The organism is Corallococcus sp. AB038B, from assembly GCF_003668955.1.
GTDB classification, from domain to species: domain Bacteria; phylum Myxococcota; class Myxococcia; order Myxococcales; family Myxococcaceae; genus Corallococcus; species Corallococcus exiguus.
This window is the reverse complement of the sequence record NZ_RAWO01000005.1, coordinates 1-55,339: the sequence shown is the minus strand read 5'-3', so window position 1 is coordinate 55,339 and position 55,339 is coordinate 1. Positions and strand designations below refer to the sequence as shown.

52 protein-coding genes (1 of these 52 cut by a window edge) are annotated in these 55,339 nt (G+C 68.9%); 23 read left to right on the top strand and 29 right to left on the bottom strand.

What is annotated here, in order from left to right; all coding sequences use genetic code 11:
- Positions 1 to 447, top strand: the end of a protein-coding gene (locus D7Y04_RS21720) for an arylsulfatase (RefSeq protein ID WP_121760573.1). Its footprint begins 1,053 nt before the window's first position; 447 of the gene's 1,500 nt are visible here — the last part of the coding sequence; the start codon falls outside the window, past its left edge; the stop codon is at positions 445 to 447.
- Between the two features lie 25 nt (positions 448 to 472).
- Here D7Y04_RS21720 and D7Y04_RS21715 read toward each other — a convergent pair whose 3' ends face one another.
- On the bottom strand, positions 473 to 1,048 hold the full coding sequence (locus tag D7Y04_RS21715) for a hypothetical protein (RefSeq protein WP_121760572.1): 576 nt from the start codon (positions 1,046 to 1,048) through the stop codon (positions 473 to 475).
- 93 nt (positions 1,049 to 1,141) lie between these two features.
- Between D7Y04_RS21715 and D7Y04_RS21710 the strand changes: the two genes are divergently transcribed.
- On the top strand, positions 1,142 to 2,950 hold the full coding sequence (locus D7Y04_RS21710; protein WP_121760571.1) for a hypothetical protein: 1,809 nt from the start codon (positions 1,142 to 1,144) through the stop codon (positions 2,948 to 2,950).
- A 6-nt stretch (positions 2,951 to 2,956) separates the two neighbouring features.
- On the opposite strand, the gene D7Y04_RS21705 is transcribed toward D7Y04_RS21710, so the two are convergent.
- A complete protein-coding gene (locus tag D7Y04_RS21705) occupies positions 2,957 to 3,355 on the bottom strand; it encodes a PleD family two-component system response regulator (protein WP_121760570.1) in 399 nt (132 codons plus the stop codon).
- 153 nt (positions 3,356 to 3,508) lie between these two features.
- On the opposite strand from D7Y04_RS21705, the gene D7Y04_RS21700 reads away from it, so the two are divergent.
- Together D7Y04_RS21700 and pyrF are read left to right on the top strand one after the other, a co-directional pair.
- Positions 3,509 to 4,270, top strand: a complete 762-nt coding sequence (locus tag D7Y04_RS21700) for an SDR family NAD(P)-dependent oxidoreductase (RefSeq protein WP_120599151.1) — start codon at positions 3,509 to 3,511, stop codon at positions 4,268 to 4,270.
- 14 nt (positions 4,271 to 4,284) lie between these two features.
- A complete protein-coding gene (pyrF, locus tag D7Y04_RS21695; RefSeq protein ID WP_121760569.1) occupies positions 4,285 to 5,136 on the top strand; it encodes an orotidine-5'-phosphate decarboxylase in 852 nt (283 codons plus the stop codon).
- 31 nt (positions 5,137 to 5,167) lie between these two features.
- Here pyrF and D7Y04_RS21690 read toward each other — a convergent pair whose 3' ends face one another.
- Together D7Y04_RS21690 and D7Y04_RS21685 are read right to left on the bottom strand one after the other, a co-directional pair.
- Positions 5,168 to 7,741 (bottom strand): penicillin-binding protein 1A, encoded by a 2,574-nt coding sequence (locus D7Y04_RS21690; protein WP_121760568.1) that lies wholly within the window; start codon positions 7,739 to 7,741, stop codon positions 5,168 to 5,170.
- Positions 7,742 to 7,771: 30 nt separating this feature from the next.
- Positions 7,772 to 8,734 (bottom strand): RluA family pseudouridine synthase, encoded by a 963-nt coding sequence (locus D7Y04_RS21685; protein ID WP_120599148.1) that lies wholly within the window; start codon positions 8,732 to 8,734, stop codon positions 7,772 to 7,774.
- Between the two features lie 44 nt (positions 8,735 to 8,778).
- Between D7Y04_RS21685 and D7Y04_RS21680 the strand changes: the two genes are divergently transcribed.
- From D7Y04_RS21680 to D7Y04_RS21670, 3 genes are all read left to right on the top strand, one after another.
- On the top strand, positions 8,779 to 10,254 hold the full coding sequence (locus D7Y04_RS21680; protein ID WP_167548061.1) for a pentapeptide repeat-containing protein: 1,476 nt from the start codon (positions 8,779 to 8,781) through the stop codon (positions 10,252 to 10,254).
- 280 nt (positions 10,255 to 10,534) lie between these two features.
- A complete protein-coding gene (locus D7Y04_RS21675) occupies positions 10,535 to 11,962 on the top strand; it encodes a DUF3943 domain-containing protein (RefSeq protein WP_233601531.1) in 1,428 nt (475 codons plus the stop codon).
- 70 nt (positions 11,963 to 12,032) lie between these two features.
- Positions 12,033 to 13,610, top strand: coding sequence for a DUF3943 domain-containing protein (locus tag D7Y04_RS21670; RefSeq protein ID WP_121760567.1), 1,578 nt, complete (start codon positions 12,033 to 12,035; stop codon positions 13,608 to 13,610).
- 15 nt (positions 13,611 to 13,625) lie between these two features.
- On the opposite strand, the gene D7Y04_RS21665 is transcribed toward D7Y04_RS21670, so the two are convergent.
- The 4 genes from D7Y04_RS21665 to D7Y04_RS21650 form a co-directional block, all read right to left on the bottom strand.
- Positions 13,626 to 14,240: an MOSC domain-containing protein gene (locus tag D7Y04_RS21665; protein WP_121760566.1), complete on the bottom strand. Its 615-nt coding sequence runs from the start codon at positions 14,238 to 14,240 to the stop codon at positions 13,626 to 13,628.
- Between the two features lie 36 nt (positions 14,241 to 14,276).
- Entirely contained in the window at positions 14,277 to 15,251 is a 975-nt protein-coding gene (locus tag D7Y04_RS21660; RefSeq protein WP_121760565.1) for an MBL fold metallo-hydrolase, read from the bottom strand.
- A gap of 75 nt (positions 15,252 to 15,326) precedes the next feature.
- Complete coding sequence (locus D7Y04_RS21655) at positions 15,327 to 16,247, bottom strand: DMT family transporter (protein ID WP_233601530.1); 921 nt, start codon at positions 16,245 to 16,247, stop codon at positions 15,327 to 15,329.
- A gap of 87 nt (positions 16,248 to 16,334) precedes the next feature.
- On the bottom strand, positions 16,335 to 17,312 hold the full coding sequence (locus D7Y04_RS21650; protein ID WP_171809795.1) for a GNAT family N-acetyltransferase: 978 nt from the start codon (positions 17,310 to 17,312) through the stop codon (positions 16,335 to 16,337).
- Positions 17,313 to 17,425: 113 nt separating this feature from the next.
- On the opposite strand from D7Y04_RS21650, the gene D7Y04_RS21645 reads away from it, so the two are divergent.
- The gene (locus tag D7Y04_RS21645) at positions 17,426 to 17,983 is read left to right on the top strand and encodes a cytochrome c oxidase assembly factor Coa1 family protein (RefSeq protein WP_120598803.1); all 558 of its coding nucleotides are present in this window, start codon (positions 17,426 to 17,428) and stop codon (positions 17,981 to 17,983) included.
- A 91-nt stretch (positions 17,984 to 18,074) separates the two neighbouring features.
- Here the strand turns inward: D7Y04_RS21645 and D7Y04_RS21640 are convergent, their stop codons facing one another.
- The 4 genes from D7Y04_RS21640 to fsa all read right to left on the bottom strand — a co-directional run bounded on the left by D7Y04_RS21640 (position 18,075) and on the right by fsa (position 21,962).
- Positions 18,075 to 19,040 (bottom strand): electron transfer flavoprotein subunit alpha/FixB family protein, encoded by a 966-nt coding sequence (locus D7Y04_RS21640; protein WP_121760564.1) that lies wholly within the window; start codon positions 19,038 to 19,040, stop codon positions 18,075 to 18,077.
- Between the two features lie 41 nt (positions 19,041 to 19,081).
- Entirely contained in the window at positions 19,082 to 19,879 is a 798-nt protein-coding gene (locus D7Y04_RS21635) for an electron transfer flavoprotein subunit beta/FixA family protein (RefSeq protein ID WP_121760563.1), read from the bottom strand.
- Between the two features lie 132 nt (positions 19,880 to 20,011).
- Positions 20,012 to 21,148, bottom strand: coding sequence for an acyl-CoA dehydrogenase family protein (locus D7Y04_RS21630; RefSeq protein ID WP_120598800.1), 1,137 nt, complete (start codon positions 21,146 to 21,148; stop codon positions 20,012 to 20,014).
- A 148-nt stretch (positions 21,149 to 21,296) separates the two neighbouring features.
- Complete coding sequence (fsa, locus tag D7Y04_RS21625) at positions 21,297 to 21,962, bottom strand: fructose-6-phosphate aldolase (RefSeq protein WP_014399257.1); 666 nt, start codon at positions 21,960 to 21,962, stop codon at positions 21,297 to 21,299.
- Between the two features lie 136 nt (positions 21,963 to 22,098).
- Between fsa and D7Y04_RS21620 the strand changes: the two genes are divergently transcribed.
- Complete coding sequence (locus tag D7Y04_RS21620; RefSeq protein ID WP_120598799.1) at positions 22,099 to 23,172, top strand: SIS domain-containing protein; 1,074 nt, start codon at positions 22,099 to 22,101, stop codon at positions 23,170 to 23,172.
- On the opposite strand, the gene D7Y04_RS21615 is transcribed toward D7Y04_RS21620, so the two are convergent.
- From D7Y04_RS21615 to mutM, 9 genes are all read right to left on the bottom strand, one after another.
- The gene (locus D7Y04_RS21615; protein ID WP_121760562.1) at positions 23,173 to 24,561 is read right to left on the bottom strand and encodes a hypothetical protein; all 1,389 of its coding nucleotides are present in this window, start codon (positions 24,559 to 24,561) and stop codon (positions 23,173 to 23,175) included. It abuts the gene before it with no gap.
- Positions 24,558 to 25,097: a 2-amino-4-hydroxy-6-hydroxymethyldihydropteridine diphosphokinase gene (gene folK, locus D7Y04_RS21610; RefSeq protein WP_121760561.1), complete on the bottom strand. Its 540-nt coding sequence runs from the start codon at positions 25,095 to 25,097 to the stop codon at positions 24,558 to 24,560. The genes D7Y04_RS21615 and folK overlap by 4 nt, the downstream gene beginning before the upstream one ends.
- A complete protein-coding gene (locus tag D7Y04_RS21605; RefSeq protein ID WP_120599242.1) occupies positions 25,094 to 25,861 on the bottom strand; it encodes a fumarylacetoacetate hydrolase family protein in 768 nt (255 codons plus the stop codon). The genes folK and D7Y04_RS21605 overlap by 4 nt, the downstream gene beginning before the upstream one ends.
- Positions 25,858 to 26,676, bottom strand: coding sequence for a 4-hydroxy-tetrahydrodipicolinate reductase (gene dapB, locus D7Y04_RS21600; protein WP_121760560.1), 819 nt, complete (start codon positions 26,674 to 26,676; stop codon positions 25,858 to 25,860). Before dapB ends, D7Y04_RS21605 begins: the two co-directional genes overlap by 4 nt.
- 14 nt (positions 26,677 to 26,690) lie before the next feature.
- Positions 26,691 to 27,578 carry a 4-hydroxy-tetrahydrodipicolinate synthase gene (gene dapA, locus D7Y04_RS21595; RefSeq protein ID WP_121752571.1) on the bottom strand — a complete coding sequence of 296 codons (888 nt, stop codon included), beginning with the start codon at positions 27,576 to 27,578 and terminating at the stop codon, positions 26,691 to 26,693.
- A gap of 16 nt (positions 27,579 to 27,594) precedes the next feature.
- Positions 27,595 to 28,836, bottom strand: a complete 1,242-nt coding sequence (gene lysA, locus D7Y04_RS21590; RefSeq protein ID WP_120599240.1) for a diaminopimelate decarboxylase — start codon at positions 28,834 to 28,836, stop codon at positions 27,595 to 27,597.
- On the bottom strand, positions 28,833 to 29,048 hold the full coding sequence (locus D7Y04_RS21585) for a hypothetical protein (protein ID WP_120599239.1): 216 nt from the start codon (positions 29,046 to 29,048) through the stop codon (positions 28,833 to 28,835). The genes lysA and D7Y04_RS21585 overlap by 4 nt, the downstream gene beginning before the upstream one ends.
- A gap of 3 nt (positions 29,049 to 29,051) precedes the next feature.
- Positions 29,052 to 30,920 carry a TIGR04551 family protein gene (locus tag D7Y04_RS21580; protein ID WP_233597059.1) on the bottom strand — a complete coding sequence of 623 codons (1,869 nt, stop codon included), beginning with the start codon at positions 30,918 to 30,920 and terminating at the stop codon, positions 29,052 to 29,054.
- Positions 30,921 to 30,999: 79 nt separating this feature from the next.
- Positions 31,000 to 31,902 carry a bifunctional DNA-formamidopyrimidine glycosylase/DNA-(apurinic or apyrimidinic site) lyase gene (gene mutM / locus D7Y04_RS21575; protein WP_121760559.1) on the bottom strand — a complete coding sequence of 301 codons (903 nt, stop codon included), beginning with the start codon at positions 31,900 to 31,902 and terminating at the stop codon, positions 31,000 to 31,002.
- Between the two features lie 150 nt (positions 31,903 to 32,052).
- Between mutM and D7Y04_RS21570 the strand changes: the two genes are divergently transcribed.
- Positions 32,053 to 32,877 (top strand): M48 family metallopeptidase, encoded by an 825-nt coding sequence (locus D7Y04_RS21570; RefSeq protein ID WP_121760558.1) that lies wholly within the window; start codon positions 32,053 to 32,055, stop codon positions 32,875 to 32,877.
- Positions 32,878 to 32,904: 27 nt separating this feature from the next.
- Here the strand turns inward: D7Y04_RS21570 and D7Y04_RS21565 are convergent, their stop codons facing one another.
- Positions 32,905 to 33,954, bottom strand: a complete 1,050-nt coding sequence (locus D7Y04_RS21565; RefSeq protein WP_120599236.1) for a YihY/virulence factor BrkB family protein — start codon at positions 33,952 to 33,954, stop codon at positions 32,905 to 32,907.
- A gap of 107 nt (positions 33,955 to 34,061) precedes the next feature.
- Positions 34,062 to 34,964, bottom strand: a complete 903-nt coding sequence (locus tag D7Y04_RS21560) for an MTAP family purine nucleoside phosphorylase (RefSeq protein ID WP_120599235.1) — start codon at positions 34,962 to 34,964, stop codon at positions 34,062 to 34,064.
- 191 nt (positions 34,965 to 35,155) lie between these two features.
- Here D7Y04_RS21560 and D7Y04_RS21555 point away from each other — a divergent pair, with 191 nt between their 5' ends.
- Positions 35,156 to 35,872: a hypothetical protein gene (locus D7Y04_RS21555; protein ID WP_121760557.1), complete on the top strand. Its 717-nt coding sequence runs from the start codon at positions 35,156 to 35,158 to the stop codon at positions 35,870 to 35,872.
- Positions 35,873 to 35,942: 70 nt separating this feature from the next.
- Here the strand turns inward: D7Y04_RS21555 and D7Y04_RS21550 are convergent, their stop codons facing one another.
- From D7Y04_RS21550 to D7Y04_RS21540, 3 genes are read right to left on the bottom strand one after another with little or no spacing between them, the layout of a single operon-like run.
- Positions 35,943 to 36,893 carry a DMT family transporter gene (locus D7Y04_RS21550; RefSeq protein ID WP_121760556.1) on the bottom strand — a complete coding sequence of 317 codons (951 nt, stop codon included), beginning with the start codon at positions 36,891 to 36,893 and terminating at the stop codon, positions 35,943 to 35,945.
- The gene (gene queG / locus D7Y04_RS21545; RefSeq protein WP_121760555.1) at positions 36,866 to 37,891 is read right to left on the bottom strand and encodes a tRNA epoxyqueuosine(34) reductase QueG; all 1,026 of its coding nucleotides are present in this window, start codon (positions 37,889 to 37,891) and stop codon (positions 36,866 to 36,868) included. Before queG ends, D7Y04_RS21550 begins: the two co-directional genes overlap by 28 nt.
- Positions 37,892 to 37,894: 3 nt before the next feature.
- Entirely contained in the window at positions 37,895 to 38,455 is a 561-nt protein-coding gene (locus D7Y04_RS21540) for a cob(I)yrinic acid a,c-diamide adenosyltransferase (RefSeq protein ID WP_121760554.1), read from the bottom strand.
- A 103-nt stretch (positions 38,456 to 38,558) separates the two neighbouring features.
- Between D7Y04_RS21540 and D7Y04_RS21535 the strand changes: the two genes are divergently transcribed.
- From D7Y04_RS21535 to D7Y04_RS21515, 5 genes are all read left to right on the top strand, one after another.
- Positions 38,559 to 39,353, top strand: a complete 795-nt coding sequence (locus D7Y04_RS21535) for a thymidylate synthase (protein ID WP_121760553.1) — start codon at positions 38,559 to 38,561, stop codon at positions 39,351 to 39,353.
- Positions 39,350 to 39,838 (top strand): dihydrofolate reductase, encoded by a 489-nt coding sequence (locus D7Y04_RS21530; RefSeq protein ID WP_120598374.1) that lies wholly within the window; start codon positions 39,350 to 39,352, stop codon positions 39,836 to 39,838. The genes D7Y04_RS21535 and D7Y04_RS21530 overlap by 4 nt, the downstream gene beginning before the upstream one ends.
- Positions 39,839 to 39,901: 63 nt before the next feature.
- Positions 39,902 to 40,129, top strand: a complete 228-nt coding sequence (locus D7Y04_RS21525) for a hypothetical protein (protein WP_120598373.1) — start codon at positions 39,902 to 39,904, stop codon at positions 40,127 to 40,129.
- Positions 40,130 to 40,258: 129 nt separating this feature from the next.
- A complete protein-coding gene (locus D7Y04_RS21520) occupies positions 40,259 to 42,139 on the top strand; it encodes an FTR1 family protein (protein ID WP_121760552.1) in 1,881 nt (626 codons plus the stop codon).
- Positions 42,140 to 42,151: 12 nt separating this feature from the next.
- Positions 42,152 to 42,895: a GlsB/YeaQ/YmgE family stress response membrane protein gene (locus D7Y04_RS21515; RefSeq protein WP_121760551.1), complete on the top strand. Its 744-nt coding sequence runs from the start codon at positions 42,152 to 42,154 to the stop codon at positions 42,893 to 42,895.
- On the opposite strand, the gene D7Y04_RS21510 is transcribed toward D7Y04_RS21515, so the two are convergent.
- Positions 42,896 to 44,422, bottom strand: coding sequence for an MBL fold metallo-hydrolase (locus tag D7Y04_RS21510; RefSeq protein ID WP_121760550.1), 1,527 nt, complete (start codon positions 44,420 to 44,422; stop codon positions 42,896 to 42,898).
- A 17-nt stretch (positions 44,423 to 44,439) separates the two neighbouring features.
- The gene (locus D7Y04_RS21505; protein WP_121760549.1) at positions 44,440 to 45,738 is read right to left on the bottom strand and encodes an HD domain-containing protein; all 1,299 of its coding nucleotides are present in this window, start codon (positions 45,736 to 45,738) and stop codon (positions 44,440 to 44,442) included.
- Between the two features lie 168 nt (positions 45,739 to 45,906).
- Here D7Y04_RS21505 and D7Y04_RS21500 point away from each other — a divergent pair, with 168 nt between their 5' ends.
- From D7Y04_RS21500 to D7Y04_RS21490, 3 genes are read left to right on the top strand one after another with little or no spacing between them, the layout of a single operon-like run.
- A complete protein-coding gene (locus D7Y04_RS21500) occupies positions 45,907 to 47,007 on the top strand; it encodes an ATP-grasp domain-containing protein (RefSeq protein WP_120577251.1) in 1,101 nt (366 codons plus the stop codon).
- Positions 46,946 to 47,374: a GNAT family N-acetyltransferase gene (locus D7Y04_RS21495; RefSeq protein ID WP_233597048.1), complete on the top strand. Its 429-nt coding sequence runs from the start codon at positions 46,946 to 46,948 to the stop codon at positions 47,372 to 47,374. The genes D7Y04_RS21500 and D7Y04_RS21495 overlap by 62 nt, the downstream gene beginning before the upstream one ends.
- A 42-nt stretch (positions 47,375 to 47,416) precedes the next feature.
- Positions 47,417 to 48,946: a transglutaminase family protein gene (locus D7Y04_RS21490; RefSeq protein ID WP_233601529.1), complete on the top strand. Its 1,530-nt coding sequence runs from the start codon at positions 47,417 to 47,419 to the stop codon at positions 48,944 to 48,946.
- A 26-nt stretch (positions 48,947 to 48,972) separates the two neighbouring features.
- Here D7Y04_RS21490 and D7Y04_RS21485 read toward each other — a convergent pair whose 3' ends face one another.
- The gene (locus tag D7Y04_RS21485) at positions 48,973 to 51,063 is read right to left on the bottom strand and encodes a thioredoxin domain-containing protein (protein WP_121760547.1); all 2,091 of its coding nucleotides are present in this window, start codon (positions 51,061 to 51,063) and stop codon (positions 48,973 to 48,975) included.
- Between the two features lie 161 nt (positions 51,064 to 51,224).
- On the opposite strand from D7Y04_RS21485, the gene D7Y04_RS21480 reads away from it, so the two are divergent.
- The 4 genes from D7Y04_RS21480 (at position 51,225) to D7Y04_RS44080 (ending at position 54,909) form a co-directional block, all read left to right on the top strand.
- Positions 51,225 to 52,559 (top strand): glycosyltransferase family 39 protein, encoded by a 1,335-nt coding sequence (locus D7Y04_RS21480; protein ID WP_121760546.1) that lies wholly within the window; start codon positions 51,225 to 51,227, stop codon positions 52,557 to 52,559.
- A gap of 257 nt (positions 52,560 to 52,816) precedes the next feature.
- Complete coding sequence (locus D7Y04_RS21475; protein WP_121760545.1) at positions 52,817 to 53,698, top strand: ParA family protein; 882 nt, start codon at positions 52,817 to 52,819, stop codon at positions 53,696 to 53,698.
- Positions 53,699 to 53,730: 32 nt separating this feature from the next.
- Complete coding sequence (locus tag D7Y04_RS44085; protein WP_233601528.1) at positions 53,731 to 54,180, top strand: hypothetical protein; 450 nt, start codon at positions 53,731 to 53,733, stop codon at positions 54,178 to 54,180.
- Positions 54,181 to 54,201: 21 nt separating this feature from the next.
- Positions 54,202 to 54,909 (top strand): hypothetical protein, encoded by a 708-nt coding sequence (locus D7Y04_RS44080; RefSeq protein ID WP_147477172.1) that lies wholly within the window; start codon positions 54,202 to 54,204, stop codon positions 54,907 to 54,909.
- The last annotated feature ends 430 nt before the right edge of the window (positions 54,910 to 55,339 follow it).

Here is a 55,339-nt window from a genome sequence, read left to right as displayed (position 1 = left end):
CATGACGCGGGCGACAAGCACTTCAAGGTCCACATGGACGGCTACGACCAGACAGCGCTGCTGTCCGGCCAGTCCCAGGAGTCCAAGCGAGAGGAATTCTTCTACTTCGGCGACGACGGCGAGTTGGTCGCCATGCGCTACAAGCGCTTCAAGCTCGTCTTCGAGGAGCAGAACGCCAAGGGCATCGAGGTGTGGTCGCAACCCTTCACCAGCCGCCGCGTCCCGCTCATCTTCGACCTGCGCGCGGATCCGCTGGAGCGCTCCGAGGACTCCGTCGGCTACTTCTCCTGGATGATCGACCGCGCCTTCGTCTTCGTCCCCGCGCAGGCGGTCGTGGGCCGGTTCCTGGCCACCTTCCGGGAGTTCCCGTCACGCCAGCACCCGTCCAGCTTCTCCATCGACCAGGTGATGGCGACGATGGAGAACGGCGCCACCCCCGTCCACTGAGGGCGGCCCGGCGCGAAGGCGGGAGCTACGCCTTCGCGCCGCGCTTCGGCATCAGGTCCTTCCAGAGACCCGAGTACTTCTTCTGGTACTTCGGGTCCTCCTCCAGCTCGATGAGCGAGATGGCCAGCGGAGGCAGCGCCGGGTCCGGCGTGGCGTCATGCGTCTTCCGCAGGACCTCCAGGATGTCGTAGCGGATGAGCGTCCCGTTCTTCTCCGTGGCGCACTCCTTGAAGCGCTTCTTCAGCCGGTCCGCCACCGCCTTTCGCAAGGCATCGCTCGCGATGGCCACGCGCCAGAGGCACTGGAGCGAGTGCCGCGCGGTGACGAACTTCTCGTCCTTCGTCGCCGCGATGAGCCGGTCCAGGTCCTTGAGCATCCGCCCTTCGGTGTCGCTCCTGGCCAGGTTCGCCAGCACCTGCGCGGCGATGGCGCGCTGGTGGTTGTCGCCTTCCTTCAGCAGCACCAGCAGTCCGTCCCAGACCTCGGCGGCCCAGTCCACCTTCGCCTGCGTCACCTCCATGACATGCCGGAAGGAGGCATAGCGGGAGTCGGCGTCCTGGCTGCGCAGGTTGGCGAAGTGGTCTCGGGTGGCCTGGTCCATGGACGGTGTTTCTAATCCATCGCCTCGGGAACACGCGCCTTGTGTGCTCTGGTGGCTTGAGGCATCCAGGGTCCCTTCCCGGAACCTCGCGACATGACCGACACACCCGCCCCTGACGCCACTCCTCGCAGCAGACGCTGGCGCCGCGTGGCGCTGTGGGCCGTGGTGGCGGTGGCGGTGCTGGAGGTCGCCATCAACGTCGCGCTCAACACGGGCGTCACCCAGGCCATCATGGGCCGCGCGACGGACCGCACGCAGCTGACGTGGCAGCGCGCGTGGTGGCTGTGGCCCGTGGGCCGGCTCCACCTGAAGGGCTTCACCCTCACCCAGCAGGACTCCAACGTCTGGTGGAAGGTGGAGGTGGACGCGCTGGAAGCGGGAATGTCCCTCACGGGCCTGCTGCGCAAGCGCGTGGACGTGGACGGCATCGACGGGCACGGCGCCAGCTTCCACCTGGAGCCGTCCGGCGTGCCCGAACAGCCGTCCACCCCGAACAGCAAGCCCTGGGTCATCCACCTGAAGGACGTCACGCTGCATGAAGTGCGCGAGCTGGACTTCAGCCGCGTGCGCTTCGTGGGCGCGCTGGACGTCACCGGCATGCTGAACCTCCAGTCCCGCGAACGGCTCCAGGTGGACCTGCCCTCGGTGCGCGTGGCCGAGGGCTTCATCGAAGTGGACGGCAAACGCGTGGCGCGGCTGGAGTCGTTCGACTCGCGCGCCCGGCTCGACGCGCCCTTCCAGGCCGACAAGGGCTACGACCTCTCCAAGGCCCTTGGCGGCCAGGTGAAGACGCACATCGACGTGATGCCCCTCGACTGGATCAACGACCAGTTGGGCGCGAGCGCCCCCGTGTCGCTGCGCGGCGGCGCGGGACGGGTGGACCTGGACGTGCGCATGGAGCGCAACACGTTGGAGCCGGGCAGCCAGCTCAAGGCCTCCGGTGAAGCGCTGGACCTGCGAGCAGGCCCCGTCCGGGCCCGGGCTCCGTGGAGCCTCCAGGCGTCCATGGATGAGGCGCCGAAGGGACAGCCGTCAGGCGCGCTGCGACTGGCCTTCTCTCCCGTGCACGTGTCGGGCCCCAAGGGGTACGACCTGGACGTGCCAGAAGTCGCCCTCACCGTGAAGGCCCGGCGGCGTGAAGGTCAGCCCGGCCTGGACCTGGAGCCCGAGCTGCGCGTGGCGAAGAGCAAGCCCCTGGACCTGCGCGTGCTCAATCCCTGGCTGGGCCAGACGCTGGAGATCGACGCCGGCCACGTGACGGTGCGCAGCGAGGAGCCCTCCAAGGGCGCGAAGGCGCGCAACGCGCTGGAGCTGCGCATGGACACGGACCTCGTCTCCGGACGCATGGGGCCCAACAAGGTCCTGCTGCGCGCGGAGGTGGAGGTGGACGCGCGGCACCTGTCCTGGGACATGACGGAGCTGGGCCTGAGCGGGACGACGCTGCGGCTGAGAGACGTGTCCTCCAACGGCAACGTGCCCATCCGCGCCTGGAGCGGGAACTTCACCCTGCCGCGCGCCAGCCTCTCCCTGTCCCCCACGGTGCTGAAGGCGCGCTTCGCGAGCCAGCTCACCGACACGCAGCCCATCGTCGCGCTGATCACTTCGTCCAAGAAGCTGCCCGGCTTCCTCACGTCCCTGCTCAACATCCCCAAGGTGGAGGTGACGGGTCAGGTGCAGATCGACGAGCGCGGACTCCAACTGCGCGAGCTGAAGGCGAAGGGCGAGGGCTTCTCGATGGAAGGACACCTGGACCTCGTGCAGGGCAACATCACCGGCGCCCTGCTGACGTCGCTGGGCGTGGTGACGGGCGGCATCGAGCTGCGGCCCGGCGGCAAGCACGACTTGCACCTCTTGAAGGCGACAGAGTGGTTCAAGAGCCAGCCGGTTCCGCCGTTCCGCTGAAGCCCGTCACTGGGGAGGATGGGCCGAGGAGCCGGCCGGCCTCACATAGGCCGCCACCGCGCCCAGCAGCACGCCCAGGTCCACCGGCTTCTCCAGGAAGCCGTCCACGCCCAGCGCGTTCATCGCCCGGGCGCCCGCGTCCTGTGCGTACAGGACGATGACCGGGATGGAGGCGAGCGCCGGGTCCTCCAGCTGCCTCAAGCGGAAGGACCAGGCGTTCATCCCCGGCATCATCAAATCCAACAAGATGAGCGCCGGACGCAGGCCCTGTTTCAGCAGGCGCAGCGCCTCGAAGCCGTTGCGCGCGAGCGCCACCTCGTGCCCGTCCAGCTCCAGCGCTTCCTTGTAGGCCCGGAGCAGGTCCAGGTCGTTGTCCACCACCAGGATGCAGTTCCACCAGGGCATGCGTCGCACACTCCCGAAGCGTCTCTTCCCTCCAGGGTGTCAACGCGTTGGCGACAGCACCTCGTCCTCCGGTGTGGGGAAGGTGTTTTGCGTGCCCTCGGACGCGCAACCGTGCGACAAGGCGGGCCGCTGCGACACCCTTCGGAGGACGGCATGGCGGAGATGACCTACCGGACGGCGCTGGTAACTGGCGCCTCGAGCGGCCTGGGACGTGGACTGGCCCTGTGGCTGGCGAAGCACGGCGTGCGCGTCTTCGCGACGGGCCGGCGGCTGACGCACTTGCAGGCCCTCTCCGCGGAGGCCCAGTCCGCGGGCGGCGCGGTGGAACCCATCGTCATGGACGTCAGCGCCTCGGAGGCCTCCCAGGAGCGCATCCGCGCCATCGACGCGGAGTGCGGCGGGCTGGACCTGGTGGTGGCCAACGCCGGCATCGGCGGGCCCACGCACGGCAAGCGCATGGACTGGGAGCGCACGCGCTCCATCATCGACACCAACGTCACCGGTGCCGCCGCCACGCTGTGCGCGGTGCTGCCGCAGATGGTGGAGCGCCGCCGGGGCCACATCGTCGGCGTGTCCAGCCTCGCGGGGATGCGGGGGCTCGCGGGCCACGCCGCCTACTCCGCGTCCAAGGCCTTCCTCGCCACCTTCCTGGAGAGCCTGCGCGTGGACCTGAAGGGCACCGGCGTCCAGGTGACGTGCGTCTACCCGGGCTTCGTGAAGAGCGAGCTCACCGCGAAGAACACCTTCCCCATGCCCTTCCTCATGGAGACCGAGGACGCGGTGGAGCGAATGGGCCGCGCCATCTTCACGGGCGCCGCGGAGGTGAGCTTCCCCTGGCAGCTGGCCACGCCCATGCGCCTCCTGAAGGTCATGCCCAACCCGCTGTTCGACGCCACCGCGCGCCGGTTGAAGTGAGCGGAGGCCCTCCCATGACGACCCCGTCCTTCGCACAGCGCTTCGCGAAGCTCGCCGATGAGCGCTCCCCCTTCTGCCTGGGCCTGGACCCGTCCCGCGACGTGCTCGCCCGCTGGAACCTGCCGGACACGGTGCAGGGACTGGCTGACTTCTGCGACCGGCTGGCCGACGCATCCGGAGAGACGCTCGCGGTGGTGAAGCCCCAGAGCGCCTTCTTCGAGCGCCACGGCCCCGAGGGGCTCGTCGTGCTCCAGCGCGTGCTCAAGCGCTTCCGCGCCGCGGGCACCCTCACGCTGCTGGACGTGAAGCGCGGCGACATCGGGTCCACCATGGACGCGTATGCCGAATCGCTGTTCGGCAAGGGCAGCGCTTACGACGTGGACGCCGCCACCTTCACCGCGTACCTGGGCCTGGGCGCGCTCGCGAAGACGGTGGAGCGCGCGCGGGCCCACGGGGCCTGCGCCTTCGTGGTGGTGCGCTCGTCCAACCCGGAGGGCGTGCCCGTGCAGAACGCCGTGGGCGGCGACGGCCGCACCGTGGCCCAGGCGGTGGCGGACGGCCTGCGCGAGCTGAACGAGAAGGCAGGCCCCGGCGTGCTGCCCGCGGGCGCGGTGATGGGCGCCACGCTGCCTCCGGCCGACCGCGACGTGGTGGAGCGGCTGGGCGGCGCGCTGCTGCTCACGCCGGGCATCGGCTCGCAGGGCGCGGGCTTCTCTGACTTGCCCAAGCTCTTCTCAGGCCGCGAGCGCCAGGTGCTGCCCACCGCCGCGCGCTCCGTGCTGGAGGCCGGCCCGGACGTGGCCGCGCTGAGGAAGGCCCTGGAAGCACATCAGGCGCCCTCGCGTACGTTCCGCGAAGGCGCCTGAAGGGCACTGCTCTTGAGATGCGGCGCGCGGGCTACTGCGCGCCCATCATGAACTGGTCCACGCCGACCTGGTTCTTGTCGGGCACGGCCTCCTTCGGCTCGGTGCCCTTCTTGAAGAACATCAGCTCCGCGCCCTTGGCTCCGGGGCTGGACACCTTGCCCGTCTTCTTGTCGATGTAGAGCCGCGCCAGCTGCATGGACTGCCAGGGGTAGAACTCCGACTGGGGCCGGCCCTCCAGCGCGCGCTTCATGTAGTTGAGCCAGATGGGCAGCGCCGCACGGCCACCCGTCTCGTAGCGGCCCAGCGGGTGCGGGTTCAGGTCGTAGCCCACCCACGCCACCGTCACCAGGTCCTTGGTGTAGGCCGCGAACCACGCGTCGAAGGAGTCGTTCGTCGTGCCCGTCTTGCCCGCCGCCGGCTTGCCCAGCTTCTGCGCGGGGCCGCCGGTGCCCTGGAGCACCACGCCGCGCAACAGGTGCGTGAGGATGAAGCCCGTCTCCGCGCTCATCACCTGCTCGCCCGGCTCGAAGAGGCGCGCGTAGCCCGCGGCCACGCGGTCCTGCAGCGGCGCCCACGCGTCGTCGAACGCGGTGTGGTCCTCCAGCGTGCGGCCGAAGCGGTCCTCCACCTTGCGGATGAAGTACGTGGGCTTCTTGCGGCCGTAGCGGTTGAAGGTCGCGTACGCGCTGGCCAGGTCGAACGGGTACACGCAGGACGAACCCAGCGCCGCGGAGAAGTCCATGTTCATGGGCGTCGTCAGGCCCAGCTTCTTGGACCAATCCGACATGTTGTGCACGCCCACCGCGCCGAACGTCTTCACCGCGGGGATGTTCATGGAGTTCACCAGCGCCGTGCGCAGCAGCACGTCACCCACGAACTCCTCGCTGTAGTTGGCCGGCTTCCACGACACCTTGTTGTCCGGGTCGTGCTCCACGATGGGCGAGTCCACGATGACGGTGGCCTCCGTCCAGTTCAGCTGCTCCAGCGCCGCCGAGTACACGAACGGCTTGAAGGACGAACCCGGCTGACGGCACGCCTGGAACGCGCGGTTGAACTCGTTGTCGTCGAAGTCGTAACCGCCCACCATCGCGGTGAGGTACTGGCGATGCGGGTCGATGGAGACCAGCGCGCTCTGCGCCTCCGGCGTCTGCTCCAGCCGGAAGAGCTTCACGCCCTCCTCGGGGATGTCCTCCGCCAGCTTCTTGTCCCACTGCTCCTTGTCGTCCGTGAGCTCCTTCTTCACGACGTTGCGGAGCACCACCACGTCACCCACCGCCACGGCCTTCTTGACGGAGGTGATCATGCTCGCCGGGTAGTAGCTCTCCGGGTTCACCTTGCGCGCCCAGCGCATGCCGAGCAGCGGCAGCCGGCCCTGGTGCGGCCCCACCTGCACGTCCGCGCCCTTGCCGTCGTCGTCGATGCGGGTGACGACGCCCATGTAGAGGCGGTTCTCGACGAGCTCTTCCTTGCCCATCGCCTTCTTCGCCTTGGCGATGAAGGCGCTGCGCTCAGGCTCGGTGGCCAGCTGCATCACCGGACCGCGCCAGCCCTGGCGCTTGTCCACGGACATCAGGCCGTCCAGCACGGAGTCCTGCGCCGCGCGCTGCCGCTCGCTGTCCATGGTGGTGAAGACCTTGAGGCCCTCCTTGAGGAGCACGGGGTTGCCGTAGCGGTCCACCACGTCCTTGCGCACCTGCTCCACGAAGTACGGGGCGAACTCGTGGAAGACGTCCTCCACCGGGTACACCTTCACGGGCTCCGCGTTGGCCTGGTCATGCTCGGCCTTGGAGATCATGCCTTCGACCAGCATGCGGCCCAGCACGTACGAGCGGCGCTTCTTCGCGGCCTCAGGACGCAGGAAGGGCGAGTAGCGGCTGGGCGCCTGGGGCAGGCCCGCGATGAGCGTCATCTCCCCCAGCGTCAGGTCGCGCACGTCCTTGCGGTAGTAGTTCTCCGCCGCGCTCTGCACGCCGTAGCTGTGGTGCCCGAGGAAGACGTTGTTCAGGTAGAGGTAGAGAATCTCTTCCTTCGTCAGCGCCTGCTCCAGCCGGAAGGCGAGGATGGCCTCGCGAATCTTGCGCTTGGGCGTCTTCGCGGTGGCCTCCTTGTAGCCCTCCGCGGAGATGAGGACCGCCTTCGCGGTCTGCTGCGTGAGCGTGGAGCCGCCCTGCACGCCGCCGGCGCGCAGGCCCAGCTTCGTCATCACCGTCTTGGAGACGGCGCGCGTGGTGCCCAGCACGTCCACGCCGAAGTGGTCGAAGAAGCTGGAGTCCTCGCTGGCGATGAACGCCTGCACCAGGCGCTTGGGGATGCGCTCGTAGGGCACCACCTTGCGCCGCTCGTTGTAGAACTCGCCCGCGAGCACGGCGTCGTCGGTGTAGACCTCCGTGACGATGGGCGGCCAGTACTCGTCCACCTTCGGGATGGCGGGCAGCCCGTCGGAGAAGATGTAGTAGGCGCCCACGACGGCGAGCACGCCCGCGGTGGCGCCCATGAGGCCCAGCACGGCGACGAGCTTCATCAAGCGCAAGAGGATGTTGCGCTTGGGAGGAACGCCGTCGAGCACCAGCTTGGAGCGGCTGCGGTCAATCTTCGGGTCGGCCATGCGTGTCGTGTCGAGTCCTGGGCTCAAGGCTTAGAGGAGCGCCGCCCGCTTCAGCACGTCCGTCAATTCGGATGGCATGGGGGTCTCCACGACGACCCTCCTGTCATCCTCGGGGTGCGGAAATTCGATGCGCTCGGCGTGCAGGAACAGACGTTTGAGCCCCCAGCGCGCCCGCACGTCGCGGTTGAAGGCGAAGTCTCCGTACTTCTTGTCACCCGCCACCGGGTGGCCCACGGCGACCAGGTGTCTTCTTATCTGATGAGTGCGCCCGGTCTCGATGGTGCAGGAGAGGAGGGCTGCCTCGCTCGACTGGCGCACGACCTTCCACCGGGTGACGGCCTCCTGCATGTTCACTCCCCGACGGGCCTTGGATTCGGCCGTCTGCTGGTGCTCGGCGAGCGGCAGGTCGATGACACCCGAATCCTTGGGCATCTTCCCCTTCACCAGGGTCAGGTAGCGCTTCTTCGGGTGGCCGTGGGTGAAGATTTCCGTGAAATGCACCATCGCCGGGCGCCGCTTGGCCACCAGGATGACGCCGGAGGTCTCCCGGTCCAGGCGGTGGGCGGGTGAGGCGGTGAAGTCGTTGCGGGTGGCCTTGGGTCCCAGGTAGGCGCGTACGTAGTCCACCAGGGTGCCCCCGGTGATGCCGCTACCGGTATGGACGGCCATTCCGCTGGGCTTGTCCACGGCCATGAGCCAGTCGTCTTCCAACAGGATGACCAGCCGGGAGGGGTCCACCGGTGGTGGCGGGGGAGGCGGACGGTCCGATTTCGGACGCTCCGCGAGGGTGAGTTGCTCTTCGGTGCCGCGGATGGTGAGCACGTCTCCTTCGACAAGCAACTGCTCTGGCTGCGCGCGCTTGCCGTTCACTCGCACCTTCTTGGTGCGGATCATCTTGAAGAGGTGGCTGACGGGGACGTTGGGCATCCGCTTGCGCAGGTGCTTGTCCAGCCGCATCCCGACTGTGTCGGCTTCGATTCGGTACTCGATCATTTGTGCTGGCGCCTGGACCAGACCACACGAATAATTCGCGGTCCATGCCGAAAGCCCCAACTATCGAGAAGCTGCTGCAGAACGGTTCCGCTGAATGGAACAAGCTGCGCAAGTCCGGCCAGGCGCCCACCGGCCAGACGGGCGCCACGTTCACGCAGCTGTTCTCCGCCAACGCCGACCTCTCCGGACTGGAGCTGGTGGGCTCCGAGTGGGAGCGCTGTGACCTGTCGAAGATGAATTTCCGGGACACGGACCTCACCAACGCCTACTTCCACGGGGGCCGCCTCCAGGACTGCGACTTCCGCGGCGCCAACCTGGAAGGCTGTGTCTTCGAGAAGCTCAAGCTCCTGCGCTGTGACTTCACGGGCGCCAAGGGTCTGGAAGACCTGGAGATGGACGACGTGGACATGGACCGCGTGACGGGCCTGGACGGCGAGGAAGCCCCGCCGCCGCCGCCCCCGCCGGTCCAGGGCATCACGGCGTTCACCCGTGAGCAGCGCGAGAAGATGCTCGGCCAGTCGCACCTGGGCGGCGCGATGGACGGCGCGGCTTCCCCGCACCCGGACGAGCTGCCCCCGTTCCGGCCGCAGGATCCGCCGGGCTCGCTCTTCTTCCGCGCCCTCAAGCGCGTGGGCGCGCCCCCGCTCTGGGTGCTGGACGTGCCGGGCCTGCGTCCGCTCCTGCCGCAGCGGCTGCCGCCGGGCAGCTCCCTGGAGACCCTGTACCGCGAGGCGGTGAAGACGCGGCTGGAGAACAAGAAGCCCGCGGCGGACCCTGGCGCGGTGGAGCGCGCGCAGAAGGCGCTGCGCATGGGCGGCAAGGAGGCCAACGTCGCGGCGGTGTACCTGCGCGAGGTGGGCGTGCTGCCCCTGTTCCGCTTCGCCGCGGCGAAGCAGCTCAAGGCCGAGCTGCGCACCGAGGTGGAGGTGGACGATCTCACGGGCTCCGTGGATCCGCGCACCACGGGGGCGCTGCTGGAGCTGCGCCTGACGCACGAGGTGGTGGAGCACCTGCACGAGGTGCGTCGCCGGCTGGCGGCCGCGCAGCTGTACTCGTCGCTGCTGGAGGCGGGCTTCAACCCGGAGAACAACTGGGACGAGGCGCTGGAGTCGGCGGACGCGTCGCTGGAGCTGGCGAACGCGGCCACGGGCGAGGACCGGCAGACGCTGCTGGAGGGCTTCCAGGTGTTCGCGGCCCTGCCGGAAGAGGCGCGACTGCGCCGCCTGGCGTACCTGGCGGAGTCCGTGACCAACCTGGAGCTGCTCAGCCGGCTGCCGGAGGGCATGGAGCCGCAGTGGCTGTCCGGCCCGGAAGTGCGCGAGTGCCACGAGCGCGAGATGACCTACGTGCAGTCGCTCAAGGCGCAGGACATCCCGGCCAAGGTGCCGGCGCTGGGCAAGGCGGAGCTGGGCGTGCCCGAGGGCGAGGTGCCCGAGGAGAGCGACGACGACCTGTTCGTGCACGTGCGGTGCGACGTGTGCGGCAAGGAGAAGCTCATCGTCCAGTCGCCGGAGGCGTAGTGCCCCACCTCCCGCGGCGCGGGAGGTGAAGCAGGAGAAGGCCCGGTCGGAGCGCCCCGCGCGCATCCCGCCGGGCCTTTTCATGTCGTGCGCCGCCTGTGTGCAGGAAGCCGTGCCTCTCTCATCCCCGGGGGAGGCGGGGTTTCATCCCGCGCCCGGCTCCCTACCTTCAGGGCACGCGGCGTGGCACCGCGAGCGAGGGTGCGGCGGGCGGGATATGGGGCGAGGCAGGCGCGGACGGGGGCACTGCGGAGAGGGAAGTCCGTGGCCTCTGGGTGGCGTGCTGTTCGCCTGCGGACTGATGCTGGGCGGGCCTGCCTTCTCCCAGGAGGAGCGGTGCGAGGACGCCCCTCCCCTTCCCCCTGACGCTCCCGCGCGGGCCGAGCCGCCCTCACCGCCAGCGGATGCTCCGCTGAACGAGGAGACCGTCCGCGAGGACGCGTCCCGGAAGAAGTTCCACCCGTGGCTCGCGGTGGGGGAGATCACCGCCATCAACCTGTTCGTCTGGACGTGGGACCGGGTCCTCGCGAACAAGGACTGGGCGAAGGTGAGCCCGGCCACGTGGAAGGAGAACCTGACCACGGGCTTCGTCTGGGACGCGGACGGCTTCCTCACCAACCAGTTCGCGCACCCGTACCACGGCAGCCTCTACTACACGGCCGCGCGCGACAACGGCGTGCCCTACCTGGCCGCCCTGCCCTTCACGCTGTTTGGCAGCGCGCAGTGGGAGCTGTTCGCGGAGAACGAGTCGCCGTCCGCCAATGATCTCATCAACACGTCCGTGGGCGGCATGGCCATTGGCGAGGGGCTCTACCGGCTGTCCTCGCTGGTGCTCGACACGGAGTCCCGGGGCGGCGAGCGCTTCGTGCGCGAACTCGTCGCCGCTGGCATGAGCCCCGTGCGCGGCTTCAACCGCGTGGTGCGCGGCGAAGTGACGCGCCAGGAACCCACGCCCGCGGAGTGGCGGCCGCGCGAGCTGTCCATCTGGGGGGCCTTGGGCTACCTCAAGCTGGGCGACGGACAGCCGCTCATCTGGGGCGAGAACCAGTTCTTCCTCCAGCTCGACATGCGCTACGGCAACATGTACCGGGGCGACTTCCAGCGCCCCTTCGACGCCTTCGACGCGCGGGTCCAGTTCACCACGACGGAGAGCAGCCTCATCAGCCACTCGAGGCTCCAGGGGATGATCGCCAAATCGTCATTCTGGAAGACGGAGAAGGACGAGCTGCGCCTGGGCTTCCTCCAGCAGATCAGCCACGTGGACACGAACGCGTACGAACTGGGCGGACAGTCCCTGCAGCTGGGCCTGCTGCACGAGCGCCACTTCAACGCGCGCTCGAAGCTGAGGACCGCGCTGCTCGTGGACGGAAGCCTCCTCACCGGCATCTCCACCGAGCACAGCGGCAAGGCGAGCCGCAATTACGACTACGGCCCCGGCGTGGGCTTGAACCTCCAGCTCGCGTACATGCGCGGCGCCTGGGAGGTCGTCACGCTGGAGGCGAGCACCTCCCACATCGTGGTGCTGGACGGATCCGACGGCTCACACCAGGTGTTCACCGGCCAGCTCCAGGCGGACATCCCGGTGTTCGAGCACATGGGGCTGGGCTCGGAGCTGAACTGGTTCCACCGACACAGCCGCTTCGACACCTACCCGGACGTGCTGAAGGACGCGTACCAGTTGCGCGTCTTCGTCTCCGTGCACTACTAGCCGTCGCCCTCGAGGATGAGACCCGGGGGCGCTTTCCAACATCTGACTGCTTACCTTCCGGAAGCGCGGCATGGGGCCGTGCGCGGAGGTGCGGGCGGACCGGATGGGGCACGGCGGGCGGGGGCCATGGCGCGACGGACTCCGGGGGCCGTGGCTGCCGCGAGGCGTGGCGCTGGCGTGCGCCCTGCGCGCCTGCGTCGCGTCCGCGGACGGTTCGCCACAGGACATGGTGCGCTCCGTCCCGTCCAACGTCATGGCCCTCTGCGCGGCGCGGCTTTCGCCCAGCCAGAAGACCCAGTGGGCCCCCTGTCCTCCCGCGGCCGAGCAGAGCCCCTCGCTGCCGGAGGATGCGCCGCTGAAGGAGGACAGCATCCGGGACAACCCCGGGCCCCACCCGTGGATTGCGTTGGGGGAAGTGACCGCCATCAACCTGGTCGTCTGGACGTATGACCGCTACATCGCGAAAAAGGACTGGGCGTACATCTCCCCGGCCGTGTGGAAGGAGAACTTCCGCACGGGCTTCGTCTGGGACCAGGACGGCTTCGCCACCAACCAGTTCGCCCACCCGTATCACGGCAGCCTCTACTACACGGCTGCGCGCGACAACGGCCTGCCGTTCGCGGCCGCGGTGCCGCTCACCTTCCTGGGCAGCCTGCAGTGGGAGATGTTCGCGGAGAACGAGCCGCCCTCCGCCAATGATCTCATCAACACGACCGTGGGCGGCGTGGCCATGGGTGAAACCCTCTACCGGCTGTCCTCGCTGGTGCTGGACACGGAGTCACGGGGCCGCGGGCGCTTCGTCCGCGAGCTGACCGCCGGCGTCATCAGCCCCATGCGCGGCATCAACCGCGTGGTGCGCGGCGACGTTTCGTACCATGGCCCCTCGCCGACGGAGTGGTGGCCGGACGACATCGCGGGCTGGGCCTCGCTGGGCTACCTCAAGCTGGGTGACGGCAAGTCGCTGGCCTGGGGCGAGGATCAGTTCTTCATCCAGGGCGCCCTGCGCTACGGCGACATGTACCGGGGCGACTTCCACCGCCCCTTCGACGCCTTCGACGCGCGCGTCCAGTTCACCACCCGGGAGACCAGCCTCGTCAGCAACGCGCGGCTGCAGGGCCTGCTCGTGAAGTCCACGCTCTGGAGCGCCGAGCGCGACGAGCTGCGCCTGGGACTGCTCCAGCAGCTCGGCTACACGGACACGCTCGCGTATGAGGTGGGCGGCCAGTCCCTGGACCTGGGCCTGCTGCACGAGCACCGGTTCCTCAACCGCTCCCGGCTGAGGACCGCGCTGCTCGTGGACGGAAGCCTCCTCACCGGCGTCACCTCCGAGCACACCGACAGCGAGGGCAACGAGGGCCGCGACTACGACTACGGCCCCGGCCTGGGCTTCCAGCTCCAGATGGCGTACCTGCGCGAGGACTGGGAGGTCATCACGCTGGAGGCGGGCGCCTTGCACGTGCTGGTGGTGGACGGCTCGGGCGGCGCGCACCGGGTGCACCAGGCCCAGCTGCAGGTGGACCTCCCCGTGTACAAGAACCTGGGGATGGGCTCGCAGCTGAACTTCTTCCGGCGCCACAGCCGCTTCGACGCGTTCCCGACCGTGACGAAGGACACCTGGCAGCTGCGCATCTTCCTGTCCCTGCACTGAAGGCAGGGAGGGCGCTCAGCCCACCGCCTCCGACGACGGCGCGGAGGGCAGCGAGTACGTCACCGGCGGCGGCAGCATCACGCGCACCTCGTCGCCCGCGCGGATGAGGCCCGGGCGCTCCACCCAGCCCACCAGCCCGCGCTTCTGCCACGCGGCCTTCACGAAGCGGCCCGCGAGGCCCTTCATGTCCGGGTGGTGCGCTTCAATCACGCGGCCCGGCCCCACGCAGGGCAGGTTCTCCCCTTCCATCACCAGCGTGGCCTCTTCCGGGAAGAACAACCGCGTCCCCGGAGGCAGGTGCGTCAGCCGGGGCACGCCCACGAGCTCCAGGTTCGCGCCCAGCCACGACGCCAGCACGTGCGGCACGCCCAGCGTTCGCGCCACCTCCACCATCTCCTCGCGCGACACGATGGAGAGCTGCCGGGTGTTGCGGATAAGCGTGCCCTTGGGGAACCACGGCACCCGCACGTCCGCCTTGCGCGTGAGGCCCGCGTGCCGGTCTCCCTCGATGCCTTCGAAGGTGACCTTCAGCTCGGGGACCTCCCGGGTGACGAAGCGCTTGGGTTCAGCGTCCGTGCACAGCAGCACGTTGGCCAGGTGTCCGGTCAGCGAGGGAGCAGGAGTGGGCATATCGGGCGCCCGTTCCAACACGCCGCCGCGGCAAAATCAAAACAGGGTCATCTGCTGTGGCTTGCCCAGCGGGCGGGCGTCCGTGCCCGCGTCGCGCAGCGCCTGCGCCAGCTCCTCCGCGAAGCCGTGGCAGGTGATGACGTCCCGCGCGCCGGTGTCCTTCACGTAGCGCATGAGGGACGGGAAGTCCGCGTGGTCCGACAGCGGGAAGGCCACGTCCGCGCCGTAGCGCCGCGCGCCGCCGGGGTCCATGGCCCAGCCGGTGAGCACCCCCGTCGCCCGGGGCCAGTGCGGCGCCAGGGCCCCACCTCGCGCCAGGTGCGGCGGGAAGAAGAGCACCTCGCCCGGCTCCACGCGGCCGTCGTAGCGGCGCAGGTTCTCGATGGGGACGCCCAGCTCCGCGTACAGCTCCGCGACCTCGAAGATGGACGGATGCGCCACCAGGAGGAAGCCGCGCAGGGCCAGCTGCTTCATCGCCTCCTGGCTCTTGCCCAGCGGATAGCCCAGCAGCACCGGCGTCACGCCCCGGTTGAGCTGTGCGCGCAACCACGTCTCCACCTGCCCCAGCACCTCCGGGCGCGGCGGGAAGCGATAGCGCGGATGACCGAAGGTGGACTCGATGACCAGCGTGTCGCAGGTCGCGACCTCCGTGGCCTCCGCGGTGAGCGACGGCGCGGTGTTCAGGTCTCCCGTGTAGACGATGCGCTTGCCATCCGCGCGGGTGACGCGCAGCTGCGCGCTGCCCAGGATGTGGCCCGCGGGCAGCAGCTCCAACAGCAGCGAGCCCAGCTCGAACGGACGACGGAACGGCACGGACAGCGGGGCCGCCACCGGTCCCAGCCGGTGGGCCATGAAGCGCAGCGTGGCCGCCGTGGCGATGGTGCTCTCGTGACGGGCGATGTGGTCCGAGTGCCCGTGGCTGACGAAGGACAGCGGCGACTTGCGCTTCGCGTCCAGCGACAGGGGCGTGCCCGTCAGGTGCAGGCCGTTGCGTCTCAGCTCCACGCTCATGGGATGGGCGCTGTCTATAGCGCGGCCCGGCCGCTCGCGCTCCCGGCCGGGGCGCCCGCCTCACATGCTGGATGCTCAGGCGGCGGGCGTGCGGCCCCGTGCCCGCCATCCGTCCCACACCGCCGTGCCCAGCTCCGACGCGAAGACGCCCACGACGATGAGCGCGCCGCCCAGCCACTCCTTCGGGCCCAGCACCTCGCGGCCCACCGCCACGGAGTAGGCCGAGGCGAACACCGGCTCCAGCGCGAAGATGAGCGCCGCGCGCACCGCGCTGGTGCGCGCCTGTCCCCAGGTCTGCACCAGGATGGCCACCGCGCTCGCGAGCACGCCACACGCGAGCACTGCCCCCACGAGCGGCGGGGTCCACTCCAGCTTGCGCTCCACGAAGGGCAGGCACAGCGCGGACATCACCGCCACGCCGACCAGCTGCACGGATACCAGGCCCACGGCGTTGTCCTTCGTCGCGAAGCGCTCGGTGAGCAGGATGTGCCCCGCGTACGCCACCGCGCACCCGATGGACAGCCAGTCTCCCAGTCGAAAGCCCCCCAAGTCCCCCGGCAGGGCCTCCTCTGTGGGCCGTGTCAGCCAGTACAGCCCCACCGCCGCCAGCACCACGCCCACGGCGGTGCCCCACCGGGGCAGCCGCTTGAGCAGCACCATGGACATCAGCGGAACGAAGAGGACGTTGAGGCCGGTGAGGAACGCCGCGCGCGACGGCGTGGTGTCCGTCAGCCCCACCGTCTGGAGCACGAAGCACACGAACAGCACCACGCCCAGGAGCAGTCCCTTGGAAGCGATGCCGGGCGAGAACATCCGCCCGCGCGCGATGAGCGCCATCACGGCCGCGCCCACCACGAAGCGCAGGGTGAGGAAGGTGAAGGGGTCCGCGAACGCGAGCGCGTCCTTCACCACCACGAACGTCAGGCCCCAGAAGACGGTGAGGAGCACCAGCGCTCCGTCCGCCTTCCACTGCGTACCCTCACGCCCTTCAGACACCGGATCCACCCTTCCCTGCCCACGGCCTGAAGCAGGACGCCCTGCCGTTTGGCCCAGCCACCGGAGAAGCGCAACCCCCGTGGGGCGTCAGGCGGGAAGCGGGCGCACCAGCACGACCAGTCGCTTGCTCCCACCGGCCGCGTCCCACTGCTGGTTCGTGGCGACGGTCAGCGCGTCCGGCGCGGGTCGGAACCCCAGGCCGGAGAAGGTCCGCAGGGAGGCGGTGTTGTCCTCGTCGATGTCCGCGTGGAGCCGGTCCGCGCCCTGCCGGTGGATCTCCTCCACCAGGCACCGCACCAGCGCGGTGGCCACGCCCATGCGCCGCACCTTGGGGGACACCACCAGCGAGCGCACCCAGAAGCCGTCCAGGGACAGCCCCTCCTGGTGGTAGTCGTCCGCCCAGGCGAAGCCGAGCAGGTGTCCCTGGGCATCGAAGGCGCCCGCCGCCGCGCCCACGCGCCTGTCTTGCGGCAGGCCCCAGCGGTCGCGCAGCTGCCGGCGCAGGAAGGTGCCGGACACCACCAGCCGCTCCGTGGCGAAGGCGAGCAGCGGGTCCAGGTCGTCCGGGCGCACCAGCCGGATTTCGAGCGGGCCCACGAACTGGCGGCGCAGCGGCTTCGTCCAACCGGAGAACAGGTCGCGCAGGTGGCGGAACACCGCCCGGGACGCGGGCTGCGTCCACACGCCAGACAGGGTGCGCTGCAGCAGGAACAGCGCCGGCCGGGTGGGCCGGGGCAGCCGCATCACCCACCGCCCGCGCTTGAGCGCGACGATGCGCCCCACCAGCTCCCCGCCCGCCACGTCGGTGCCGCCCAAGAGCGACTCCGTCACCCAGGGCTCCGTGGAGAGCACCACCTGCGCGGCCAGCCGGGGCCCGTGCCGCACCAGCGCCACGTCCCCGCGCGCCAGCCGCTCCGGGCCACAGCGCAACAGCCGCACCGCGTCCCCGCTGCGGAGCAGCGGATAGAGACACCGCCCCATGCCGCGCACCCACAGCCGGTGGCCGAAGGGCAGCGCCGCAAGCAGGTCCGCGAGCTCGGCCGTCGAGACGCCACCAGAGGGCATGACACCCACTCTGTCATGAAGGCGCCCCCGAAACCCGTCCCCGGTGCAGGCCCCACCCCCGCTTCGTCCGGAACCGGCTATGACACGGCCCCAGGTCCAGGCCAGGAGGGCCCATGCCGCCGACGATGCCCGAGGGTGACTACGCACCCGTGCCCCGCCAGGGGTGGTGGAACCGCAACTGGAAGTGGGCGGTGCCCGTGGGCTGTCTGGGGATTCTGGGCTCGTGCTTCTGCTTCGCGGCCATCGCCGTGGGCTGGGGCTACTCGTCGTTCAAGGACATGGGCGCGTACACGGACGCCATCGCGGAGGCCCAGGAGGATCCGCACGTGCAGCAGGCCCTGGGCGGCACCTTCAAGCCGGGCTTCCCCAGCAACACCCAGGTGAGCACCCGCAACGGGCGCACCCACGCGGAGTTCACCGTCCCGCTGGACGGCCCCAAGGCGGACGGCAACCTCCACGCCGTGGCCGACAAGAACGGAGAGGCGTGGATCTTCCGCACCCTCTACGTGCAGGTGGAGGACGGACAGCGCATCGACCTGCTCGACACGGGCGAGCCCTCCGCCGAGCCTCCAGAGCCGGAGGTGCCGCACGAGCTGGAGCCGGAAGACGCCGAGCCCTCGGAGCCGCCCGCGCAGAAGAAGTCCGGCAACGACACTGACATCGAGCTGTAGGGCTCCGTCGGAAATGACGAAGGGCGCGCCCCGGGATGTCCCGGTGACGCGCCCCTCGGTGTCACGGCCCGCCGTCAGACGGCGGTGCGGACTACTTCAGCTTCTGGATGCCTTCGCGCAGCGCGGGCAGGACCTTGAAGAGGTCGTCCACGAGGCCGTAGTCGGCCACCTGGAAGATGGGCGCCTCCGGGTCCTTGTTGATGGCGACGATGGTCTTCGAGGACTTCATGCCGGCCAGGTGCTGGATGGCGCCGCTGATGCCCGCGGCGATGTACAGCTTCGGCGCGACGACCTTGCCCGTCTGACCGACCTGCAAGTCATTGGGAACCCAACCCGCGTCGCACACCGCGCGGGACGCGCCCACCGCGGCGCCCAGCAGGTCCGCCAGCGCTTCGACTTCCTTGAAGTCGCCCTTGGTGCCGCGACCGCCGGACACCACCACGCTGGCCTCGGTCAGCTCCGGACGCGCGCTCTTCACTTCGTTGAACGACACGAACTTCGTCTTGGAGGCCTCCAGCTTCGGCTGGAAGGACTTCACCTCCGCGGACGCGCCCGCGCCGGCGACCACCGAGAACTCCGTGGCGCGGATGCTGATGACCTGCACCGGCGTGTTGAGCTTCACCTCGGCGAACACGTTGCCGGCCCACATGGGACGGGTGAACGTGATGTCCGCGCCACTGCCGTTGATGGCGGTGATGTCGGTGGCCATGGCGGCCATCAGCCGGGCGGCGACGCGCGGCAGCAGGTCCTTGCCCTGCGCCGTGGAGGCCGCGCCCACGAAGGTGGCCTTCAGCTCCTGCGCCAGCCCGGCGATGACGGGGGCGTAGACCTCGGCGAGGTAGTGCTCGAACTCAGGAGCGGCGGCGGTGTGGATGGCCTTGGCGCCGGAGCCCTTGAGCTCCTCCGCCAGCTTGGACGGGTCCTTGGACAACAGGACGAGGTGCAGCTCGCCGCCGGACTTGTCGGCCAGCTGCTTGCCCGCGGCGATGGCGTTGAGGGAGGCCTTGCGCAGGTTCCCGTCCGGCTGCTGCTCGGCGACGATGAGGACGATGGACATGGTGTCTGTCTCCGGAATCGTTGGAAGGGTTGGGAGCGCGGTCAGACGACCTTCGCCTCGTTGTGCAGCTTCTCCACCAGGGTGGCCACGTCCGGCACCTTGATGCCCGCCTTGCGCGCCGGGGGCGACGCCAGCTTGAGCACCTGGATCTTCGGGGCCACGTCCACGCCCAGCTTCTCCGGCGTCAGCTCCTCGATGGGCTTGCTCTTCGCCTTCATGATGCCCGGGAGGCTGGCGTAGCGCGGCTGGTTCAGGCGCAGGTCCGTGGTGACGACGGCGGGCAGCTGGACCTCCAGGGTCGCGAGCCCGTTGTCCACTTCACGCACCACGTGGATGCTCTTCTTGTCCGCGGTCAGCTTCACCGCCGGCGCCTTGGCCTTCTCCTCCGCGCTCTCCAGCGACTCCACCTTGGAGGCGAACGTGGCCTGGCCCCAGCCCAGGAACTCGGCCAGGTACTGGCCCACCTGGTTCTGGTCGTCGTCGATGGACTGCTTGCCCAGGAGGACGACGTCCGGCTTCTGCAGCTCCACGACCTTCTGGAGCAGACCGGCGATGCCCAGCTGATCCAGCGGGCCCGTGTGGTTCACCCACACGGCCTTGTGCGCGCCCATGGCCAGCGCGTGGCGCAGCTGCTCCTGCACGTCCTTGGGCCCGATGGAGACGACCACCACCTCGCCGCCATGGGCCGCGGCCAGGCGCAGGCCCTCTTCCACGCCGATTTCATCGAAGGGGTTGATCTTGTACTTCAACCCCTCCTTCACGATGTCCGAGCCGTCCGGCTTCACCTTGATCTTCGACTCGGGATCTTCCACGCGCTTGGCGGTGACGAGAATCTTCACGGCGGGCTCTCCTCAGTGGGGAGTGTTTGGAAATCGGGGCGGCTTGACGCGTCGCGCATCAGGGCCGGAGTAATAGACATCCGCACACGGCGGCGGCAACGGGAAAGCCCCGCCGGGCACAGTTTTGCTTTTCTACCTGAACAGTTCCTTCGCGATGACCAGGCGCTGCACCTGGCTCGTGCCCTCGTAGACCTGGATGAGCTTGGCGTCGCGCATCAGCTTCTCCACGGGGTATTCCTTCATGTAGCCGTAGCCGCCGAACACCTGCACCGCGTCCGTGGCGACCTTCATGGCCATATCCGCGGCGAAGCACTTCGCATAGCTGGACTGGAGGGTGTTGCGCTGTCCTTCATCCAGCACCTGCGCGCTCTCGTAGGTGAGCAGGCGCGCGGCGTGGGTGTTCATGGCCATCTCCGCCAGCATGAACTGGACGGCCTGGTGCTCGCGGATGGCCTTGCCCATCGTGTGGCGCTGCGCGGAGTACTCCAGCGAGTGCTCCAGCGCCGCGCGGGCGATGCCAATGGAGATGCTCGCGGTGAGCGGGCGGCTGTTGTCCAGCGTGGCCATGGCGATCTTGAAGCCCTCGCCCTCCTCGCCGATGCGGTTGGCGGCCGGGACACGCACCTCGTCGAACGTGACGGTGGTGGTGTTGCTGGCGCGCTGGCCCATCTTGTTCTCGTGCTTGCCGGTGGTCAGGCCCTGCGGACGGCCCTCCACGACGAAGCAGGTGATGCCCTTGTGCTTCTTGCCCTTGTCCAGCGTGGCGAACACGGTGAACTGATCCGCGTAGCCGGCGTTGGTGATGAAGCACTTGCTGCCGTTGAGGACGTACTCGTCACCCTCGCGGCGCGCGGTGGTGCCCATGGCCGCCACGTCCGAACCCGCGGCGGGCTCCGTGAGACAGAAGCAGCTGAGCTTGAGCTTCTCCCCAAAGGGGGCCAGCAGGCGCTTCTTCTGGTCGTCCGTGCCGTGGAGGATGATGGGCAGGTTGGCCAGGTCGTTGGCGATGAGGGACGTGGCCACGCCCGCGCAGCCCCACGCCAGCTCCTCGCACACGATGACCTGCTCCAGGTGCGTCAGGCCCACGCCGTTGTACTCGGACGGGATGGCCATGTTGAGCAGACCCAGCTCGAAGGCCGCGGAGATGAGGTCCTTGGGGAAGTCGGAGGTCTCGTCGTAGTGGGGGGCCTTGGGGCGCACCACGTCACGGGCGTACTTGCGCGCGGCGTCCTGCAAGGCGCGCTGGGACTCGCTGAGCTGGAAATCCATGGGGCGTGCTCCGGGAGGGTTGATTCAAATATCAATCCGCTCCTCCTGCCATACCGCTCCCGCCGTCCAGGCGCCAGCCCCCGCGAGGGCCCCCCCGTCGTTCCAGGGACACCGGAACGGCGGGAGGAAGGCTCGGAAGCCCGGGCGGTTACTTCCCGGCGGGCTTGCCCTGCTTGGGGACCTTTTCCCAATCCGCGAGGAACTTCTGGATGCCCGCGTCGGTGAGGGGGTGGTTCGCCAGCTGGGTGATGACGTTGTAGGGCAGCGTGGCCACGTCCGCGCCCAGGCGCGCGGCCTGGAGGACGTGGACGGGGTTGCGCACGCTGGCCACCAGCACCTGCGTGGTGAAGTCGTAGTTCTGGTAGATCTCCAGGATGTGGGCGATGAGCTCCATGCCGTCCTGGGAGATGTCGTCCAGCCGGCCCACGAAGGGCGACACGTACGTGGCGCCGGCCTTGGCGCACAGCAGGGCCTGGTTGGCGGAGAAGCAGAGGGTGACGTTGGTGCGGATGCCGTCGGCGGTGAGCGCCTTGACGGCCTTCATGCCCTCCACGCCCATGGGAATCTTCACCACGACGTTGTCGTGGATCTTCGCCAGGCCCTGGCCTTCCTTGATGAGCTCCGGGGCCGTCAGCGACACGCACTCCGCGCTGATGGGACCGTCCACGATGGAGCAGATCTCCCGGATGGTCTCTTCCAGGTTGCGGCCGACCTTGGCCAGCAGTGACGGGTTGGTGGTGACGCCGTCCACGCAGCCCATTTCGTGGGCCTTGCGGATTTCGCCGACGTCCGCGCTGTCGATGAAGAACTTCATGCCGTCCCCTCGGTTTCCGGTGGTGAAGAAGGTTTCCCCGGCCACGGGCGGCCGGGCGGGCAGGCCGTAGCCCAGGCCCCCCCATGCGTCAAGGATGGCCGCCCACGGCGTGGCGGAGTAGAGGTAGCGCCCATCCATGGCCCGCGCTCCCCGCTCCACCGCCAAGAAGCCCAAACTGCGTGCCCTCCCCGGCCGCGCGCCGTCCCCAGCCCCCGAGCGCACCCAGGCCCGGGACGCGGATGACGAGGCCGCGCTCACCTACGCGCGCGGCGTGCTGGAGGCGGAGGCCCGCGCGATCCTTGGCGTCACGGACCGGCTGGGGGACGCGTTCCTGCGCGCGCTGAAGCTGGTGCGCGACTGCCCGGGCCAGGTGGTGGTGACGGGCATGGGGAAGGCGGGCCACATCGGCCAGAAGCTGTCCTCCACGCTGGCGTCCACCGGCATCCGCTCCGTGTTCCTCCACCCCGCGGAGGCCGTGCATGGCGACCTGGGCCGCGTGGGCGCGGGCGACGTCATCCTCGCGCTGTCCAACAGCGGCAGCACGGAGGAACTGCTGCGCCTCTTGCCCCTCTTCAAGCGCATGGGCACGCCGGTGGTGGCGCTCACCGGGGACGCGGACAGCCCGCTCGCGAAGGGCGCGGAGGTGGTGCTGGACATCGGCCGGATTGAAGAAGCCTGCCCCATGGGCCTGGTCCCCACCGCGTCCACCGCCGCGCTGCACGCCGTGGGCGACGCGCTGGCGATGACGCTCCTGCGCTCGCGCCCCTTCGGGCGGGACGACTACGCGCTGCTGCACCCGGGTGGGAAGCTGGGGCGCTCCGTGCTGCGCGTCTTCGAGCTGATGCGCACGGGCCCCGCGAACCCGCTGGTGCTGGACACCGCGCGGCTGTCCCAGGCGGTGGTGGTGATGACCAACACGCCGGGCCGGCCGGGCGCCGCGTGCGTGGTGGACCGCGACGGGAAGCTGGAGGGCATCTTCACGGACGGCGACCTGCGCCGGCTGGTGGAGCGGGGGCACACGGACTTCGAGGTGCCGGTGCGGCAGGTGATGGGCAAGCGCCCGCGCTGCATCACCCCGGACACGCTGGTGCTCACCGCCGCCACGCAGATGCGCGAGCTGAGGGTGGACCAGCTGCCCGTGGTGGACGTCGAGGGCCGCGCGGTGGGCCTGCTCGACGTCCAGGATCTGCTGGCCGCGAAGTTCGTGTAGCTACTGCGACAGCTTCGCCTGCAGCGCGGCCTTGTTGGGGTAGTTGGGCACGTCCTGGGCCAGCTTCTCCCAGAGGGCCTTGGCGCCCTTCGCGTCGCCCTTGGCGAGCAGCGTGTCGCCCAGCTTCTCCACCGCGCCCGCGTCGGACTCCAGCGCCACGCTCCACACGCGCGCGCCCATGGGGCGTCCCAGGCCCACCAGCGCCCAGGCCATGCCCGCCTTGGCGCGCCCGTTCTCCGGCTGGAAGGGCACCACGCGGGTGTAGTTGGCCAGGGCCTCCTGGTAGCGGCCTCGCGCCAGGTGCTCCTCGCCTTCATCCACCAGCTTGGTGAGGCCCGCCTCCAGCTCCGGCGTGCGCTCGGTGTTCTTCACCGCGTCCACCATCTCCGGCGACAGCGGGCGCGGCGCGTCCGACGGCAGCGCGGCGGCCTGCGCGGTGGACTGGGACAGGCGCACCTTGCGGTCCGCGGCGCGCGACGCGAGCCACTTCTTCCGGCCGCCCGCCTTCAGCGTCTCCTCGATGCGCACGCTCAGCTCGCGGGCCATGGCCGCGCGCTGGGATTCCGGGTGCGACGTCACCAGCGCGTCGAAGCCCTCGCGCGCGGACTTGAGCGCCTGGAGGTCCTCGCCCTTCGTCTCGAAGAGCAGCGAGGAGTGGGCGTAGAGCGCTTCCTCGTGGCGGGGCGCCACCTCCAGCACCCGCGCGTACGCCTTCAGCGCGTTGGCGCTGTCACCGGTCAGGTACAGCGCGTTGCCGCGCAGCACGTCCACGTCCAGCGCGGGCACCAGCGCGGCCAGGGCGCACGCGGCGGCGCCGGCGGCGTCCCCGGACTTCGCGCGGGCCTGCGCCACGGCCGCCATGGAGTCCAGCGCCTGGCCCGGCGTGAAGCCGCAGTTGGCGGCCTCCGGGGTGGGGATGGCGGCATTGCCCAGCTTCTTGCGGGACGCGAGGAACAGCGCGCGCGCGCCGTCCGCCTTGGCCTGCGCCTGGGCCAGGTAGGACAGCGCCTCCGCGTTGCGGCCGTTCATGTAGTAGAGCTTGCCCAGCGACGAGGCGATCTCGAAGTCCTTCTCCCGCTCGCGCAGGCCTTCGGACGAGTCGAGCTGCTTCATCAGCTCCTCGGCGGAGGGCGGCAGCTTGTTCGTGTCCACCGTGGGGTGGCCCGACGGCAGCGGCGTGCCCGGCGCCACGGGGGAGCCCGCGGGCATCGTGGGGTGGCCCGGGGGCAGCGCGCCGTTGGGGGCATTGGCGCCAGGGCCCGAGCCCATACCGGAGCCCATGGACGGAGAGGCCTGGGTACCAGGGGGAATCGTGGGGTGGCCGGGAGGCAGGGAGGTGGGCTCGGCCGCGAGCAGCGCGGTCGTGGCCAGGACGAGGGACAGGCTCATAGTTCGTGGACGGGGAAACGGGCGCCCATGTCGGGCCAGAAGAGGGCCTCGCGCTTGCGGACGTCCTGGGGGGCGAGCTTCGCGAGCAGCTCCTGCACCGTCACGCCCAGCACCGGGTGGCGGGCGTCGGGGGCCAGCTCCGTCAGGGGCTCCAGCGCGAAGCGGCGCTTGTGCAGTTCAAGGTGGGGCACCTGGAGGTTCGCATCCGCGACGACGGAGTGGTCCTCTTCGTCCCACAGGAGGATGTCCAGGTCGATGGTGCGCGGGCCCCAGCGCTGCATCCGGCGGCGGCCCAGGTCCTGCTCGATCCGCTGGAGGATGCACAGCAGGCGCTGCGGCGTCAGGTCGCACTCCAGCGCCACCACGGCGTTGAGGAAGCGCGGCTGCGCGGGCCCCACCGGGGCCGAGTCATAGAGGGAGGAACAGCCCAGCACCGACACCGCGTCGATGCACGACATCGCGGCAAGGGCGGCCACGAGGTGGGACTCGCGGTCGCCCTCGTTGGAACCCAGTCCTACATAGACGGTCGCACTCAAGGCTCCATCTCAACCGGGTTCACCAGGGTTCCGATTCCCTCCAGCTCCACCTCCACCGTGTCCCCCGCCTTGAGCGCGCCCACGCCGGACGGAGTGCCCGTGCTCACCAGGTCGCCGGGCAGCAGCGTCATGATGTGGGAGATGAAGGAGACCAGGCGGGCGGGGCTGAACACCATGTCGGACGTGCGGCCATCCTGGCGCACCTGTCCGTTCACCCGGCACACCACCCGCAGGTCCGCCGGAGACAGGCCCGTCACGGCCCAGGGGCCCGCGCAGGCGAAGGTGTCGTAGCCCTTGGCGCGGGTGTGCTGGATTTCCTTGCGCTGGATGTCGCGCGCGGTGACGTCGTTGAAGCAGGTGAGGCCCCAGATGGCGCGCGCGGCGGTGGCCTCGTCCGCGTTCTTCAGGCGCTCACTGATGACGAGCGCCAGCTCCGCTTCGTAGTGCACTTCCTGGCTCGCCTTGGGGAGGCGGATGGGCGCACCCGGGCCGTTGAGCGCGGTGGAGGGCTTGGTGAAGATGAGCGGCTCCGTGGGGATGGGCTTGCCCATCTCCTCCGCGTGCTTGCGGTAGTTCTGGCCGATGCAGACGACCTTCGACGCGTCCGACGGCGTGAGCAGCGTGAGGCCCTTGAGCGAACGGCGCAGGCCGGTCTCCTTGCCACCGGCCCACGGCGCGGCGGTGAGCACCACCACCTCGTTGCCGTCAACGCGGCCGTAGCTGGCACGGCCCTCGACCTGGAAGCGGCAATAACGGGCGGTCATGTCTTCCCCTGGAGGCCGAGCACGTCGGCCATGTCATAGAGTCCCGGAGCGCGGCCCGCCACCCAGCGCGCGGCCCTCAGCGCCCCTTGTGCGAACTGATCACGGTTCGTCGCGCGGTGGGTGAGCTCGATGCGCTCGCCCTCGCCGAAAAAGTAGACCGTGTGCTCGCCCACGACGTCCCCGCCGCGCAGCGCCTGCACGCCAATCTCACCCGGCGGGCGGGCGCCCGTCTGCCCCTCGCGCGCGAAGGTGAGGTCGTCCTTCGTGCGGCCCAGCGCGTCCATCAGCACCTCCGCCAGCTTCAGTGCGGTGCCGCTGGGCGCGTCCTTCTTCATGCGGTGGTGCGCCTCCAGCACCTCCACGTCGAACGACGGGCCCAGCACGCGCGCCAGCTCCGCGGCCATGCGGATGACCAGGTTCACGCCCACGGACATGTTGGGCGCCGCGACAATGGGAATCCGCTTCGCGTGCGCCTCCAGCTGCGCGCGCCCTTCCGGCGTGAAGCCCGTGGTGCCCACCACCAGCGCCACGCCGCGCTCGGCGCAGATGCGCGCGTGCTGCAGCGTGGCCTCCGGGCCGGTGAAGTCCACGACGACGTCCGCCTTCGCGCCGTCCAGCGCGCGGCCCAGGCCGTCGTGCGCAATCACGTCCAGCGGCGCGCCCAGCCGGGCCACGAGCCCCGCGTCCTGACCGGAGAGGGGGCTGCCCGGGCGCACCGTGGCGCCCACCACCGGAAGGTCGCTGGCGGCCTTCGCCAGGCGCACCAGCGTGCTGCCCATGCGGCCGGAGATGCCGGTGATGACGGTGCGGGTCATGGCGCGCTTTCCCTTCAGGCCTTCAGCAGTCCCAGCCCGGACAGCTCGGCCTTCAACTTCGCGGCGTTCGCCTCGCCCATGGGCACGAGCGGCAGCCGGACTTCCGGACCGAACATGCCCATCAGGTGCAGCGCCCACTTCACCGGGATGGGGTTGGACTCCACGAAGAGCAGCCGGTGCAGCGCGTTCATCCGCACCTGGAGGCCGCGCGCCTTCGCGATGTCGTTGCTGCGCGCCGCCGCCACCAGGTCCGCCATCATGCGGGGCGCGACGTTGGAGGACACGGAGATGACGCCCTTGCCGCCGCACGCGATGAAGGGCAGCACCGTGAAGTCGTCGCCGGACAGGAACGTCATCCGGTCGCCGCACTTCTCCACCAGGTCCACCGCGCGGATGAGGTTGCCCGTGGCCTCCTTCAGCGCCACGACCTCCGGGATGTCACACAGCTGGAGCACCGTCTCCGGCAGCAGGTCCACGCCCGTGCGGCCCGGCACGTTGTAGGCGATGAGCGGGAAGCCCGGGTGCGCCTTCGCGATGGCGCGGTAGTGCTCCACCAGGCCCGCCTGCGTGGGCTTGTTGTAGTAGGGCGTGACGATGAGCGCGCCGTTGGCGCCCACCTCGCGCGCGCGGCGCACGGAATCCATCGTCTCGCGCGTGCTGTTGCTGCCCGCGCCCGCCACCACCGGCACGCGGCCCTTCACCTCGTCCACGACGACGGCGATGGCGCGCGCGCGCTCGTCCGCGTCCATCGTCACGGCTTCGCCGGTGGTGCCCATGGGCAGCAGCACGTTCGTGCCGCCGTCCAGCTGGAAGCGCACCAGGGCCCGGAAGGCCCCCTCGTCCAGCGCGCCGTCGAGGAACGGAGTCGCCAGCGCCGTCATGGAGCCTTCGAAGGTCTTCATTCCGGCGCTTATACGTTCAGGCCCGCTCACCGCGCCAGAGGTCCTCGACGCGCTCGCGCTCCCGTACGACACGCCAGGCCGCTCCGTCCACCAGCACCTCCGCCGGCCGGGGCCGCGAGTTGTAGGTGGAAGCCATGCTCATCCCGTAAGCCCCGGCGCTCATGAAGGCGTACAGGTCGTCCTGGCGGGGCAGCACCAGGGGGCGCGCCCGCGCGAGCACGTCCGTGGACTCACACACCGGCCCCACGACGTCCACCTCCACGTCCCGGCCGCGGCGCTTCACCACCGGCTGGAGGTCGTGGTGCGCTTCGTAGAGGGCCGGACGCAGCAGGTCGTTCATGCCCGCGTCGACGACGACGAAGGTCCGCGCTTCGGTGGGCTTCCGGTACAGCACGCGCGTGAGCAGCACGCCCGCGTTGCCCACGAGTGCCCGCCCCGGCTCAAGGAGCAGCGTGGCCCCGGTGGCCTCCGTCGCGTTCAGCACCGTGCGCGCGTACTCCTGGGGGCTGGGCGGCGTTTCATCCGAATAGGTGATGCCCAGCCCACCGCCCACGTCCAGGTACTCCAGCGCGTGGCCCCGGGCATTGAGCCTGACGTAGAGGTCCGCCACCTTGGTGAGGGCGGCCTTCATGGGGGCGGTGCGCGTGAGCTGCGAACCGATGTGGCAGTCCAGCCCCAGCGCCTTCAGCCCCTTCATCTTCTTCGCCTTCGCGTAGAGGGCGACCGCCTCCTCGAAGGGCACACCGAACTTGGACGTCTTCAGGCCGGTGGAGATGTAGCGGTGCGTGCGTGCGTCCACGTCCGGGTTCACGCGCAGGGCGAACGGCGCGCGCTTGCCCAGCTTCCGCCCCACGGCATCCAGCGCCTCCAGTTCCTCCGCGCTCTCCACGTTGAAGAGCAGGAGGCCCTGGGACAGCGCCTGGGCCATCTCGTCCGGCGTCTTGCCCACGCCCGCGAACACCGTCCTGCCCGGTTCGCCGCCGGCCTGCTTCACGCGCGCCAGCTCGCCGCCGGACACGATGTCGAAGCCGCTGCCCAGCCTGGAGAAGAGGCCCAGGATGGCCAGGTTGGAGTTGGCCTTCACCGAGTAGCAGATGAGGTGCTTCTGCCCCTGGAACGCCTCCGTCACCGCCTGGAAGCGCTCCGTGAGCGCGGCGGTGGAGTAGACGTACGTGGGGGTGCCCACCGCGTCCGCGATGGCGGGCAGCGGCACCTTCTCGGCGTGCAGCACGCCCTTCTGGTGGTGGAAGAAGCTCACTCGGGCAGCCCTGCGTCTACGGTGGACGGAGGCACCGTGGGGCCGGAGGGCTCCACGGGTCCGCGTGGCGATTGCTGCGCGGGAATCGTCTCCGCCGTGGGCGCGGGCAGCGGCGCCGGCCGGGGCGCGCGGGGGCTACCCTTGATGCCGCACGCCACCAGCGTGAACGTCAGGCTGGCGGCGGCGAACAGCCGCGGGAGGGCGGAGCGCATGGGCTAGAACCGGATGGCCAGCATGCCGCGGATGGCGTGCGCGGTGCTGAGCTCCTGGCCCGGCAGGTTCAGGTCCTTCAGGCCGTCCAGCGGGAAGAGGATGCCGTAGTCGATGCCCGCCACGAAGCCGTCCTCGGTGATGTAGCGCGCGCCGATGTCCGCCTCCAGGCCCAGGCTCTTGCTGATGTAGGACGGCGTCGACTCCGCGTAGAACGCCTGCGAGTAGATGACGCTGCCGTAGACGTCGAAGCCCTCCGCGATGGAGTACTTGAGGCCCGGCTTCACGTAGAACGCGTCCGTGACGCCATTGAGGATGGACCGCCACAGGATGACGTCCACGCGGTAGTCGCGGTTGAAGCGGAAGTTGCGGATGGCGTTGTCGCTGCAGCCGCCGTTGTCGCAGCTGTACTGACGGCCCTCCACGTCGCCCGGCGCGGTGTTGCCATCCGAGCCCGAGCCCTGGCGGCCCGGGTAGTTGCCGAAGCCCGGCGCCCTGTCACCAGAGGCGAAGCCCATCTCGATGCCCAGGTGCAGCTTGTTCTCGATGACGTGGAACTCCGTCTGGAGCACGCCGCCGAACTGCGCGATGCGCAGCGACTGGGTGGTGGGGTCGTTGGCCGTGAGGGCGCGCCCGTCGATGGAGCCCAGCTGCGCGGCGAACTCGGCCTCGATGCGGAACTTCTTCTCCTCGTACTTGAACCACAGGTCCGGGATGTAGAGCGTGCCGCCGCGCGGGACGAACGCCGGCGTGGTGACGGTGATCGGGTTGGAGGGGTTCGCCACGTCGAACGGGACGCCCGTCTCCGACAGGGTGGAGTACCGCTGCGTGCGGTAGGTGAAGTACAGGCCGTAGTTGAGGACGCCCTGGTTGTTGTCCAGCTTGGCCTTCTGCTGCTGCTCGGTGTCGCGCCGCGCGATGGCCAGCACCAGGCTGTGCGCGTCGTCGGACTGGGTGAGGTCCACCGGCTCGCCCAGGGTGTTGGCCTTCTCCGTGGACAGGCCCTCCGAGTTGAAGTCCAGCATGGGCGTCACGTACCAGCCGGCGAACGGCTCGGTGACGAACTGGATGCGGTCCACCGTGTCGCCGTAGTCGCAGTCCAGGCAGTTGCCGTCGTTGCGCAGCATGCCCAGGCCCCAGTGGCTGCCCATGCGGCCGAAGCGCAGGATGCCCACCGGCGTCGTCACCTCACCGTACGCGCGCCGCACGATGACGGAGTCCTTGAACGCGTTGACGGCGGAGTTGGACGGGGACTCGTTCTCAGAGAAGAGCGTGAAGTTGTTGCGCCCATCCCCGCTGTAGGCGCTGTCCGGGTTGGAGCCCAAGAGGACGTTGTCCAGCGCGTCCACCTGCGCCTTGATGCGCACGTCCTCGGAGACGTTGAAGGACGGGTCCAGGCGGAAGCGCATGTTGGCGCCGGCCTGGGTCTGCTCGGAGGCGGAGCGCGGCGAGCGCGTCCACAGCTGGCGGCCCAGGGGCGTGCCGGAGGGCAGCGCGGGCTTGCCCAGGTCGAACTTGTAGAAGAGCACGGGGCGGACGCGCAGGTAGCCGTCCAGCGTGAACAGCTCCAGCTTGCGCTTCTCCTCCGTCCACTCCTCCTGCCAGTCGTTGTTGGCCACGGCCTGGGTGGCCGTCTGCGCGCGGATGTCCTCGCGCAGCTCCTGACGCGTGGCCTCCAGGCGCTGCTCCAACTCCTCGCGGCTGACAGAGCCCTCGGTGGTGGGGGCGGGGGAAACGGCGGCCGGAGCCGCGGGAGCCGCGGCGGGAGCCGACTCCTGGGGTGCCGAGGGCGTGGTGCCACCATCGGGCACCGGCGTCTGCGCGGTGGCCGTGGACGAGGCGACGAGCAGCGCCGCCAGCAGGACGTGAGACATGGTCAACGGTCTCCGGGGCCGCGACATGACGCGGCCGGGTGTAAAGGGCGGGCGATTCAAGCCATGCCCCCCTGGGGTGTCAACGTCTACGGGATCGGGGTTTCGGGCCGATGACGGCGGAAGCCGGCCCCTTCCCCGCCGCCGTCCCCTTCCGGGACGCGCGGACAGCAACCATGGAGAGCGGCTGACATTTCGGACAGAAATGCGTGGTGCGCCCACCCTGGGTGAAGGACTCCACCGTCGTTCCGCACTTCGAGCACGGCCCGTTCGCCCGTCCGTAGACGCGGAAGCGGTTCACGGAGCCCGCCTCCTCTAGATAGGTGATCTCCTCGCCTTCCTGCTCCTTGAAGGCGAAGTCGAACGCGGCGTGGATGGCCTTGGCCAGGTGCTTCCAGTCATCGGGCGTGAGGGTGCCGGGCTTGCGCGCCGGGTGCAGCCCCGCGCGGAAGAGCGCCTCCGCGGCGTGGATGTTGCCCAGGCCCGCCACGCGGCCCTGGTCCATCAGCGCCACCTTCAAGTCCTGCTTGGAGTCCCCCACCGCCTCCTGGAGCTGGGGGCCGGTGAGCCCTTCGGTCAGGGGGTCTCTCCCCAGGGCCTTCACCGAGGGCAGCTCCCACAACTCCTTCGCGGGCACGGGCTCCATGCGGCCGAAGAGGCGTGGATCACTGAAGTGGACCACGTGGCCGTCATCCAGGTGGAAGCGGGCGCGGCTGTGGGGGACGGGCTCGCCTTCCTTCCGGCGCACGAACTTGCCCGTCATGCCCAGGTGGGCCATCAGGCCGTGGCCGCCCTCCAGGGTGACGAGCAGGTACTTCCCCTTGCGCTCCAGGGCCGTGACGCGCCCGGTGAGCCGGGTGAAGTGGGGCAGCTCCGCCCCCCGGAAGACGCGGGTGGCGTCCGCGTCCGCGCGCACGATGCGGTGGCCCTTGAGCCAGCGCTCCAGGTTGCGCCGGGCGATCTCCACTTCCGGTAGTTCAGGCATCCAGGCGCCGGGGCATACCACCGGACTGTCTCCGGTGCATGTCCCCCGGTGGATGGCGCTCCGGGAAGGTGCTTGCCCGGGATGCTTGGGCGCGGCTACGACGGGCCGCGAAAGCTTCCACCCACTGAGCAAAGAAGGGACGACTCACCCATGCAACGGATGGTCACCGCACTCCTGACCCTCACCCTGGCCTCGGGCCTCTCCACGGGCTGCGTCAAGCAGCGCGTGGGCGCGGAGAAGGCGATTGCCAGTGTCCTCATCTCCGACGAGCAGGAGAACGAGCTCGGCCTCCAGGTGAAGAAGGAGCTGGAGACGAAGGAGAACGTCAAATACGTGGAGGACCCGGAGGTGCTGGCGTACGTCCGGGGCATCTCCGCGCCCATCCTCGCGCAGGCCAACAAGGACCGCTCCGGGGTGAAGTGGAAGGTCAACGTCATCAATGACCCGAAGACGGTCAACGCCTTCGCCACGCCGGGCGGCTTCCTCTACGTGTACACGGGCCTGCTGCTCGCGGCGGACACGGAGGCGGAGCTGGCGGGCGTGATGGCGCACGAGGCGGGTCACGTGGTGGGCCGGCACTCCGCGCGCGCCATGGTGAACGCCTACGGTCTGCAGGCCATCACCCAGGTGGCGCTGGGCCAGAACCCGGGCACGGCCGCGCAGATCGCCGCGCAGCTGGCGGGCGGCGGACTGCAGCTGGCGCACGGCCGCAGCGAGGAGACGGAAGCGGACGAGTACGGCGCGAAGTACGCCTCCGCCGCGGGCTTCGACCCGAACGGCCTCATCACCTTCTTCCAGAAGCTCCAGAAGGAGCAGGGCTCCACGCCGGGCATGCTCAAGTGGCTGTCCACGCACCCCACCAACGAGGACCGCATCGCGCACCTGCGGAAGATCATCGCGCAGCAGGGGCTCAAGGGCGACCGCAACACCGCGGGTGGGCTGACGGCCATCCAGGCGAAGCTGCCCAAGCAGTAGTCACCCCTTTCCGGTCCCCTGACGCGTTCAGTGCACGGACGGGTTGTCACTCCCGTCCTGCGCGACGCCCGGGGGCTCCGGATCCTTGCCCTCCGCCACGCGGCGCTTGCGCTTGAACAGCGCGAGCCGCGTCTTCCGGGCGCTGGCGGCGCTCTTGGCCGCGCCGGGCGTCTTGAGGGGCGGCTCCAGGGGCGCGGGCTGGCCGAAGTCCCTCGCGCCCTTGGCCTTCCCCTGCGCGGAGGCGTGTTCGAGGATGGCGTTGAGCTCTCCTCCGAGGATGAAGATGAGCCCGGAGATGTAGAGCCACAGCAGCAGCACCACCACGCCACCGATGGAGCCGTAGGTGACGTCGTACTTGCCGAAGTGCTCCACGTACTGGGTGAAGCCCCAGGTGCTGCCCAGCCACGCCAGCGTGCCAAGCACGGAGCCCGGGGTGATGTACTTGAAGCGCTGCTTCACGTCCGGCAGCAGGTAGTAGCAGAGCGACAGCATCAGCATCACCAGCGCCGCGGTGAAGGGCCAGCGCAGCCAGGACCAGACGAGGTGGAACTCGTCGATGAGCGCCAGCTTGTCCGCCACCCACGCCCCCAGTTGTCCGCCCAACAGCAGGATGGCGAAGGACAGGGGAATCAACAGGCCGCCCATCAGCGTGACCATCAGCGCCAGGCCCTGCGTCTTCCAGTAGGGCCGGGACTCCGACACGTCGTAGGCCAGGTTGAGCGCCTTGCGCAGGGCATCCACGCCGCGCGACGCCGTCCACAGCGCCACGACGAGACCCACGGTGAGCAACCTGGGGCGCGTCTCCCCGACGATGGAGGTCAGGTGCTGGCTCACCACGCCCAGCGCGTCGCCGGGCACCAGCGGGCGGATGCGCTCCATCATCGCGTCCACGGCGCCGGGCGCGAACGGCATGTACGCCACCAGCGTGACCAGGAAGAACAGGAAGGGGAACAGGGAGAAGATGAAGTAGTAGGACAGCTGCGCCGCCACGTCGGTGACGGTGTCCTCTTCAATCTCCTTCCAGAAGCGACGCGCGAACTCCCTCCACGTCAGGTACTTGAGCCGTGGCAGCCCCATGTGCTTCCCCCTCCGGGTCTGTGGGGAGCCAATGTGGGGTCGGTCCGGGCATTCGGCAGCAGGCAGGCGGCCGAGCGCTCGCGATGGGACGTGCCGGGTGTTGAACGCTAGACGAGCCCGGAGGGCAGGTAGCGGCCCAGCAGCGGGCGCAGGCGGCTCTTCACGTCCGCGGGGATGCGGGTGCGGTCGGTGAAGATGGCCAGCGCGAGCGCGCTGGCGCAGCGGCAGGTGGTGGGCGTGCTCGCGATGCGGGGCAGCGCGCGGCGAAGGAGCGCGGCGCCGTGGGCGGTGACGGCGTCCAGCCGCTGGGTGAACTGCGACAGGAGCGCTTCGGGCTCCTGACCCACGGGCTGCGAGCGCCAGGAGTCGTGGTCGGTGGGCAGCGCGATGAGGGCGTAGTGCAGCTCCGCCTCGCGGGCGAGCCGCGCCTCCGGCATGGCGGTGAGACCCACCAGGTCCCCGCCCCACGTGCGGTACAGCTGGCTCTCCGCCTGGGTGCTCAAGGAGGGGCCCTCGATGCAGACGTAGGTGGCGGAAGTGTGCACCTCCGTGTCGCGCGTCGTATCGCTCTTGGGGGCTGCGTCGATGAGCGTCTGGCGCAGGGTGGCGCAGAAGGGCTGGGCCAGCTCCACGTGCACGGCGACGTCGTCGTAGAACGTGCAGGGGCGGCGGTAGGTCCGGTCGATGACCTGATCCGGCAGGGCCAGGTGCAGCGGCTGGATGGAGTCACGCAGGCTGCCCACGGTGCCGGTGGCGACCACATGGGTGACGCCGAGCGTCTTCAGGGCGAAGAGGTTGGCGCGGTAGGGCGCGCGGGTGGCGTTGTGGACGTGCCCCTGGCCGTGGCGGAAGACGAAGAGGATGGGGACGCCGTCCAATTCCGTGGCGATGAGTGGGGCGCTGTGAGGCCCGAAGGGCGTCTCCACGGAGAGGTGTTCGCCGCGCCCCTGGAGTCCCAGGGCCTGGTAGAGGGCCTGGCCCCCGATGATGCCCACCTTGACCGCCGCCATGCGTCTCCTCTCGCCCGGTCGCCGGGCGTAGGCCTGACGATATCGCGGGGGGCTCGCCCAGGAAGCTCGGAAGACTGGTAGCTTTCACATTTGCCATGCGTCTTCTTCCGCGCCTCGTCGTCCTCAGCTTCCTGTTTGGAACCCCTGCCCTGGCCGGTCCCGTCCCGCCCGGATGCGAGGAGGACGCCACCATGTGCAAGGAGGACTGCACCATCGAGTACGGCGGCAACGGCGCCGCCATCAAGAAGCTGACGCGCTGTTTCGACAGCTGCCTGGACAAGCGCACCCAGTGCACCCGCCAGTTCAACGCGGTGAACAACCGGGCGCCGGACGCACCGGAGGCCGCGCCCGAGCGCCGGGCGAGCAAGACGGAAGCGGCCAAGCTGCGCGAGATCGAGGAGAAGGACCGCCGCCGCGAGGAGGACCCGTTCGGCGACGAGGAGAACAAGCAGCCGCGCGCGCGACCGGTGCGCGACTCCTACGATGATCCGCCGGAGCCGCCTCCGGAGCGCACGGGCTACCGCGCGGCGGACGAGAAGCCCGCGAAGAACAACGGGCGGCCTCAGGCGGCCGTCCCGGCGAAGGCTCGGGAGCCGGAGCGCACGCCGCCCCCGCCCTCCCCCGCCGTGGCGCCCGACCCGGAGCCCCGTCGCTCGGAGGCCCCGGACATCGACGCCTTCGCGGAGCCGCCGCCCCGCGCGGATCCGCCCCCGCGCAAGCCCGAGCCGAAGCCGGTGATGGCCGAGCCCGTGCAGCCGAGCCGCTCGGACGACGACGACGCGCCCGCCCCTCCGCCTCCGCCGGTGGCGAAGAAGGAGCCGCCGCCCCGTATCGCGCCGCCGCGTCCCACCGTTCCGGCGGAGCCCGCCCGGAAGGACATCTCCGAGTGGGACCCCAACGGCGACTGACGCCGTCTCCCGCACAGCACGCAGCCAGAGGCCCTCCGCGAGGCATCCTGCCTTCGGGGGGCTTCGTGCTTCAGCCCGCGCGCACCACCACCGGCGCGGTCTTCACCGGCGCGCTCTGCGTCAGCCGCACGCCCACGAGCACCAGCGCACCACCCAGCGCCAGCTCCCAGTGCAGCGCCTCGCCCAGGAAGAGCCACGCGACGAGCGCCGTCACCGCCGGCTGCAGGTTGGAGAAGATGGCCACGCGCGACGCGGGAACCTTCGACAGCGCGTAGGACCAGAGCAGGTACGCCACCACCGACGTCATCAGCCCCACGTACACGATGGAGGCCTTCGCCGAGGCGCTGGAGGCCCACAGCGCCTCGGGTTCCAGCACGAACGGGGCGAGCGGCAGCTGCAACACCGTGGCGACCGTCATCGTCCAGGCCGTCGCGCGCAGCGGTCCATGCTCGGTGGCCAGGGGCTTTCCTTCCGTCGTGTAGACCACCCACGCCACCACCGCCGCGAGGATGAGCAGGTCTCCCACCAGCGTGCCCCTCGCGCTCGCGAGTCCCCGGCCCAGCAGCAACACCACCACGCCCACCAACGCAGTGAGGATGCCCGCCGTCGTCCGCATGGAGGCGCGCTCCCGTCCAAGCACCAGGCTGGCCACGTACACGCCCAGCGGCGTGAGCGCGTAGAACAGCGCCGCGTGCGCCGCCGTGGAGCGCGACAGGCCGGAGAAGAACAGCGTCTGATTCACCGGCCCGCCCATCAGCCCCAGCAGCACGATGCGCGGCCACGCATGGCGCGGCGGCAGCTTGGGCCCCGGCGTCACCGCGAGCAGCGTCACGAACGCGACGCCGCAGACGAGGAAGCGCCACAGCACCACCGTGAACGGCGACAGCTCCGTCATCGCCCGCTTGGCGGCCAGGTACGTGCCCGCGCTGATCAGCACCTGCACCGTCAGCGCCGCGTACACCCGCCCGAGCGGCGGCGTCGCGGAGGACGGCGTCACGGCTCCAGTTGCAGAAGCGCCCATCGTGCGGCGCTGCGTACCAGCTCGCTGTCGTCGCCGCTGAGTTTTTCGAGCAGCGGCCGAGCGTGCACCTGACGTGCGACACCGAGTGCATAGACAGCGTTGCGCCTCAAACCGTCGTACCGCGCGCGCGCCAGCGCCGTGCCTGGAATGAGTTCCTTGTATTGCTCGGGTGTCAGCCCCGCCAGCTCCAGCGTGCCCAGCGACGCCACCGCGCGCGGCACGAAACGCTCGTCTTCCGCGAACACCGGCTTGCGGTTCAGCGGGCACACCTGCTGGCAGATGTCGCAGCCGAAGATGAGGTTGTCGAACTTGAGCCGGAACGCCTCCGGCACGTCACGGTCGCGGTTCTCAATCGTCTGGTACGACAGACACGCGCGCGCATCCACCTGCCGGTGGCCCACCAGCGCGCCCGTGGGACACGCCATGAGGCACCGCCGGCAGGAGCCGCAACGGTCCGCCACCGGTCCGTCCGGGTACGCGTCCACGTCCGCGTCCAGGATGAGCGTGGCCAGCAGTACCCAGGAGCCGTGAGACTCCGTGATGAGACAGCCGTTCTTGCCCACGTAGCCCAGGCCGCCGCGAGCAGCCCAGACCTTCTCCATCATCGGCCCGCTGTCCACGCCGCCGTACGTACCCAGCCCCGGGTACCAGGCGTTGATGGTCTTGCGAAACGCCTTCATCCGGTCGCGCAGCGTGGAGTGGTAGTCGCGGCCTCTCGCGTACCGCGCGATGGGCGAGCCCTGCGAGGGCTCATCGTCACGCCAGTAGTTGTTCGCGAAGGACAGCACCGTGCGCGCGCCCGGAAGGAGCACCGACACGTCGAGCCGCTCCTCCGCGCGCGACCCCATCCAATCCATGTCCGCGTCGTAGCCGGCCTCCAGCCACGACATCAGCGACGACGGCGGAATGGGCTCCGCGCGCGCGAAGCCGATGAGGTCGAAGCCCACGTCCTGGGCGAGCTGCCGGAGCCGGGCAGTGGGCAGTTGTGTCGCGTACACGGCTTACTTCGTCGGCTTCTCGGGGATCCACTTCACGTCCGGCAGACCGGCGCGGAAGTTCACCAGCCGGGCCACCACGAAGAGCAGGTCCGACAGGCGGTTCAGGTACACGGCCACGGCGGGCGGAGCCTTGTCCTCGCGAAGCAGCGTCACCACCCGGCGCTCGGCGCGGCGGCACACCGTGCGGGACAGGTGCAGCGCCGCGGCCGCGGACGAGCCTCCCGGGAGGATGAAGTGCGTCATCTTCGGCAGCTCTTCCTCGTAGCGGTCGATGTGGCGCTCCATCTCCTCCACCCACTCCGGGCGCAGCTCCGGGATGTGGGCCGCCGCCTTGGTGTGCGGCGGTGTGGCCAGCACCGCGCCCACCGTGAAGAGCTGGTCCTGGATGCGCTGGAGGAAGTGCTCCAGGTCCGCCGGCAGCGGGAACGTGCGAGCAAGGCCCAGCGTGGCATTGAGCTCGTCCACCTCGCCGTAGGCGTCCACCAGCACGTCGTCCTTCGCCACGCGGCCGCCGCCGAAGAGGCCCGTCTCTCCTGCATCGCCGGTCTTCGTGTAGATCTTCATGGCAGCCCTTGTTTAACGATGCGACACGGTGACGCCGTGCGCGGGTGGACAGCGGCCGATATTTTGCTCGCCTGCTCGACCCCACCTAGGGAAAAAGGGGCCCATGCAGCCTTACCTGAGTCTGATGGAGCACGTCCTGAAGCATGGGACGAAAAAGGGCGACCGGACCGGCACGGGGACGCTGAGCCTCTTCGGCCATCAGCTCCGCTTCGACCTCACCCAGGGTTTCCCCCTGGTGACGACGAAGAAGCTCCACGTGAAGTCCATCATCCACGAGCTCCTGTGGATGCTCCGGGGTGACTCCAACGTGCGCTCGCTCCAGGAGGTGGGGGTCACCATCTGGGACGAGTGGGCCACCGCGGACGGCAGCCTGGGCCCGGTGTACGGCCACCAGTGGCGTTCGTGGAACACGCCGGACGGCGGCCACGTGGATCAGATGCAGCAGCTGGTGGACGGGCTGAAGAAGAACCCGGACTCGCGCCGGCACCTGGTGAGCGCGTGGAACGTGGCGGACGTGCCCTCCATGAAGCTGCCGCCCTGCCACGTGATGTTCCAGTTCTACGTGGCCGACGGGAAGCTCTCCTGCCAGCTCTACCAGCGCAGCGCGGACATCTTCCTGGGGCTGCCCTTCAACATCGCGTCGTACTCGCTGCTCACGATGATGGTGGCGCAGGCCACGGGACTCACCGCGCACGAGTTCATCCACACGATTGGTGACGCGCACCTGTACCTGAATCACGTGGAGCAGGCGCAGGAGCAGCTGAAGCGCGAACCGCGCCCCCTGCCGCGCATGCGCCTGAACCCGGACGTGAAGGACCTGTTCGCCTTCCGCTACGAGGACTTCACGCTGGAAGGCTACGACCCGCACCCCGCCATCAAGGCGCCCGTGGCCGTATGAGCCCGCGCATCTCCGCCATCGTCGCCATGGCAGCGAACCGCGTCATCGGTCAGGGCAACACCCTGCCCTGGCGCCTGCCGCCAGACCTGGCCCGCTTCAAGCGCCTCACCATGGGCCACACCCTGGTCATGGGTCGCAAGACGTACGACTCCATCGGACGTCCCCTGCCCGGCCGAACCACCGTGGTCCTCACCCGCCAGCGCGACTGGGCCGCTCCGGCAGGTGTCCGCGTGGCCCACTCCGTGGACGAAGCCCTGGAGCAGGCGCGCGGCGACAGCGAGGTCTTCATCGCGGGCGGCGCGGACCTCTACGCGCAGACGCAAGCGCTGTGGCAGCGGCTCTACCTCACCCGCATCGAGCGGGGCTTCCCAGGCGACGCCTTCTTCCCATCCGTGGACCTGACCGGATGGAGGTTGGTGGAGGAGGAACGGCACCCGGAAGGCGACCTGCCCTTCGGTTTCTTCACCTACGAGCGTCAGGGCTAGCCCTTATTCCTGGCGTTTTCTGGACGACTTATCGTGCGGGTTCCTCTCACCGAAGGAGCGTGCATGCGTCGTCACCTGATTCGTGGACTGGGGCTGTTCGCGGTGCTGGGCCTGGCGGCCTGTGGCGGGCCCATCGACGAAGGCACGGCCGCGGAGTTGGGCGCGCAGGAGCAGGAGCTGCGGATCTGCCCGGATAACGGCGTCTGTGCCGTCGGAGAGGTCTGCTACTACGGCCCGGGCGGCCCCTGCTATCCGTGCCGGACCTACCCGCAGTACTGCGAGCTCAATTAGCGCTGAGTCGTCCCCGGGAACACCCCGGGTGTTGACCCGTGTGCCCCCCTCGGATCCTGAGGGGGGTCTCATAATTTGATTTTGACTCGCAGAATTGAACGCCCGTGACGTGGTTGGTAGAAGACGGCCGTGAAACACGCCGCCTCCCTCACGTTGTGCCTGCTGCTCGCGCTGTCCTCTTCTGCCCGGGCTGAAGCTCCGGCCACCGACGAGGGGCGCACCTGGCACCGGCTGGTGGGCATCCTCCAGTACCTCCAGGCGGACTATCCGGCGGCGGTGTCGTCGCAGTCGGAGTTCGAGCTGACGGAGCAGAAGAGCTTCGCGGCGGAGGCGCTGTCGGCGGCGAAGGACCTGGGCCCGGCGGCGGCCACGTTCGTGCCCCGCGTGGAGGCCATCCAGGCGCGCGTCAATGAAGCGAAGGACCCGGAGGGCGTGAGCCGCGACTGCGGTGAGCTGGTGGAGAGCCTGGTGCTGGCGGGTGGACTGGCGCGCAGCCCTCGCGTGGCGCCGGACCTGGAGCACGGCAAGAAGCTCTTCCAGGCCAACTGCACGGCGTGCCACGGCGTGGAGGGCAAGGCGGACGTGGCCATCGCGGCCAACATGGAGCCGCAGCCGGCGAACTTCCACGACCCGGAGCTGATGGAGGACGGGCTCACGCCTTACAAGGCCTTCAACACCACCAGCTTCGGCGTGCCCGGCACGGCGATGCCGGCCTTCCCCACGCTCACCGAGGACGACCGCTGGTCGCTGGCCTTCTTCGTCTTCACGCTGCGCCAGCCGCCGTGCAAGGGCGAGCCGCCCAACGTGTCGCTGGAGCGGCTGGCCACGTCCACGGACGCGGAGCTGGCGAAGACGTTCGGCGCGGACAAGGTGGCGTGCCTTCGCCAGAACATGCCGGACGCGGACGAGGAGAAGGTGCTGCTCAACGCGCGCGCGGCGGTGGGCCACGCGATGCGCATGGGCGCGGAGGGCGACTACGTGGGCGCGAAGAACGCGCTCCTGGACGCGTACCTCAACGGCCTGGAGCCGGTGGAGCCCAAGCTGCGCGGGCGCGATCCGGAGCTCACCCAGAAGCTGGAAGAGGCCTTCATGCAGGCGCGGCTCGCCGCCGAGCGCAAGAGCCCGCACCTTCAGGACGAGGGGCGCGAGCTGCTGTCGCTGTTGGACCAGGCGCGAAAGACGACCGGGAGCACCACGGACCTGCTGTCCGTGGCGTGGCTCACGCTGCTCATCCTGCTGCGTGAAGGTTTCGAGGCGACCATCATCGTCACGGCGCTGCTGGCCGCGCTGAAGAAGATGAAGGCCATGGACCAGGTGCGCGTGGTGCACGCGGGCTGGGTGTCCGCGCTCATCGCGGGTGCCCTCGCGTACATCGTCGGGCGCAAGCTGCTGGCGGGCGCGCAGCGCGAGTGGCTGGAGGGCATTACCGCGCTCGTCGCCGTAGGCATGCTGCTGTACGCGGCGCTGTGGCTCAACGCGCGCGCCAACGTGAGCCACTTCATGGGCGAGCTGCGCCAGAAGATGCAGGGCGCGCTGGGCCGGGGCAGCACGGTGGGCCTGTTCGTCATCGCGTTCACGTCCGTGCTGCGTGAGAGCTTCGAGACGGCCATCTTCCTCCAGGGCCTGGCGGTGGACTCCGCGGCGGGTGTGGTCTGGGGCGTGGTGGCGGGCATCGTGGCGCTGGCGGTGATGGTCCTCTTCATCAACCGCATGGGCTACCGGCTGCCCATGAAGACGCTCTTCAACCTCTCCACGGTGGTGATGGTGGTGACGGCGGTGATGCTGCTGGGCAAGGGCATCCACTCGTTGCAGGAGGTGGGCGCGCTGCCGCTGGTGCCGGTGCGCTTCATCTACGTGGACATGCTGGGCCTGTATCCGGATGCGCTGTCGCTGGTGCCGCAGGCGCTGCTGGCCGTGGCGCCGCTCGTCTACCGGGCCCTGCGCCGCCGCCCTCGCGAGGAGACGCCCACTTCCGGTGACAGCGCGACGCCGACGCAGCCCTTGCGGTAGCCTCAAGTCCTGGTGAAGCGCACACGTCTGTCCACACTCCTCGCGCTGCTGCTCGTGTCGGGCCTGGCTTCCGCCCAGGAGCCCCCGGCCGAGCCGGCACAGGTTCCCGCCGGGAGCCTCACGCCCCCACCGCTGGTGGGCGCGCCGGACGAGGACGTGCCTCCGCCACCGGACGTCACCCAGGGTGACGAGATCCCGACGCGCACCTCCGTTCCCTCGCAGGCGCTGCCTTCCGTGAAGTCCGCGCCCGCCGCGAAGGACCCGGTGCCGCGCGTGGCGGTGGAGGTGCTGAGCGGCACGGCGGGTGGCGTCGTGGGCGCGACGGTGCTGGGCTCGGTGGGGTACCTGCTGGGCTCCGCCACGGTGGGCTGTGACGAGTGCCTGGTGATGGCCGTCGCGGGCGCCGCGGCGGGAGGCATCATCGGCATCCCGGTGGGCACCTACGCGGGCGGCCGCTTCATGGGCGGGCGCGGCCGCGTGGGCGCGACGGTGGCCGGGAGCATGGTGGGCTGGGGCGCGACGTTCCTGGCGCTCACGCTGGTGAACAGCGGTGGCACGGATGCGCCGCCGGCCCTCAACGCCGCCCTCTTCATCCTGCCGGTGGTGGGCGCGAGCGCGGGCTTCGAACTGTCCAACGCCAATGCCCTGCGCCAGGAAGCCGCGATGCAGGCGGCCCCGGCTCCGACCGTGCGCCTGATGCCCGTGGCCACCTACAGCAGCAAGGGCCCGCACCTGGGCCTGATGGGCAGCTTCTAGCTAAGCCCCGACGCGGAACCAGGTGAAGGACTCCTCACGCACGCGGCCCTCCGCCACCAGCTTCTCCAGCGAGGCCAGGGCGCTGCGCTCCGCCACTGGGTGCAAGAGAGGCGGCGTGTCCGCGTAGGCCGTGGCCACCACCTCCGCGAGCGTCGCGCCCGTCGCGGGCACCGCCTCCAGGACGAGGGCCTCGCGCTGGGCGCGGTGACGCAGGTACTCGTTCAGCTTGCCCGGGCCGTCCGGCACCGGTGACCCGTGCGCGGGGTACAGCGTGGTGACCGGCCAGTCGCGCAGCCGCGTCAGCTGCGCCAGGTAGTCCACCATGTTGCCCTCCGGCGGGTCGATGACGATGGAGCCCACGCTCGCCACCATGTCCCCCACGATGGCCGCCTTGCTGCGCGAGTCCACCAGGCACAGGTGACCGCGCGCGTGTCCCGGCGTGTGCAGCACGTGCCAGCGCTGCACCATCGGCCCGTCCAGGTTCAGCACCTCGCCGTCTTCGAGCAGCCGCTCCACCGGGAAGTCCAACCGGTCCGCCGTGCGCGCGTGGCACCAGAGCGGAATGCCCAGCCGCTCCTTCACCGCGAACGCTCCGCCCACGTGGTCGCCGTGGTGGTGGGTGAGCACCACCGCCACCGGACGGGCTCCTTCCGCCTTCAGGCCCGCCACCAGCGACAGGAGCTTCGCGTACTGCTTCACGTCCGACGAACCGGGGTCCACGATGAGCAGGTCGCCCGTGCCCAGCACGTACGCGTTGGTGTGCGTCGCCGGAGGCAGCGTGGGCGTCTCCAGCGCCACCACGCGCACGCCGCGCTGGAACTCGATGCGCTGGGCCACGTAGCCCGGGCAGTACGGCGGCGTGCTCAGCTTCGCGCGCGCGTCCGCTTCGTCCGTGAACTCGGACAGCACCTGCAACGCGTGCTGCGCGGGCGGATGCAGCAGCGCCGAGCCATCGCTCCAGCGAGACAGCGCGTCCTCCGGGCGGATCCACGCGCCCTCCGTCAGCTCGCCCGGGATGATGCTCGCCGCCGAGCCCTCAGGCAGCTCCACCAGGTAGAAGCGCGTGTCGAAGCGCACCGGGATGGACGGCGGCGTCACCCAGCGCCCCGCGGGCTTGAGGTCCTCCGCGCGAAGGGACAGCGTGTGGCGCGTCAGCCACTCGCTCCACTTCGCCGTGCCCGCGAGCAGCCCCGCGCGCCCCTCCTCCAGCGCCTCCGGAGACAGTGCACGCGCGCCTTCCGCCACCAGCACGCCCGCTTCCTCGAACAGCTCGCGCGCCGCAGCGGAGCGCAGCGCGGCCTCTTCTCCCTGGGCGCCCTGCACGGGGACGTCGTGGTCGTCCTTGTCCAGCTTGCCGCCGGGGAAGGCATAGAAGCCGCCCGCGAAGGTGAGCGCTCTCTCGCGCTTCACCCAGAACACCTCCACGCTGGCGTGCATGCGCCGGTAGAGGATGACCACCGAGGAGGGCCGGGGCTCCACGGGGGTGTGGGGCGCGAAGAGGCCCATGCCGGGAAGAGGCTCGCTCATGGTTGCACCGTCGTCCTTCAGGATTGCGTCGTCTGGCCGAGCAGCCGGCCCATCATCTCGCGCGCCCGCTCCGCCTGGTCTGGCCGGACATAGAGCCGCGTCAGTCGCACCGCGCCACTGTAGCGCTGGTAGAGCGGCGTGTAGCGCGCCACCTCCGTCAGCCGCCCCGTGGACACATCCAGGATGAACAACCCCGGGTTGCCGCCGGCCCCGGAGGACCCCACGTACTTGCTGAGCGCTCCCTTGGACAGCACGGTGTAGTGCTCGAAGCCGCCGCTGGTGAGCGCGCTGTTGAGCACCTCCAGGTCGTAGCCGGTGTCGCGCTCCGTGAACTGCGCCAGCAGCTTGAAGCCCTGGCGGCGGCTGATGCGCTCCGCCCACCGGTTCTTCGAACGGCGCAGCGTGTACCAGAGCGCCGCGTCGTCGCAGAGGAGGAAGGCCTCCGGGTCGTGGGGAATCTCGAACTCGCCGGGCGTCTCCTCGTAGTACCGGCGCAGCATGTGGTCGAAGTTCACTGACGTGTGGTGCAGGTACACCGACACGAACATGTGGTAGCGGCTGAGCAGGAAGTCCTCGAACGCGAACGCCGCCGCGCGCGACAGGGCCAGCACCGCGCGCCCGTCCTTCACCGCCGGGTTCAGGTTGGAGACGATCCAATCCATGTCATACCGGCCGTAGTTCACGCCCGTGTAGAACGAGTCGCGCAGCAGGTAGTCCATCCGGTCCGCGTCCAGTTCGCCAGACACGATGGCGCGTAGGAGCGGCGTCCAGTCCACGCCCTTGTACGTGAAGCCCGGATCCTTGGGAGGCTTCGCGCCCGTAATCAGCGCCACCGCCGCCATGGGGGTGATGCCGCGCGAGCCGAACTCCTTCTGGATGACCTCCGTCAGCGAGCTGTCCAGGAGCAGCTTCGCCGTGTAGTCCTCGTGGGTCGCCTGCTCCCCTTCCGCCACGGAGTCCAACCAGCCAGGCAGCCGCAGCAGCGACCGCCGGGGCGCGATGCGCTCGGAGGCGTGCGACAGGGGCATGTGCCCCAGGTCGTGGCAGAGGACCGCCAGGCGCACGGCGGTGCAGAAATGTTCACGCACATCGTCCGGCAGGTCGGAGCGGCTGGCCACGGCGTTGAAGACGCGCGAGGCGACGTACATGGCGCCCAGGCAGTGGGCATGGCGGGTGTGGGTGGCGCCGGGGAAGGCCATGTCCCCGAAGCCCAGCTGCCGGACGTAGCGAAGACGTTGGTAGAAGCGACTGTCGATGACGGCCTTCTCCGGGTCGCTCACCGGGATGACGCCGTGGATGGGGTCGCGAATCCGCATGTCGTCCTTGTCGGGACCTGAAGCCGGGGGTGGCCGGTTTCCGCTCCGACGGGTCCACCCACCGTAGCGCATACCCTGGCAGGCGGTAGCCCTGTGAGGGACCGACCGGCCACCACGCCACAGGCTGGGAAGGTCCGTGGGGACGTGCTAACCCTCGGGGCACTCCGAATGCACATCATCCTGCTGCACAATCGTGACCACGACCTCCTCGAGGACGACCCCGGGCGCGAAGCCCGCGAGGACGTGGTCCGGGTGGCCGAGAGCCTGGCCCACGCGCTCAGCCGGGACGGCGTGGTCGCCGAGCCGCTCGCCATCGAAGGAGACAAGCTGGACTTCGTGGAGGCCCTGCGCTTCCTCCAGCCCGACCTCGTGGTGAACCTCTGCGAGTCGCTGGCCGCGGACAGCCGCGGAGAGATGGCCGTCCCCTGCCTGCTGGACGCGCTGGGCCTGCCGTACACCGGCTCGTCCGCCCTGTCGCTGGGGCTGGCGCTGCACAAGCCCAAGGCCAAGGACATCCTGCGCGCCCACGGCGTCTCCACCCCCGCCTCCTTCGTGGTGCGCAAGCGCGAGGACGCATTGGCGGTGGACCTGCCGTGGCCCCTCATCGTGAAGCCCGCGCGCGAGGACGCCAGCGTGGGCATGGACTTCGACTCCGTGGTGACGGAGCGCTCGGCGCTCGTGCGGGCGTGCGAGTCCGTGCTGCGCACCTTCCACCAGCCCGCGCTGGTGGAGCAGTTCATCCAGGGGCGGGAGATCTACGTGCCCCTGCTCGGCAACAGCCCGCGTCAGGCGCTGCCGCTCACGGAGATCCACTTCGGTCGCGCGTTCGACGACCGGCCGAACATCGTGTCGTACCGGGCCAAGTGGGAGGCGGAGTCACCGGAGTACCGGGACTCGCCCACGGGGCCCTGCCGGCTCGACGCAGTGCAGGAAGCGCGTTGCATCCAGACAGCGCTGGAAGCATTTGCAGCGCTGGATTGCCAGGACTATGGACGCGTGGACCTTCGGGTGTCGCCCGAGGGTGTGCCGTACGTCATCGACATCAACCCCAACTGCGACCTTCACCCGGGCGCGGGGTACGCGAAGGCGGCGCAGGCCGCCGGCATGGACTACGCGACCCTGGCCTCGCGACTCGTGGAGGTCGCTCTCGAAAGAGCCCATGGAAATCCGCACACTCGAAAGAAAGGACCGGGAACCGCTCGCCGCGTTGATCCGGCGAATCGAAACCTTCTCGCAGGAGGAGCAGGACTGCGCCATCGAGCTGGTTGACACCGCGCTCACCGCGGGCAACCGGGACTACTCCATCCTCGTGGCGGACCGCGGGCAGGACGGCGGCGGGCTGGTGGGCTACTGCTGCTACGGCCCCACGCCGATGACGGAGCACGCGTTCGACCTGTATTGGATTGCCTCCGCGCCGGAAGTTCGCGGCCAGGGCATTGGCGCGCAGCTGGTGTCCTCCATGGAGGGCGACCTGCGCCGCCGCAAGGCGCGGCTCATCCGCGTGGAGACGAGCGCCACGGAGGCCTACGGCCCCACGCGCGGCTTCTACGCGTCCATGAAGTACGGCGAAGAGGCGCGCCTGCGCGACTTCTACAAGCAGGGTGACGACCTCATCATCCTGACCAAGCGCCTGTAGTCCCCCATCAGGAGCGAGCAGATGCCTTCCATGAACCGACCGATGCGACGCACCCGTCTGGGATTGTTGAGCCTGCTCGCCCTGCTGACGGGGGCGCCCTCCGCGGCCTGGGCCCAGGCCCCCGCACTGAAGAACCAGGTGAAGGCCGCGGCGGCCAAGGCGCAGGCGAAGACGTCCCAGGCCCCGCAGGCCCAGGAGCTCTCCGACGCGCTGAAGGCCCCGCGCCCCAAGGGCGGCGAGTACTTCGGCCTGTACCTGATGGACAAGAAGGTGGGTTGGTTCTTCACCGACCTGACGGTGCTGCCGGGCAACAAGGCGCAGAGCATCAACGAGCTCATCTTCAAGGCGCAGGTGGGCACGCGTGTGTCGGAGCGCGTTCACCGCGAGGTCCGCGTCTACGAAGCGAAGCCGGGCGGCAAGCTCCTGTCCTTCACCGTCACGCAGAAGGGCGACGGCGGGGACAACGAGCTGGTGGGCACGGTGACGGGTGATTCCCTGCGCGTGGTGCGCAAGCGCCCGGGCCAGCCGGATGAAGTGCTCAAGCCCATGCCGCTGCCCAAGGAGACGGTGGAGGACGCGGACCAGGCTCGCGTGGCACTGCTGCGCGGCCAGAAGGTGGAGGGCGTGGCGCTGGACGGCACGGACCTGGAGGGCTACCGCACCGTCACCACGGTGGAGGCGCCCGAGGAGCAGATGTTGGGCGGCGTGAAGGTGAAGCTGTCGCGGGTGAGCACGCTGTCGGACAAGGAGAAGGTGCCGGTGGCGGCCTTCCTGACGACGGACGGCAAGATGGTGCGGGTGGACTTCGGCCAGACGATGCAGGCGCGGGCCGAGTCCGAGTCCGTCGCGAAGCGGATGGACCTGGTGGAGGTGTTCGGCCTCACGCGCGTGGTGCTGCCCAAGCCGCTGCCCGCGAAGGCGCGCGAGATTCCCGGCCAGGTGAAGCTGGTGATGAAGAACCTGCCGGAGAAGTTCCAGCAGGACACGTACCGGCAGAAGTACCACCGGCTGCCGGACGGCCGCGTGGAGGTGACGCTGCTGGCGGCGCCGCCTTCGCCCAAGGGCCGCGCGGCCCGGCCGGTGGCGGACCCCGACAAGGGGGAGAACCTCAAGTCCACGCTCGCGGTGGAGGCGGATGCGCCGGCCATCAAGGCGCAGGCCAAGAGCATCATCCGCGAGGAGAAGGACGCGTACACGGCGGCGCGGATGTTGTCCGCGTGGGTGTACAGCAACCTGCAGAAGGACTACGGCGCCAGCGCGGACCGGGCCACGGACGTGCTGCGCCAGAAGAAGGGCGACTGCACGGAGCACTCGCTGCTCACGGTGGCGATGCTGCGCGCGTCCGGCATCCCCGCGCGCCGCGTGGACGGCGTCATCTACATGGTGAACTCCGACGGCGTGCCCGCGCTGTACTGGCACGAGTGGGTGGAGGCTTTCGTGGGCGAGTGGACCCAGTTGGATCCGACCTTCAACCAGCCCGTCGCGGACGCCACGCACTTCTACGTGGGCTACGAGGGGAACGCGGAGATCACGCCCCTCATCGGTTCGCTCCAGGTCACGGACGTGAAGTAGTCGCGGCGCGCGTCCCCGTGGCCGCGTCAGTGGCCCGGGGCCGCCACCAGTCGCTCCGCGAGCAGGCCTGCTTCCGTGACGGGCCGCTCGCAGACGAAGCCGCGGCAGAGGTACGCGGCGCCCTTCCCTTCCACCGGGTCGCGTCCCTCGAAGAGCTCCTGGAGGCGCGCGGGCGGAGCGGAGCCCGTGTCGTTCCAGCCGAAGGAGAACACCGGCGCGTAGGTGCGGTTCGCGGCGGCCAGCAGCGGCGCCACGGCCTCGCGAGTCCCCGCGAAGGTGACGCCGGACGCGCCGTCCACCAGCGAGTCCGCCGCGAGCCCCAGGTGGCCGTAGCCCATGGGGTTGCGCACCAGCTGATCATGCAGCTTGGCGACGTAGTGCTCCGGCTGGTCCAGGTGGCACACGTCGCCGGTGAGCGCGGAGAGCGTCACCTGCGCCTCCGTCAGCGTGGACGCGCCTGACGGGAAGGCGTTGTCGAAGAGGGAGAAGGCCGCCACGACCAGGTCCTTCTGTCCCCGGGGCGCGGACAGGTACGCCTGCTTCTCCTCGTCCCAGAACAGCTCCACCGCGCGGTGCACGAGCGCGTCCGCCGCGTCCAGGTACTTCGCGTCGAAGGTGGCCTGGTAGAGCGCGGTGAGGCCGGAGGCGAAGTCGCCGTAGTCCTCCAGGAACCCGTCGATGCGGCCCTGGCCGTGCTGGTACGAGCGCAACAGCCGCTTGCCGTCCCACATCTTCGCGAGCACGAAGTCCGCCGCGCCCGCCGCCAGCTTCGCCCAGTCCGGACGGTCGAACACGCGCGACGCCAGCGCGAGCCCGCGGATCATCAGTCCGTTCCAGCCCGCCAGAATCTTGTCGTCGCGGCCCGGCTTCACGCGCTGCTCACGCAGGAGGAAGAGGACGCGGCGCGCTTCGGCCAGCTCCTTCTCCACCGCCTCCACGGGGCGGCCCTGCTCCTTCGCGAGTTGCTCCACGGGGACGACGACCTCCAGCACCGTGGCGCCGTGCTCGAAGTTGCCGCCGGGCTTGATGCCGAAGTGGCGCAGCACCGTGTCCGACTGCTGGCCCACGGACAAGGCCGCGCGGGCCTCCTCGGGATGCCAGACGAAGAACTTCCCCTCTTCGCCTTCGCTGTCCGCGTCCTGCGTGGCGTAGAAGCCGCCGTCCGGGTCGGTCATCTCGCGGCGGACGTACTCGACGGTCTCCTCCACGACCTTGCGCCAGAGCGGTCGTGACTCCACCTGCTCTGCTTCCGAGTACAGGTGCAGGAGCTGGGCGTTGTCGTAGAGCATCTTCTCGAAGTGGGGCACCAGCCAGCGCTCGTCCACGGAGTACCGGTGGAAGCCGCCGCCCAGCTGATCGTAGATGCCGCCCAGCGCCATGCGCTCCAGCGTGCGGAACACCGCGGCCTTGAGGGGCTCGCCGCCGCCGCGCCGCCACGCGCGCAGGAGCAGCGCCACGTTCATGGGGTTGGGGAACTTGGGGGCGCCGCCGAAGCCACCGTTCACCGGATCCATGCGTTTCAGCATGGACTGGCCCATGGCGACGATGTCCTCCGCGGACAGGTGCGCGGGAGCGGCGTCCAGTCCGTGGGTGGACAGTTCGCCCAGGCCCTCCTGGAAGCGCCGGGCCTGCTCCTCGATTTCGTCCGTCTTGTTCTCCCACGCGTCGCGCAGCGCGGTGAGCAGGCGCGGGAAGCCGGGCCGGCCGTAGCGGTCCGAGGGCGGAAAGTAGGTGCCGCCGTAGAAGGGGCGCAGGTCCGGGGTGAGGAACACGGTGAGGGGCCAGCCACCGCCCTGCCCCATGAGCTGCACGACGCCCTGGTAGATTTGATCCAGGTCGGGGCGCTCCTCGCGGTCGACCTTGATGTTGATGAAGCCGTCGTTCATCAGGCGCGCGATGTCCGGGTGCTCGAAGGACTCGTGGGCCATGACGTGGCACCAGTGGCACGCGGAGTAGCCCACGGAGAGCAGGATGGGCTTGTTCTCCGCGCGAGCGCGGGCCAGGGCTTCGTCCCCCCAGGGGTACCAGTCCACGGGATTCGTGGCGTGCTGGCGCAGGTACGGCGACGGCTCCTGGGCCAGACGGTTGGTATGAGCGGAGGGGGGATGGTCTGCCATGGGGTACTCCCGGTGTGCTGCGGCTTCGCGGCCCTTCACATTGTGAGCCTGGGTTCGCGGGGGCAAGCTGAAATGGTCTCACTCCCCGCTGGCCAACGGCCCTCCGGTGCGCTTTGTCCGGGGGCGTGCGTGCGTCCGCCCACTCCAGCCCCGGCCCGGGAATGAAGACGTGCCTTGTCCTGGTGGGGCTGGGTGTGGGGGTGCGGCTCGCGCTGGCGCTGGGAACGGACGTCTACTTCGACGAAACCTATTACTGGCAATGGGCCCGGCATCTCGCATGGGGATATTTCGACCATCCGCCGATGGTGGCGTGGCTCATCGCCGCGCTGGGCATCCGGGGGACGGCGCTCCTGTGCGGGCTGGGGACGGGCGTGGCGGTGTGGGGGCTGGCGCTGGACGTGTATCGGTCCAGGGACGCGGCCTGGAGGGCGCTGGCGCTGTGGAGCGCGGTGCCGGTGGGGATCCTCTCCGGAGTCTGGGCCACGCCGGATTCGCCGATGCTGCTGTTCTGGGCGCTGGGGCTGTGGGCGCTCTACCGCGAGAAGTGGGTGCTGGCGGGGCTGACGTGTGGGCTCGCGCTGCTGTCGAAGTATCCGTCCGTGCTGCTGGGGCTGACGTTCATGGTCGCGGCGCTGCGGGCTCGGCGGTTGCCGGCGGGAGCGTGGGTGACGGCGGGGCTCGGGTTGCTGTGCTTCCTGCCGGTGGTGTTGTGGAACGCGAGCCATGAGTGGGTGGGGTTCAAGTTCCAGCTGAACCACGGCCTGGGCGGGAGCGGCGGCTGGGCGACGCTCGGCGAGTACGTGGCGGGACAGTTCGCCATGGGCGGGCCGGTGCTGTTCCCGCTGGCGCTGGTGTACGCGGTGCGCGGGCCAAGGGAGCAGTTCCTGCTGCGCATGGCGGCGGTGATTCCGCTGCTGTTCTTCGGTTACGCGGCGGCGAAGACGCGGGGCGAGGCGAACTGGCCGGCGGCGGCGTACGTGGCTGCGTGCATTGGGGTCGCGGGGATGCGGCCTGTGTGGCAGCGGGCGGCGGCGTGGAGCGGGATGGCGGTGGTGCTCGCGGTGACGTCGCACCTGTTGTTCCCGGTGCTGACGTTCGAGCGGGACGTGGTGCTGGCGCGGACGCACGGCTGGGGCGTGCTGGAGCGGCTGAGGACGCCGGAGCAGCTGTTCCCGGGCATGGCGCCGGGTCCCACGGCGGTCTACGCGCCCACGTACCAGTTGGCTTCGCAGGTCGCGTACACTGCGGGCGTGGAGACGGACACGGTGGGGCCGTCACGGCGCAAGAGCCAGTATGACCTGTGGCCTGAGCTGGAATTGAAGCCCGGGCAGGACGTGCTGTGGTGTTCGGAGAACGGCGCGGCGCCTCCGGAGGAACTGGTGTACCGCTTTGGTTCCGTGGAGGGCCCGGTGAAGCTCACGGGGGTCTTCCGGGGGCGCAGGCTGCACACGTTCACGGTGTGGCGGCTGGGGGATCCGGTCAGCACGAAGCCATAGTAGTATCCGATAGGCACTACCAATCATTCATGGAGGGCGCCGGCATGGCCAATGACTCAACACGTTCTAGCTACTCCTCACTTGGTCCTTTCGGAACGGCAAGGGGCAGTCTGCAGCACTTGGCCATCCATCAAGCCAGGCAATATCAAGTAGCGCTCAGTCGTACGCCAAACTGTATGGAAGTCGCAAAGAGCCGTGTCTGACACCGTCAACCCACAAAGCATCTCCCCCTGCATCCACTGGAAGCAACCACAACAATGCCCAATGCAACCGTAGTCACCGTCATGAACATGAAGGGCGGAGTAGGAAAAAGCACAGTTACCGCCCATCTAGGAGGAATACTTGCCCGCTACCGAGTTGAATCTCAATCACAGAAGAAAGTACTACTTATCGACTACGATCCCCAATTCAACCTTTCACAAACATACATACCAGCAACACAATACTTCGCACTTGAGTCCGCGAACAAAACAACTCTATCCATCATCCAAGAACCACACAAGGACCTCGACCCCTTCCAGCTTCAAGTTCCAGGCAATCTAACACCGCCCGATCCCTCGGCACTTGCCCACACCATATACAGCTCAAAACATGGCCAACTAGACATCATCCCCTCGACCCTCGACCTGATGTATGTCGCGCTCGGCGACACGGAGAAAAAGCTTGCCCCCATTGAGGAGCGCTTCAAGAAATTCATCACGCTCTGTCGAAGTCAGTACGACATCATACTTATCGACTGCCATCCTGCAGGATCAATCTTCACCAAGACATCACTACAAAACTCCGACCACGTACTAATCCCCGTAGTCTCCAGCCGCTATGCAGCAAGAGGCATTGGCCTGATGATGAAATTCATACAAGCCAAGAGCCTGGGGACAAACCCAAAACCACACATCCTGTTCAACTCAATGCCTAGAAACGGCATAGACAAAACAGAATCAACCATCCGCCTGGACAAAACACTTGGCCCACTATGCCTCCCGAACACGCTGAAATGGTACAAGGTTTTTGAGGAACCCTTTGAAGGCCATGGTTTTGTATGGTCGAGCGGAAAACCCTACAGCACCTCCGCATTCACGAATCTTCTTTCAGTTAGTGCCGATTTTCTCCGCAGCATCCAGCCATCGGTGACCCCTTGAACTCAAAAGTCAAATCCAAAGCACTTCGAATCATGACCGCTGCGATATTCTCGTCAGAACTAACAGACGAGGAACTGTCTCAAATATCAGAAGATTTCAAGACCCATGGAGGTTTATCACTAGATCTTGCCCTTCTGATCGATAGCGCATTCCCATCTGCTCGAACTCGCACAAAGCCACTTCCAGACTACATAGAGCACCACTCATCGCTAAACTACGAACTCCGCGCCCACTTGGCATTCATAACAAAAGAAGCCCTAAAGAAGAGAAAGATCTCAAAACGAGACATCGAAGAAGCAATCACTCAACGCATGAAACACCTGAGATCCCTCTTTCCCGCGGGAGGAGCGGGATTTGACGCCATCATCGAGATGTTCACCAGCGAAGCAGACGAAGTCACCCTTCGAGACTTCTTCGACTGGCTAAACAAACGAATTGAGATTTCCGATCCATTCCTCGTTGAGCTAATGCACCGCACATAGAACTCACTCTTGGAGCAACAAATGCCCGACAAAAAACTCAAAATATCCCTCGAAAGCATTGCATGGAAAGACAACATCAATCACTACCTATCAATCCCATCCATCCCGCTCGAAATGGCCAAAGGCAGCCTCCGCCTAGCCATCTGGTCGAAACAACTGGAAGACACCGACACAGGAAATCCGGCCCTGTCATTCATCCGAGAAATGCAAATCGCTGGACATCATGCCGTCATGCTCACAAGCATCGCTCTTTACAAACCCGCAGCGGCCGCAATGCGCACCGCACTAGAAACAGCTTTATATTACACATACTTCCGAACACATCCAACAGAACTGGCAACACTAACAAGAAACGAGGGCTATTACACGGATCGAAAAGAAATCATCGACTTCCACAAGACACATACACCCAGCTTCGTTGAGTCTGAAAAAGAGTTTGGACTCATCTCGAATCTTGGAAAATGGTACGCCCGAATATCAGCAATCGTCCACGGCCAACTCCCCGGGAAATGGACCACACACACCGCACTTGCCAACCTTGCACATTCTGACGCCTTGATATCGGCCGCTGCCAAAGAATGGACGGCCGGAGAAGAACTAATTCACCAGTTATTTCTATGCACAGTAGGGAGAGTTTTTTGGGGAGGATTTTCCTCTACATCTAAACAGCAACTACTCGCAGGGCTCCACGGAAAGACACGAACCACGCTAGGGCTCGACAAAGCCTAACGCAAACACAGAACACGTATTTATCATTCCCAAGAACCTAGAACAGAAGACGTGTCGAACCCGCACAAGTTACGCCCAGCCGAGATGAGTCCGCCGTCTGCCTTGTGAACATTCGACTCTTCACATGAATCTGGACTCGACGTGCTACTCGTATATTCCGATGCCGTCGTTCGGCGTGATCAGGCGTCGCATGCGCACAGAGATACCCTCAATCTCTTCCGCATTCTTGAAGTCTGGCGCGGCGCCACTTCATGAAGGCAACACACTGGCGTATGCCAGACAGGGACGTATGACTGGAGCGACGTAACCGTCCGGCCAACGACGTGCCGTGAGGGATTGCCGGGGGCGCGGCGCGCAGCGGACGCTTCTGGGTATGCCGAAGCAGGTGGAGAAGCCGGAGTGGGCGCGCATCGCGGAGGCCTTTGAGGCG

Excerpts from the sequence above, each read along its gene's own strand:
- D7Y04_RS21715 (WP_121760572.1), bottom strand. The coding sequence starts at position 1,048 with ATGGACCAGGCCACCCGAGACCACTTCGCCAACCTGCGCAGCCAGGAC.
- D7Y04_RS21710 (WP_121760571.1), top strand. The coding sequence starts at position 1,142 with ATGACCGACACACCCGCCCCTGACGCCACTCCTCGCAGCAGACGCTGG.
- D7Y04_RS21705 (WP_121760570.1), bottom strand. The coding sequence starts at position 3,355 with ATGCCCTGGTGGAACTGCATCCTGGTGGTGGACAACGACCTGGACCTG.
- D7Y04_RS21700 (WP_120599151.1), top strand. The coding sequence starts at position 3,509 with ATGGCGGAGATGACCTACCGGACGGCGCTGGTAACTGGCGCCTCGAGC.
- pyrF (WP_121760569.1), top strand. The coding sequence starts at position 4,285 with ATGACGACCCCGTCCTTCGCACAGCGCTTCGCGAAGCTCGCCGATGAG.
- D7Y04_RS21690 (WP_121760568.1), bottom strand. The coding sequence starts at position 7,741 with ATGGCCGACCCGAAGATTGACCGCAGCCGCTCCAAGCTGGTGCTCGAC.
- D7Y04_RS21685 (WP_120599148.1), bottom strand. The coding sequence starts at position 8,734 with ATGATCGAGTACCGAATCGAAGCCGACACAGTCGGGATGCGGCTGGAC.
- D7Y04_RS21680 (WP_167548061.1), top strand. The coding sequence starts at position 8,779 with ATGCCGAAAGCCCCAACTATCGAGAAGCTGCTGCAGAACGGTTCCGCT.
- D7Y04_RS21670 (WP_121760567.1), top strand. The coding sequence starts at position 12,033 with ATGGGGCCGTGCGCGGAGGTGCGGGCGGACCGGATGGGGCACGGCGGG.
- D7Y04_RS21665 (WP_121760566.1), bottom strand. The coding sequence starts at position 14,240 with ATGCCCACTCCTGCTCCCTCGCTGACCGGACACCTGGCCAACGTGCTG.
- D7Y04_RS21660 (WP_121760565.1), bottom strand. The coding sequence starts at position 15,251 with ATGAGCGTGGAGCTGAGACGCAACGGCCTGCACCTGACGGGCACGCCC.
- D7Y04_RS21650 (WP_171809795.1), bottom strand. The coding sequence starts at position 17,312 with ATGCCCTCTGGTGGCGTCTCGACGGCCGAGCTCGCGGACCTGCTTGCG.
- D7Y04_RS21645 (WP_120598803.1), top strand. The coding sequence starts at position 17,426 with ATGCCGCCGACGATGCCCGAGGGTGACTACGCACCCGTGCCCCGCCAG.
- D7Y04_RS21640 (WP_121760564.1), bottom strand. The coding sequence starts at position 19,040 with ATGTCCATCGTCCTCATCGTCGCCGAGCAGCAGCCGGACGGGAACCTG.
- D7Y04_RS21630 (WP_120598800.1), bottom strand. The coding sequence starts at position 21,148 with ATGGATTTCCAGCTCAGCGAGTCCCAGCGCGCCTTGCAGGACGCCGCG.
- fsa (WP_014399257.1), bottom strand. The coding sequence starts at position 21,962 with ATGAAGTTCTTCATCGACAGCGCGGACGTCGGCGAAATCCGCAAGGCC.
- D7Y04_RS21620 (WP_120598799.1), top strand. The coding sequence starts at position 22,099 with ATGGCCCGCGCTCCCCGCTCCACCGCCAAGAAGCCCAAACTGCGTGCC.
- D7Y04_RS21615 (WP_121760562.1), bottom strand. The coding sequence starts at position 24,561 with ATGAGCCTGTCCCTCGTCCTGGCCACGACCGCGCTGCTCGCGGCCGAG.
- D7Y04_RS21605 (WP_120599242.1), bottom strand. The coding sequence starts at position 25,861 with ATGACCGCCCGTTATTGCCGCTTCCAGGTCGAGGGCCGTGCCAGCTAC.
- dapB (WP_121760560.1), bottom strand. The coding sequence starts at position 26,676 with ATGACCCGCACCGTCATCACCGGCATCTCCGGCCGCATGGGCAGCACG.
- dapA (WP_121752571.1), bottom strand. The coding sequence starts at position 27,578 with ATGAAGACCTTCGAAGGCTCCATGACGGCGCTGGCGACTCCGTTCCTC.
- D7Y04_RS21585 (WP_120599239.1), bottom strand. The coding sequence starts at position 29,048 with ATGCGCTCCGCCCTCCCGCGGCTGTTCGCCGCCGCCAGCCTGACGTTC.
- D7Y04_RS21580 (WP_233597059.1), bottom strand. The coding sequence starts at position 30,920 with ATGTCTCACGTCCTGCTGGCGGCGCTGCTCGTCGCCTCGTCCACGGCC.
- mutM (WP_121760559.1), bottom strand. The coding sequence starts at position 31,902 with ATGCCTGAACTACCGGAAGTGGAGATCGCCCGGCGCAACCTGGAGCGC.
- D7Y04_RS21570 (WP_121760558.1), top strand. The coding sequence starts at position 32,053 with ATGCAACGGATGGTCACCGCACTCCTGACCCTCACCCTGGCCTCGGGC.
- D7Y04_RS21565 (WP_120599236.1), bottom strand. The coding sequence starts at position 33,954 with ATGGGGCTGCCACGGCTCAAGTACCTGACGTGGAGGGAGTTCGCGCGT.
- D7Y04_RS21560 (WP_120599235.1), bottom strand. The coding sequence starts at position 34,964 with ATGGCGGCGGTCAAGGTGGGCATCATCGGGGGCCAGGCCCTCTACCAG.
- D7Y04_RS21555 (WP_121760557.1), top strand. The coding sequence starts at position 35,156 with ATGTGCAAGGAGGACTGCACCATCGAGTACGGCGGCAACGGCGCCGCC.
- D7Y04_RS21550 (WP_121760556.1), bottom strand. The coding sequence starts at position 36,893 with ATGGGCGCTTCTGCAACTGGAGCCGTGACGCCGTCCTCCGCGACGCCG.
- D7Y04_RS21540 (WP_121760554.1), bottom strand. The coding sequence starts at position 38,455 with ATGAAGATCTACACGAAGACCGGCGATGCAGGAGAGACGGGCCTCTTC.
- D7Y04_RS21535 (WP_121760553.1), top strand. The coding sequence starts at position 38,559 with ATGCAGCCTTACCTGAGTCTGATGGAGCACGTCCTGAAGCATGGGACG.
- D7Y04_RS21530 (WP_120598374.1), top strand. The coding sequence starts at position 39,350 with ATGAGCCCGCGCATCTCCGCCATCGTCGCCATGGCAGCGAACCGCGTC.
- D7Y04_RS21525 (WP_120598373.1), top strand. The coding sequence starts at position 39,902 with ATGCGTCGTCACCTGATTCGTGGACTGGGGCTGTTCGCGGTGCTGGGC.
- D7Y04_RS21510 (WP_121760550.1), bottom strand. The coding sequence starts at position 44,422 with ATGAGCGAGCCTCTTCCCGGCATGGGCCTCTTCGCGCCCCACACCCCC.
- D7Y04_RS21505 (WP_121760549.1), bottom strand. The coding sequence starts at position 45,738 with ATGCGGATTCGCGACCCCATCCACGGCGTCATCCCGGTGAGCGACCCG.
- D7Y04_RS21500 (WP_120577251.1), top strand. The coding sequence starts at position 45,907 with ATGCACATCATCCTGCTGCACAATCGTGACCACGACCTCCTCGAGGAC.
- D7Y04_RS21490 (WP_233601529.1), top strand. The coding sequence starts at position 47,417 with ATGCGACGCACCCGTCTGGGATTGTTGAGCCTGCTCGCCCTGCTGACG.
- D7Y04_RS21485 (WP_121760547.1), bottom strand. The coding sequence starts at position 51,063 with ATGGCAGACCATCCCCCCTCCGCTCATACCAACCGTCTGGCCCAGGAG.
- D7Y04_RS21480 (WP_121760546.1), top strand. The coding sequence starts at position 51,225 with ATGAAGACGTGCCTTGTCCTGGTGGGGCTGGGTGTGGGGGTGCGGCTC.
- D7Y04_RS21475 (WP_121760545.1), top strand. The coding sequence starts at position 52,817 with ATGCCCAATGCAACCGTAGTCACCGTCATGAACATGAAGGGCGGAGTA.
- D7Y04_RS44085 (WP_233601528.1), top strand. The coding sequence starts at position 53,731 with ATGACCGCTGCGATATTCTCGTCAGAACTAACAGACGAGGAACTGTCT.
- D7Y04_RS44080 (WP_147477172.1), top strand. The coding sequence starts at position 54,202 with ATGCCCGACAAAAAACTCAAAATATCCCTCGAAAGCATTGCATGGAAA.